Genomic DNA, 57671 nt, shown 5'->3' with positions numbered 1-57671 from the left:
TTGACCTGGCTTTTATCTTTAGTTAGACTAATAAAATTTATTTAAAAGTTCTTCCAATTCCTGGACAAGTGGATCAGTTGGATTGTTTTGCATATAGTCAATAAGTTCATCAAAGGTACTTACCCCTAAATCTTCCATCAGGCCCTTAAAACCTCGTGGTTTTTGTTTGATATCTTCAGTCATATAATCACCTCCGTTTCTTGTATTATATCACTATCAATCTTCATCCCATGCAAAAGGCAGAACATCTTCAGTTTCTTCTAGGTCGTCTTCTACGACTTTTTCATGATGAATTGGTAAGACGGTTTCTTGAAATGCACTCTCAGAGGCAATCTCAGCATTATCTTCAGAGGTCATTGCAGCTTGGTTAGTCTCTACTTCTTCGTTGCTTGCTTGAGCTTCATTTTTAGCAATTTCAGCTTCTAGTTCAGAGGTCAAATCAACGACTGTTTCATATTCAATATTGGCCAAAAATTCTTCAATATCAGACCCATAGCGGACATAATCATACCAGTTTTTATCAGAAGGACTATCCGCAAGCCAGTCTTTCATAGGATGGAGGTTGACACTTGTCTTTTTATCTCGACAAACATTCTGCTTAGCAATAAAGACTAAGGCTTCATCAATACCGATACGTGCAACCTCGTCAGGTGTCATCAAGTCACGGCCTTGGCGCTGGTGAGACGTGCTACTTGAGCCACCACGTCCACGGCTTTCAGAATAGTTCTGAATATCAATTGTTTGTTTCCCTGCACGCATTGAGAAATACTTCATGGTGTCTTCATCATTGGTACCAAGATATACCAGAGTCGCACAATTGTTTAAGATTGTTTTCCAGTCATCCTTATACAGGGCTTTTAATTGGTTAATGGCTTGTAAGATAATCTTAATGGACATTTCACGGCTTCGAACAGAGGCCAAGACTTCATTGAAATTAGGAATACGGCCAATGTTGGCAAATTCGTCAATAATAAATTGAACGTGAAGAAGGTCCTCGTAGCTGTAGCCTTCACGTCTTCCCTGGATAATTGCATCAGCACCATGTGTTAATTCCTCGAACATAATTGCAAAGAACGTTGAGGCTAAGAAGTTGAAAGCCTTATTTGTTTCTGGAATTGCAATGAAGACGGCCGTCTTTTGAGTGTTCCATGTATCAATATCCATTGAGTCTGTCTTAATCATATCGGTCACGGCTTGGTGGTCAAAGACAGAATATTGTGCAGACATCACAGCAAGCACTGAGTTTCTTGTTTCTGCTTGAAAGTTTGCATTAAAAAGGTCCCATTGACGACAAGCATAGTTGCCAGGGAGTGCTTCTTCCAGCTCTTCAAACATTAGTTCTACAGGAGCAGGAACATCTTCCTCTTTGCGCTGCAAGTTACGCAAGAGATCCCCAATCATAGATAAGTTAGGTTCATATCCTCTAACCTGACTATCAAAATAGAGATAACCAATTAAGGCCCTGGTTAAAAGCAAGTTGGCTTGTACCCAGAAGTTTTCCCCCTGGGAATCTGATTTTTTAGTTCCTTCAATGATAGCTTCAGTTACTCGGTCTATATCTAGTTCTGAGTGCATATACTTGAAAGGGTTAAACGTATTTGAATTTGATAAAGTTACCAGGTCAAACACTTTAACTTGATAACCATGTTCTTCCAACATTGTACCCACTTCATGCACTAGCAACCCTTTAGGGTCAGTAACGACATAAGAACCGTTCATCTGCATCAGGTTAGGTTTAACATAAGTAAAGGTTTTACCATCACCAGGAAGACCACAAGCAAGAACATTCTTGTTTAGTTGCCACTCAAAGGGTAGGCGCTTGTTGTAAAGCCCCATCTTCACATTCTGAGTGAAAAGCATGTTATTTTCAGGCTCTTTGTCCTGAAACCCCTGAAGTTCTCTTGGAGTCGCAAAGCGGGCCGACCCTGCTTCTTCTCCTGATCTTAGATTTTTTGTGGTACTCATTTTACTATAAAGAACAAGAGCAATAAAGAAACCTATAGCCATTGCAGCAAACCCTAAAGGCTTGGAACTAAAGAGAAAATAAGGAGAGTTGAAATAGTTTGTTACTGTATACTCATAAGGCATAAATAAGTGTTCTGCCGTTACAGGTGGAGACATAGAAAAAAGTGTGTAGCCACGGTTTAAAGCTAGAGCAAAGATAAGCCCTAATACTGCAAATGGCCAGAATTTAGGTTTTTTATTTTGCATAAGCCCCTCCTAAACTGACTTCGTAGGCTTCTTAATTTTAGTTCCTACTGATTGTTTTGGCGCTGCTGCCTTATGTTTAGCAATTTGTTCTTGAGGTTTTAAGTCTTTAGGAGTCTTCTGAAGAGATTTAATTTGTTTTTTGTCGTTAATAATATCTTCTTTTACTCTTTCAAGAGCTGCTTGAAATTGTTTTTGATCTTTCGATTTAAACCAGTAGTTATAATTGCCATTTGCTAACTCTTCTGCATGAAATTGAATGCCATATTCTTTCAAATAGGCTTTTAACTTATCTAGGTTCATTTCATTATTTGAGAATTGCTTGTAATCTAATGTATCGCCTCTCTTCTTTAGGGCATCAATAGATTTTTTCTCGCCAGGGAGTGCCTCGATTTTAGCAGAAACCTTCTTACTTATATCAACAGCTCCATCTGCTGCTGCTTTCGCTAGAACGCAACTGATATTGAATAGGAGTCTGGCAGTCATCACCCCTTGATTTTTAAATTCTCTAATGGCACCTTCTTGATCTACAACCATTTTTCTTCTCCTTTATCCTGGATAATCTGACTCTTTCGGCAACTTAGTTACCTCATAGCCATACATAGCCTTTTTGGCTTTTTTTACAGTAAATTTGAAACGTGATGATTTAGTCTTATCATCTTTGTTATAACTAACAACGTAAGTCATTTCATAAGTCTGCTTATCTTTGGTTTGTGCCTTTTCAAGCAGGACCGCTGTTGTAGTCACCTTGTCAAAAGGTTTGTTAGAAACCTTTGAGCTAATGAAATTATCAAGGTCACTATTTGTAAGATATGCTCCAATAAAGTAGCGACTAAAAACATCTACTTCATGTTCATCTGACATATCACTAACAGTTGAAGTTTGTTTTGGTGTAGACTGTGTTGTTTTAATTGCTCCCGTTTTAAGACCTACTGCAATAGTGTGTGAAACACCTGCTCCATAGAGGGCTAAGAAGAGAACAATCAACCAAGCCACAATTTTACCAAAACTTACAATGTTAAGTTTGCTTCCTGTATAAGATGATGAAGGAACAACATTATTGCTAGTAGGAAGATTTGTTTTTGTGTCTGAAATAGGTGACACTTGTTCCACTTCATCAATATTCACTGGGTTACTCTCTTCTGGTTCTGATACTGACTGAGGAGGAACTTTTAGGGCTTGTTTAGGTTTCCGACGACTAAACAAGCCTCCTCCTTCAGTGGCTAAACCAAAGTCTTTCAGAGATTGTTCAAGATCGCCTTCCGTTGGGGGAATTTCTACAGTCTTCTCTTCTAGGACTTCATTTGTTTTAGCGTTTAAATGAGTTAATTTATAGCGCCCCATAGTGTTTGTGGCCAGGTGTCTTGTTTCAATCTGCTCCATTTCATAGAGAAATTGAGCACGATTTGCAAATTCGCTAATTTTGTTTGTATTTAGGTTTGTAACTTGAAATGTCATTATCAATCACCCTCCTTGTAATTCTTAAGAGCAGCATCTAATTCTTCAGGACTTATATCATAACGCTTGATTACTTCAAGACGTGCTTCAACTTGGAGCTCTTCAACTTGCTTATTATAACCATCCAGGCGCTTCTGAATGGCAGCAAGTTGTTTCTCCGTCTTTGCTTTTAACTCTAAAGCTCTATCTAAACGTTCCTGAATAGTTTTCTTTTTACGTTTAGGTTTTGTTTCAGTTTGTTCTACTTGTAAATTTTCTTGATAGTCGTTCATTGTTTATATTTCCTTTCATTGTTTACGTTCAAGCATGATATTGCAGTTAGCAAAAACAGGATCATCAGCTAGTCCTTCTGGGTGAACATACTTATTATTAAATAAAAACTCATCGGCATCATAGTTTAATAAAACTGCACCGCCTTCATCTACATCTACTAGCAAACATTCAAGTTGATCGCAAGCCTGTTTTAGCCTGTTAGCTGTTCGTGGTTTTAACAAGCCACTGTTAGAAATGAGTACGCTCATCCTAATCACTGTGTTGTTTTCACTAAATTCCAAGTTTGGTTCATTGTAGTCCAGATTATCGTCCTCCCACGCCTCTATAATGTAATCATAAAGACGTTCTAGCACTTTCCGCCCCTTAACAACCATATAAAGATTTGGACACTCACCTAGATACATCTCAAATTGGATATAACCAGTACCATAAGGAATTAAAGCCTGTACTCCTTCCCTGTTCTCATCCCTATACTGACTCGGTAACGTTCTGGATAATTCATCAAGCCTTTGTTTAAAATCTTTAAATTCCATCTGATTATTCCTCACTGTTTAAAGAGTCTGTAGAGGTTGGTGAAGTAGCATTTCCGCTTCCGCTAGTACCAGTAGAAGCAGAGGTATTACTTCCAGAGCTTGAAGCACTCTCTAGTGTGCCATAGCTATTAGTAGTGTCTGTAACATTTGCTGAGTCTGTAACAATAAGGTAGCTCATGTTATTGACCTTGAACTTTTTACCATCTTTAGTAAATGTTAGGCGCAGTGTATTTTTACTAGCAACATTCTTCTGAGCATCTTTATAGTCGCCCTTATTTTTCAGAAGTGTATTTGTATAGTTGATTGTGGCAATGGCTGTGTTGTTATTTTCATCAATAAAGATATCAGCTGATTTGAAAGCCTGGTCAACCACATAACCCTTATAAGTTTGATTAACGGGTTCATTTTCCATATTGACAACAGACGTATATAGTCCATCAGTCATAAATGGTTTATAACGAGAACGGTTCTCCTCTAGGTCCTTCTTCGTGTAATAGGCAATCAAGAATTTCCTGATATAGTCCTGGGTCAATTCTGTTCCTTCAGCAACTTTTTTTGTTTTAGGAGCTGACACTTTCTGTGTTGACTTTCCAATATGTCCAACACCGAACCCAATAACGAAGATCAGAACCACCACAATAGCAATTCCTACTCCTTTTAAAATTTTAACTTTGAATGTATCAATCATAATAGACCTTTCTTTCATTGTATTTTACTGTCCAGGAGGCATAGCGAAACTATAATAATTTGCATTATTGACAACCCTCCAATGGACCTTATCTTGGACAAAAGTATAGTTAAGCTCAGAAACCAAGAATGAACCATCATCATTAACGTGCTCAACAAACATTACATGCCCATAGATACCTAAAGTACCGTCAAAGCCACCAGCAGTTGAACATACGGCCCCAACTTGCGGGGTTGAGGTAGTATGCCAACCGTTTTGAGCTACAAGGTTAGCAACCCAATCTTGACCGTTCCCAAGTTGTGGAGCTACATCAAGTCCCCAGGTTTCGTGTACTCGGTTCCAAACATAGAAAGTACACTGTCCTGCAGGGTAATTATTTCCTGGATAGCCTGTCACAGTGTTACTAGACGGTTGACCCCATTTCAGTTTACCTTCATATTCACTAGGGAAGTCCCATGAAGAGGCTTTAGTCCCTCCTGGCCCTGAACCTGTGCCAGAGCTCTTAGGTGTTTGATGGAACCAAGTCAAAGCCTGTTTTGCAATCTTTTGACGTTCGCTAATTTTATCGCCTGGAACACCTTCCCATTGGGAAAGAAAACGACTCGTCAGAGTATCTACATCATCATTACTTGTCAATACGCTTTTCAGAATATTGATATAGTAGGGGTTATCCCCTTCAAGCATGAAACGGACTTGAGCGTCAAGCGTGTACCATTTTTTATCAATCTTCTTAGCATATTCAAGTAAGAGTGTGTGACGTGTTGCCCCATCTGCTGTATCTGTCCACTGTCCTAGACCGAGTCCACGGTGAAGAATGTTTGGGAAACCTCCACCATAAATAGCAGGGCCTCCCATATTCAACCATTCCTCATTTTCCCATGAGTCAGCAGAAGCTCCGACAGGAGGGGAGAGATAATCTCCTTCAGCACGTTTAGGCTCAATTTGAGACTCTACACCAAAACACCCTGCCATTGCAGCAATTCCGTTGTCGGTTGCTTCAGGAAGGGACTTCTTGACTAAATCATAAAGTTGTTTTGCTCGTCCACTCATTTCACCTGCTGTCTCTGTCGTTGTCACTTGGGTATGTTGGCTGTAAGCAACAAAGGGAAAGTAAAAACCAGGATTGACGATTTGCCATTTATCAATCTTCTTCCCTTTTTTATCTACGTTACGGGTGAAGGTTCTGGAATCCTCATTATCTTCATCACGTTTCTCAAGATATTTGGCTTCGTCATAATACCGTTTGTCAGACTTATCACTGCTATCCAAAGTCTCTTTGCGTTTAGCATAGGCAATTTCTTGCCCATTACCTTGAACAGCCCCTAATTCAGTCCCCTCTTCAATCTTGTCTCCAGACTTAACACGAGCTCCTGAAACGTTATAGAAAATAAACTCTGCATCATCTGTATAGATAATGATATTAGTCTTCTGTTTCTTTTCTTCGCTTTCCTTCTTATCCTTTGGAAGGTTCGTTTTAAAGGTCTTTAGTGTAGATTTTCCAACCTCAACTTTTCCGTCCATAGGCGCATAAAGTTTTTGACCTGAAGAGGCCTTAATAGTAGTGTTATAGCTAAACTTATCTTTTGCTGTATAACCATAACGTTTTTCTATCATGACTCCTTCAGACTGACTTTTATCATCAGCAGCGTTATATAGAGGGTTTTGAAGTTCTTGCATTCCAGGGTATTTCCCTGACTCCTTTGCATTTTCAAGAATTTCTTCATATTCTTCACGATCAGACTTACTGAGTTTGGTCCACTCTTTCCCGTTTGTATAGACATCTTTCATTGTCTTCAGGTTGTTTGGGTCTTCGTTTTCCTGCTTCCAAATATCATCAAGAGCATCTGAGAAATGGTTTAGACCAAATTTTCCTGCCCATTTGCCACCATTACCATCTTCCCACTTGGCAGATGGTTCCCATTCTCCTCCGTAACGGTAATTCATGTATAGTAGAATTTCATCAATATCTGTGTAGTATTCAACCTTATCATTCGATTTTTTACGGTCTGTCTTAGATAATTGGACCCAAGAGTCATTTAAACTGAAATCTGTTTGTTGAACAATATTTGACGAGAATACACCAGTGACCATGACCACAAGTAACATTAAAGCCAGAATTACAGCAACCACCCAACCAACTGGTGTCGCAAAGAAAGCAATCGCTCCGTTGACAGCAGCAGCAGCAGCCTTAATAGCTAGCTGAGCCACTTGCAAGGCTCTTCTGGCTCCTTTGACACTTGCCTGTGCAGCACGCCTAGCATTCTTAGCAGTCCTTTTTGCGACTCTTCCTGCTGATTTCGTTGAACGTTTGGCAAAACGAGAGCCCTTAACAACACCCCTACCTGTTGCTTTAGATACTCTTCCGATACCTCTGGCACCTTTTTTAGCACCGTGAATGGCATTTTTTGACGTTCTCGTATGATTTACAATTTCCGCTAAATCTTCATCTTGACTTAGACCTGATGCAATATAAGAAGTAACAGCGCTTGTACCTGTTTGAGCAACAGCTCTTGTAATCTTCTGAGTCTTTGTCGGGTTTGTCTTTTTAACTATCTTCTTTGTCTTACGAGCAATCCTTAAGTTATCTTTATTCTTCTTCTTAAGTTTGAGAGCTTCAGCTCCCCCTCCTTTACGATAGTTCTTAGCAGCTTCCCGATAAGCGGCCTTAGCTTCTTTATACTCTTTATTAGCACCTCGCTGTGCAATTCGGCCTCTATTGTTATTATGCCTTTGAACAGCCTGACTGATTTCTTGTTTTCTTTGAGAGTATCTACTTTTTGGCGATTGATTATTACTCAAGAAATAATCACCCCTTTCTATTTAGATATGAAAAAAGAGGTGATTATCTATCACCTCTATGCACCTGCTTCAGAATAAGCATCTGTTGCAATTAGTTTAAATAATTTCGTAGTGTTTGGGATTGGGTTTTCAAAAGGAACCACTGTTCCGCCTGCAATAATAATACCTGTTCCCTTTGCTTTAGGTTTCGTTACGTATCTTAATTGACTTTCTGTCAATTCATACATAGCTGCCAATTCACGGGCATCAGACCCTTTTTGTTTCAGAAGGACAACAAATTCTGAGTTGTTTAACAACTTTCGTCCTTCAGTACGATCAAGCAACGTTTCCACGTTCTGAGTAATTCCCGTAGGGATTGCCCCATATTTACGGACACGGGCGTACAAGTTAGTGAAAAATAGCGCCTGATTATCAGTTTGAAATTGGTTTTGCATTTCATCAAAGTAAATACGTGTAGTAAATTTTCCTTGATTGTTAACAACCATATTCCAAATATAGTCTTGAATAACCATCAGTGCGAAAGGCTTCAATTTCCCATCAAGTTTTTTCAAATTGAAGATAACAAAGCGGTCATTGATATCTACATTAGTTTCATAAGAGAAAATATCCTGAGAACCTTTAGCATAGGTTTCAGAAGCAATTGCCATATCTCTAGCTTCTTGTTCTGGTTGATCTAACATAATATCATGCCAATCTTTAAGGGTTGGCATACGTCCTTTATCTTGGAAACGTTCGTAAGTTAAGTGAGTTACACGGTCAATAATAGACACCTGGGCATCTGTAACTTCTGTAAGAACGTTTTCAAAGAAACCAATCAACAATGAAGATTTTTGAGCAATTGGATCTCCATCTTCAGCATCCAGTTTATCCATATCAGGCAAGTCAAGCAGGTTAAGGTGAGTCTGAGAACCTGGGTAAATATCTATCATCTGTGCTCCAAATTCTCGTCCGATATCACTATACTCATCTTCAGGGTCTACTATGATGACTCTATCATATATGTTTTTCAATAATGTTGGAATTACTTCCATTGATTTAACTGTTACCGACTTACCACTTCCTGAGCTCCCAAGAATAACACCTGAAGGTGTATTCAAATCACGTTGACGATCAAGGGTAATCGAATTATGGCTTAATTGGTTTTGGCCATAATAGACTGCCCAGGGGCTCTTACTTTGAAGGTCAACGTTCGTGAAAGGGACCTGTGTCACAATATTAGAGGTTGTCATGTCACGCATATAATTTTGTTTCACTTCAAGGAACGGAATGCCAATCGGTAAAGTTGAATTAAGACCATTTTCTTGTTGGTAAGAGGCTACATCAAATTCTGCGCCATGCTTACGTCCAGCAGCCTTAACTCGACTTGTAAAATCTTCTAGCTCTTCTTCGCTATCCGCTTTAAAGAAGACTGTGAAAATGCCTGAATAAATTTTTTGGTCATTATCCTGTATTTCAGACTTCCAAACTTCGGCTTCTTCAGCAAGTTCCGCAGCAACCCCACCAGTAGCAAGTTCCTGTGAAATACCATCACGAGCCCCTGCTTTTTGACTTTTGACCATATCCATTTTGATAGCCGCCTCTGCATTATTGATTTTTTTCAAGGACTCACCTACATCATAAGGACGTGCTAAAACATTGATAACTAATTCAATACCAACATCTACGAGCGACTTAATCAAACGATCATTAAGGAAATTCGGATAATTTCTGACAAACATTACACGTCCAAATTGATTATCAATCTTCATCATTTTAGGTTGGAACCAAATTGAACCAGGTGCAATAAATGACTTGGTACCAAGACCACTTCGGATAAGGTCACGGTAATCAAGGTTCAAGTATGGATTACCTCTAAGAATATCAGAGAAGATATTTAATCGATCTGAGCCATTTAATACCTTGAAATCAACATCTACCGCCTGGAATTGAGCTGTAAAGTTGTTTTCAACGTCATTAAGCCTACGGTAGGCCATTTTTCTATCTTCAGCTATTGTAGAAACTGTAACAAATTTTTTAACCTCAAAGTTATTTTGTTCCTTATCAAAACGATCTTTAATTATTTTGTTGTATTCATCACGATAATCATTGAAACCATCATTTACTCTATCATAAGAAATTTGCTCTACAGCATTGTCAGGTAAAGGACGGTTAATGACCGTGAGTTGATAGGTGTTATCACTGTCTAAGACATTTAAAGCATCAGCATAGTAATCTATAATATCTGATTTTTCATCATCACTTGCGGTAATGTAGTTAGCATCACCCAAGGCATAGGTCCGTGAAAACTCACGACCTGTAATGTGCATGAGTCCATCTTCAAAAAGACTCGTGTACTTAATTGTATTTTGAGTTGATTTTTTTAATGCTTTTTGTAGCTGTTTCCCACGTTCTAGCTCCTCTTGTGTAAGAGTTGGCTTAATTCCATTCGTGGACATCTTTTGCTTGCGAAAAGGCAGAATTGCCATAAGTTACCTCCTTATTTCCAAATGCTGTGAAATCATCATCTATCATATATGTTTTTAAATAAAGTTGGAATTATTTCCATTGAACTAACTGTTACCTTTTTACCACTTCCTGAGCTCCCAAGAATAACACCTGAAGGTGTATTCAAATCACGTTGACGATTAAGTCCAAGCTTCCAAACTTCGGCTTCTTCAAAAAGTTCCGCTAGCTCCTCTTGTGTAAGAGATGGCTTAATTCCATTCGTGGACATCTTTTGCTTGTGAAAAGGCAGAATTACCATAAGTTACCTCCATGTTATTTCCAAATGCTGTGAAATCATCATCAGTTTGATAGCTTCTTTCTTGAATTGTTAATATAAATAGCATTCGTTCTTTAACAATCCCGTCCAACTTAAGCCCATAGACGATAAAAGGTGGTGTTCCTAGAACAACCACCATATACATATATAGGTCAGGAATAGACCAAAAAACTGTTGGTAAGACACCAATCATAACGACAGTTCCTACACCTAAGACCATTATAAAAATGCGGGCCGTCATACCGCCTACAACCGATCTTTCATACTGATCAATTTCTTTTAGGAAAATCGACCCTAATTTACTTTTATTCAACTGTATACCTCCATTTAGTTAGCTTGGAGAAGTGATCTTGCCATCCGTTGTGAACCTAAGAGCAACCAAACAAATAAAATGCACTTTCCAATATAAGAAAAACCTGATGCAAATGTTTTTATCCAATCTGCATTAGCTAGGTCAATATCGGTTTGCACTCCGAAGGCATGCCAAATAACCAATAAAATGACAATCAAAAGTCCTTGGAGGGCAGCTGCGGTAGTCTTTCTCAATAAATTAGTCGCAATGCTTCTTGTGTCATCAGACATCCAAAAAGCAACGATTAAAGGCGATACGGCTCTGTAGAGATAAAGTTCAATAAATCTCATAAATACTAGGATATTTGTTAGCATCAAGGCTGTGGCACCGCAAAGATATGCTAGTGCATTTACAACCGCCCTAATGACCCAATTTCCTTTTTTAAGAGCTGTAAATTCAAAAAGATCATTCGATACGTTAGCTCCAACCATACGTATCAATAGACTAGTAACCTGCATAATAGCAACAACAATTTGGCTTGACAGGGCTACTAGAAAGTATGCAATAAGATACTTTAAAGCAACTTCTAACATGAGACGATAAGTCAGTTCTCCGCCTTGTTGCTTAAGATACTTGTACCAGGACATCATTTCTACTAACAAAAAGAAACTAACAATAATATATCCTACTACAACAAAACTTTTATTAATACCAATAACAGCTTGGTTTGCAGCGCTATTATATTGCCTTAAACTTTTTGTCATGTTTTTTATAAGTTCGTCCATAGTCCTCCCTTCATACTTTAAGGATAAAAAAAGAAGTGTCTGAAACACTTCATGATAAATATTAACGTGATAAGAGAAAAACAAAACCTATGATACGTACAAAAAAGAAGAAAATGGTCAAAATAATATTAACTATAAATAAAGCAAGTGAGAAAGCAAGTTTTACCAACCCCCATAAAACACTGAAGATAAATGTCAGTGCATTCCAAAGGCTTCTCCAGGCTGATTTTTTGCGATAGTTAGGACTATGATTTGAAATATAATCCTGACTTTCGACAGTTAAAGGAGTAGATGACTCAGAAATTACAAAAATATCACCATTTTTTTCGGCTTCATAAACCTCTGAAATAGATGGTTTATGACCATTGATACTTTCGTAATAGTCAATCCATTCTTCTCTATTCATAATCATCAACCTCTTTCCTAATCTTTTTCTTATTATATCATAATTACTAATGCTTTAATATCTTTCTAAATATCTTTTAAAATTGAATTGCGTTGATCGCACCAACAATTGCAGCTGCAATACCTGCTGATACAGCAGCTAGTCCGCCACCATAAACCATACCTGCCATTCCGTTATCGGTTTGCTGTGGGTTTTGGTTTTTTTTCCCTTGGAAAAACTCAATTGCACCTACAAATGCCCATCCTAGGCCACCAATAGCGACCAATGAACCCATGACAGTAATAATTTTTGTAACAACTTCCATTTTTATTATTTCTCCTTTGTTTCGCAAAAAAGAGGCATCAGCCTCTAGTTAGTCTTCTTCAATAATCACACAAGGTTCATCTTCTAGTAAGATGACTTGTGGAGCTTCTTGTTTATATTCAATCATGATAGAACCTCCATCTATACAAAGGACAGTTAGATTTCATAGACAGTTTATTGACTTATCTAGGTCAATATTCAAACAAATAACGAGCCAGGGAATCGAACCCCGTTACGCTCCTAAAAGCACTCGCTACTAACCAATGTCTTATCGTAGTTCTTGGTTAAATGAAATCTAACTGGCTTGTATTTTAATGATTAGGTTTATTTATTTTCTGACATTATTATGCTATAATGTCGATGTAAGTTTTAAATTTTTATAAATTTTTAACTAACCCCGATGGCCGTCGGGGTTTTTTTGTGTAGAGGTTGCTGAAGACCTCTTCTTTAAGACGGGTTTATCAAGCCATTCAAACCGTCCTGATAATTTTTTAAAATTTGTAATATAACGGCCGATTAAAATGTATAGCATATTAAGACCAATTAAAATTACAAATGATAAAAGAATTCCTAAAATTGGTTTTAGGTAATCCATCTAGTCCTTCTTACGTTTTGGCAAGAAACCAAGTCCTGCTGCAATAAGAAATGCGCCTAGGCTTGTAAGGCTTACTGTAAGGGCAGTGTCATCACCAGTGTGTGGTAACGCCTCTGTTTCAGTGGCTGCTGCTTGTTTCTCAGTTGACGGTTTAGCTTCAGGAGCTTTATCCGTTACCTTATTTGGGTCAGGAATTTGACTGTTAGAAGCAGTTGTTTTTGACTTCACCGTCTCAGAAGTGGATGGTTTTTCCTCAGACTTTGGTGTTGTTGGAGGAGCTGGTGTCACAGGTGTTGTAGGTGCTGTAACACCAGAAGTCCCGTCTGATACATGACTAGCACTCGTATCAGGAGCCTTGTCTGTTGACTTATCTGTTGGAACAGGAGCAGTCACGCTAACCGTTGGGCTAGTTGATCCGTCAATAACAGGCGTTGTTTCATCAGCGAAAACCCCTGATGATGCAGTTGCAAGCACTGCTGTTGAGATAAGTGAAATAAATTTTGCTTTATTCAAAGTCTCGTACCTCTCTTTTCTTTTCCTTGCGGTGATAACCAACACCGCTTAAGCGAAGGAAGGATTGGTTGTTTTGCACAAATTTTCTTGCAATAACTAAATTATTCCGTTTAACGACTGATATTGCTTGAAATATAGTTGCAAAAGGCACAATCTCTTCCACGTTTACAAGTCGTCCATTTTTTCGCTCTTTTTTTTGAATTGCTGCGAACTTTGGCCGACATTTGGCAACGGTACCGTCTTGAAGATATAGCAGTACACCACCTTCAAGACCGAGTTGCCTGAGATCAGATAATCTCAAAAGAGTATCATTCATTTCGAACTCCTTTTTTTGCTTTTGTTTAACCCCAAAATAGTTAAATCTGCATTTTGACGTAAGGTTTATAGCTTTGTTCACCTCGAACTCATTAAGGCTGGTAGCCACGGCCCGCTTGACCAACCACACAATTTAAACTGTGGGTCCTACCTCGTTAGCACTTACTTCCTGTAAGCGTGCCTTTGTTATACTTGATACCAGGCGCTAGATATACTTCTACTAGCTACGCTTTCGCCCCCATTTCTTTATTTTATGCCTTAAGTATCACTAATCAGGACGAAAGATTATTATTCAGTTTTCAAGGAACACCAAGCAGTTTTAAGACCTGCTAAGGTCAAAGCTAAAGCAGCTTGTTACATACCAGTTGAAATCCAAGGGCCAACGCTGTCATAGACCCATCCAACGCCATTAGCATAGCCTTTTAGGACACTACGGTAATAGAGACTTCCACGAATTCGGCGGTACTCATAGTAACGTCTTACTGGAGTGTCTGCGTGTGCGACATTATCACCTGCCTTGTGCTGAACAGCACTGATTGTTGCACCACCCACTCCAAGAAGAGCGACTGCAAGCATAGCTTTAGCGGTAAGTTTGTTAGCAAATTTCATTTTGCTACCTCCTAAAAAACATTTGTGACAGTTTAACGACTTATCCAGGTCATGCTTTCAAGAAGGTACTTACTTATATTTGCCAGGTCATCCATTAGCATTTTCTTGTTTTCGTTTCTCTTGATTGAAAACAGCTAGGATGCCATTAAAGACAAATTCTGCAATTTTTTCTGTAGAGGATGCGTAACGCATATTTTCCAGGGCGTATTGATAACGTTCATCAAAGTGACGCATTACAAAATCTGCTGAAGCTTTTGAGAACCTCTCTTGTCTTAGACGTTCATATACAAGTCCCCAAATATAATCTCTATCGTACTTTGTCACTTCGTCAACTTTACGGTTTAGCGTATTTTGATATTTATCATCTTGACTAGAGTGAGCCATTTCCTCATCATCATCAAAATGACTGACTTTATTATTACTCTCTTTAATCTCACTCACTTTAGTATAAGTTGAGTCGTAATTTGCGACTTCTTGAAGTCTGATTTCACGACTTCTTGAAGTCGTATTTTCCGACTTCCGGAAGTCGGCTTTTTCGACTTCCGTTGATTTCACTGGGTTTAAGAGCTGTTGAGCTTCCTCAAATTCCATATTAAGAATTTGAATATCTGTGATAGCGTTCTTGACATAGATGCGATTAGCCTTATTTAAACCTTGTCTAACTTCATCAATCAGCCCATATTTAATTAACTCTTTTTTCAACTTCATGACTTTATCTCGACCACAACCAAGGTCTTCAGACAAGTCCTCAATGTTGTAATAAATAAAAATATCGCCCAAGTCATCCACGAATCGTAAGTCACCTTTACGAGTGCTATCAAGCGAAGCACTTAAACGGTCACGGCAAAGCATAAACATCAACTTAGCTTCTGCTTTCAGTTTGCGGTAATACTTAGATTTAATAACCACTTTTGGAAGTTGATAGAAATTGTCGCTATTCAAAGCCTGCTCTAAAGAAATTCTACCGTAAGCCATTACCTTACCTCCCCAACTTTCAGCATCATACCACCTTGTTTAGGAAACTTAATCAAGTTATACTCTTCAAGTTCCTTCAAAGATTCAACTACTTTTTCACGTGACCATCCTGTATCATTCATCAATGACACAATAACCATATTTCTTGATTGTCTTTGTTTAGCACGTAATTTTTTCTGATTTGATTTCATAATTGAACCTCCGAGAGTTAGTATGAGAAAAAACAAAGAGAACGCTTTCCACGTTCTCTTAATGTTATTTATCTAATTCTCCCAATTCAGGACACATACGTAAAGAGTTAGAAATTTGAATCCCTCAAAAAAAATTAAGCCCTATGAGTCATCTTTTCTCCGGTCAAACTTCATGCTAAAATAAGAGAATGCTTTATCATAAAAAGAAATTAGGAGAAAAACTAGGACTTCCAACCTTTAACCACTACTACAATATTCCTATTACTACCCTAGAATATGATTTTAAAAACTTAGGTCCAAGTGATACCTACATTATCACTTTTAAACAGGACAATAACCTCTTTGTTGTTGACATAAGACATCAGCTTGGTCATACCAGTCATTTTGATACCGTCTCCCTCTTTGAACAAGATAATCTCTTATCAGGCATCGCTGCTGTCCCTTTAGCCTCTGTTCATAGCATACAAATTTTGTCTTTTCCAGACAAGTTACACTCTCTGGACCCTAGTCAACGTCTAAAAAATCTCGTCGCTCTTTACTACAAGAATGCAGAAATCATGCGTTACCTCAAGACGACTAAAAATATCGGTGATCAGGTGACAAGATATCAATTAGAGGCTGATCGACTAGAAAGACAAGGTAAGAGTTTTGACTTCTTCAAGTACACCAGTCGTGGCAAAATACGAGAAGAAAACGGTCTATCGGAAGTATCCAGCAAGGACTACGACTTCATTCCTGATTTTCATTCCTTCTTAACCTCGCCAAGAAGCCAGCAGGTTTTAAGCGTACCAGTAACCTACTTTGATGACAAAACGAAACAGACCGCTAGAATAGACATTATGGGGTGGTATATCAAGGACCAGCAACTTAAGATTCGTTGAAAACCCAAGTACATGCGCAAACGGCGATGGCGCTCATCACGTATCTCAATTGATATCGTGACCGACAACTACTTCTTCCAAGGACAAATCTATAGAGATAGTAGTGCTCCCATATTTCTGAACAACCTAAGCTTTGATAGCAAGATTCCTAAGAGCTTCCTGCCGCATCTTAAAAATCAATACCAAATCTTTATGGCTCTAGTCGAAGAACAAAAAAGACTGGCTCTCCTACGAAAGGTCCAGTTAAACAATAAGGATTAAGTACCTTTCAGCAAAATTCAACATATCAAAAAGCTCATTCTTACACGCTAGAATGAGCTTTTAAGATTCTTCAATTGTCATTAGAACATCCTTTTGGAATTTTGTAAAAAATATTTTCATAAGGAGGAGTCATTGTGTGTCACCATTTTTATACCTAGCAATCATAGATTACCTCCATCAACTTACAAATAACTTCTTTGTATTGTAAATTTTCTATTACATTGGTATCACTCCCTAAGCTATTTTATGCAATAACTTGAAGTGTCTCCATTTTTATAACGTCCTAAATTCATCATCATAGTAATCACCTCTGATTCGTATGATTTGAGACCTATCTCCCCATTGACCACTCAATGAGATTTACTTGTCGCCGTTCTTATAACGACTTACATCAAACATCAACATAAGCGTCACCTCGGTACTTTTTTACAAGATTTAAGCATTTAACTTTTGTCGATAGTTTACTCATTTGGCATCGGTATCACTCCTTAAGCTATTTTACGCAACAGCTTAAGTGTCTCCATTTTTATACCTACTAACATTTCTCATGAGCTTTACCTCACTTTTTGACGTTAATCTTGAGTTTAGCTTTCGATTTCTGGTGGTATCACTCCCTTGTAGCTATTTTATGCAACATTTTTAATCGCCGTTTTTATACCTACTGATATTTTTCATGAACTCACCTCGTTCATCTTAAGAATATAGGATTTACGTTTCGTGTGGCATGGGTATCACTCCTTAGGCTATTTTACGCAACAACCTAAGTGTCTCCATTTTTATACCTACTAACATCTCTCATGAGCTTTACCTCACTTTTTCTTAAGTTAACAGATTTGAGTTTGGCTTTCGACTTCTGGTGGTATCACTCCCTTGTAGCTATTTTATGCGACTGAATTAATCTCCGTTCTTGTAACGTCCTACTGTCATGCGGTCACGCTCCTCAGAGATGATTGGTAAAGTTATTTGTTTTGCCTACTGTTTTGTTTAGAGATCTTAGTCTCCGTTTTTATACCTTGAAATATTGACTCTCACCATGGCTTTTACCTCCTTGATGAATCCTTATCTTCTTTACACTCTTAGTATAATGTAAACGCTTACTTTTGTCAATCTTTTTAACAGAAAAACGCATAATTTTTTGAAAAAAGATTTCTTTGCTACAATAGAGACATGTTAGATTTAAAAGAATACGGCATTGTCATGTGGGATGCTGAGAAAATCGCCTCTTTTCGTCGTACACTCCTGGACTGGTACAATCGAGAGAAACGAGACCTACCGTGGCGTAGAACTAAAAATCCCTATTATATCTGGGTTAGTGAAATCATGCTACAACAAACACAGGTTCAGACTGTCATTCCCTATTACGAGCGCTTTTTAGACTGGTTCCCAACAGTTAAAGATTTGGCTGAAGCTCCAGAAGAGAAGCTTCTCAAAGCTTGGGAGGGGCTAGGTTACTATTCACGTGTCCGAAACATGCAAAAGGCTGCGCAGCAAATCATGAATGATTTTAATGGTCAGTTTCCAGATACTTATGAAAACATCGCCAAACTCAAGGGCATCGGACCCTATACTGCTGGTGCTATTTCTAGCATTGCTTTTGGACTCCCAGAGCCCGCTGTTGATGGTAATGTTATGCGAGTTATGGCCCGTCTCTTTGAGGTCAACTACGATATCGGAGACGCCAAAAATCGTAAGATTTTTCAAGCGATTATGGACATTTTGATTGACCCTGACCGTCCAGGGGACTTTAATCAGGCGCTTATGGACCTTGGGACCGATATCGAATCAGCTAAAAATCCAAGACCCGACGAAAGCCCTATTCGCTTTTTCTGTGCAGCCTATCTCAACGGAACTTATGACAAGTACCCTATCAAATTGCCTAAGAAGAAGCCTAAACCTATGCAAATTCAGGCTTTTATTATCAGAAATGCAAAGGGTGAATTTCTGCTCGAAAAAAATATCGAGGGACGTCTGCTAGGTGGTTTCTGGTCCTTTCCTATCATGGAAACGGACTTTATTGGCCAACAACTCAGACTTTTTGAAAAAGATGATAGTATTCTCGAGACAGTCTCTCAAAAGGCTATTTTTGAGGAAAATTATGCCCTTAAACCAGAGTGGACGAACAATGATTTTACACCTGTAAAACATACCTTCAGCCACCAAAAATGGACCATCGTGATGGTAGAAGGTAGCGTTAATGACGACAAACTCACTACCGATAAGGAGCTATGCTGGGTAGCGGCTGAGGACTTCGACCAGTTCCCAATGGCCACACCACAGAAGAAAATGATTAAAACTTATGAAGACAGCAAAAAAGGATAGCATTGAGTGCTACCCTTTTTCTTATGCATCAAGTTTATTGTGCTTCCGGCCATGCAAAGCAAGGTATACCTTTGAAAGAACTACTCCCAGAAAGATATAAAACAATTCCAAATAAGTCACATTTTTTGACATCAAAAATTCAATCATAATACGACACTCCTTTTTATTAAGAACTCCTGTCGCTGTTCTCAGTTATGCTTTTATTATAGGTAAGTGAGCCAATAAAAAATAGTGACATAAATGTCACTATGGAGAAAACAAAAAAGCCGAAACGTTTCAGTTTCAGCTTGTGAATTATTAATCTACCTTGTAGAAGAAGTAACTGTCGTCAGTGGTGCCATAAAGCGACTGCCCACCCCAGATACGATCCTTACTTTTATCTGACTGATCGTCTACTTTCTCATTAGGTGATGACATTACAGAACCAGTCAAAGGTACTCCTTTGGGTAAAAACGACAATGTTCCACCTCCAGGACCAACTTCTTTTGGTACAAGTCCTGCTTTAAAAAAGCCATCAGTAATTTTACCATATTCAATTGCTACCTTTGCCGTATACAATACTATAAATTGGAATTAGTTTACTTCATTGTCCCTTTCTTTTTTCTACATTTGTACACAATAAAATGGACTATACAAAATATAACGAACATAGACGTGAAATTTATCCAGACGTCCATATACGCGGACTGAGCTAAATTTTCTCTAAAGCTCGTAGACCATACATAAAAAAATGCAAGTAAAACTGTCGGTATGTACGAAACTGCATATCTTAGAACCATAGGCTTTATAACCAGCTCTGTAACAAGAGCATATGCCACTACACCTATTAAAACTATGATTGCTCTGTCTATTTCGTGCCAGTTTCCGCTCGGATCCTCATATATTCCGTTATATAAATACAAAATGCTGTTTAGCACCGTTACAAATGTATATAAAACCGTATATGCGAAAATCAAATTCTTATATTTATCCTTTTTCATTGCACTACTACTCCAGAAATTCAAATTTGTTTATCTAATTATAAAATAAAGGTTAACGATTAATCAATTTAATTATATAACTAAAATTAGAAATGTTTATTCCAAATTTATTTGAGAGCTGTTCTAAGTTATTCCTTCCTTTCTAAGTTCATAGATTAGAACTTGTGACTTGCTCTTCGGATGAAAGCCTCTGCTACCGGCCAAGGCTTAAGAAACCACCGATTCAGCACCACCTTTGCTAGCTGACCCGACTAGCAAGTCTCATTAGTATATTAGCTACTGGTCGGGAAACCCTATCTAATATAACACTTTAGGGGAACTTTTTTGATACATCGTTAAAAACTTTTCGGAACCACTAGCATAGCTGGTGGTTTTCAATAGGCAAAAAAGCTGGACCTCAGTCCAGCTTTCATCTGTCTATTTCTACTTGGTCATAAAGTAGGTGATAATCACCAATACTGCTACAATACCTAGGACAACAGCCAGGAATCCTAGCATGTAACGCAAGAGAAAGTAGGTAAATGGAAAATTTTCTTTCATGTTTTACTTTGCCTCATACCATGTGCGGCCGTCATTCTCATCTGCAATGAGTGGGACAGCGAGTTCGACTGCAGCTTCCATGGTTTCTTTAACCAAGGCTTTCATCGCTACAAGTTCATCGTTTGGCACCTCAAGGACGATTTCATCATGCACTTGGAGGAGCATCTTAGTTTTATAGCCACCTTCTACCAAAGCCTTGTCTAAGTTAATCATAGCAATCTTGAGGATATCAGCAGCACTTCCCTGAATAGGCGAGTTGATGGCTGTACGCTCTGCGAAGTTGCGAACATTAAAGTTACGAGAATTGATATCTGGCAACTCACGACGGCGATGGAAGAGGGTTTCTACATAACCCTTATCCTTGGCCTCACGAACCACATTATCCATATAGGCCTTGATACCAGGATAACGCTCAAAGTAGGTGTCGATATACTCCTTGGCCTTTTTACGGCTAATGCCAAGGTTGTTAGAAAGGCCGAAGTCAGAAATGCCATAAACGATACCGAAGTTAACAGCCTTGGCGTTACGACGATCGTTAGGTGTGACATCCTCTGGCTTTTCAATGCCAAAAACACGCATGGCTGTAGAGGTATGGATATCTGCCCCCTCTTTAAAGGCTGCAATCAAATGCTCATCTCCCGAAATATGGGCAAGCACGCGCAACTCAATCTGTGAGTAATCCGAGCTTAAAAGCACTGCATCCTCAGTCGATGGGACAAAGGCCTTACGAATGAGACGACCTTGCTCCAAGCGAACGGGGATATTTTGCAGGTTGGGATCCACTGATGACAGACGTCCTGTCTGAGTTAGATCCTGCACATAACGGGTATGGATTTTGCCATCCTCAAGGATATAATCCTGAAGCCCCAAGACATAGGTAGACTGAAGCTTAGTAATTTGGCGGTACTCCAAAATCTTAGCTACGATTGGAGCAATCGGTGCTAATCGTTCAAGGACATCCACAGCTGTTGAGTAACCGGTCTTGGTTTTCTTAGTGTATTCCAAAGGTAGCCCCATCTTTTCAAAAAGGATAACACCCAACTGTTTAGGCGAGTTAATATTGAACTCCTCGCCCGCCATTTCGTAGATTTCTTGGGTCAATTTATCGATAACTACTTGGTTTTCCACTGCCATCTCGTTAAGGGTTTGTCCCTTAACCTTAATACCAGCGATTTCCATCTTGGCTAGTACATTTGCCAGTGGTAATTCCATATCAAAGAGGAGCTCTGATTGAACGTGTTCAGCCAATTTTTCGAGCATGACCGGTTTGGCAACCTGAAGGACTTTGACTTTCTTAGCCAGGTGGCTGAGTAAGACCTCTTTTTCAGGAACCGCACGCTTAGCTCCCTTGCCATAGACCACTTCATCTGTTTCCAACGGTAGGTCCGTATAGAGGCGGGCAATGGTTGACAATTCATTGTCTTCAACGGTTGAGAGCAGATACTTGGCCAGACGGGCATCAAAATTAGCCGTCGGCAAGTCAATACCTAGATGGCTCAAAAGGACCTTACTACGCTTGAAATCGTAGATATTAACAGCTTTTGAAAGAGCTGCCTGGAATGCCTCTGATTTAAGTAGGTCTGTATCTGTAGACGCATAAATCTGCTTGTCATTCCCCCAAGCAAAACCGATGATAGGTTCTGTGTGATAATTGTCACCGAGAATTTCAAAATAGAAGAAATCATCAGAGCTAAAGTGATCCGCTGTCACTTGGCTAGGCTCAGTATAGGCCACATCAAAATCCTGCGGCACAGCCTCTCCACCAAGGGCATTTTTGAACTGAACAAAGCCCATCTCGTCATAAAAGGCTGCCAATTTTTCAAGGTCAGGTCCCGTAAAGGCTGTATCATCTAGGCCAATTTCAATAGGAGACTGGGTATCAATGGTCGCCAGTGTTTTAGAGAGGAAGGCTTGTTCCTTGTCATTGATAAGATTTTCCTTCATTTTGGACTTCTTCATCTCATCAATATGCTCATAGATACCTTCAAGAGAACCGTGTTCCAAGAGGAGCTTGAGACCAGTCTTTTCACCAATCTTAGTAACTCCTGGAATATTATCGGACTTATCACCCATGAGAGCCTTGAGGTCGATGAATTGCGCTGGGGTAATCCCCATTTTCTCCATGAGGTAGTCGGGTGTGAAGGCCTCAAACTCAGCCACACCTTTCTTCGAAATCTCAACGACTGTGTTTTCGTCAGTCAGCTGAATCAAGTCTTTATCCCCAGAGACAACAGTAATTTGATAGTCCTCACTGGTATTTTCAGCCATCTTAGCCAAGGTACCGATAATGTCGTCTGCCTCATACTGAGCCAGGTCATAATAGGCAATACCACGTGCAGCCAACATCTCACGGATATAAGGAAACTGCTCACGGAATTCCTCTGGAGTCTTGGCACGACCAGCCTTATAGTCCGCAAACATCTCTGTACGGAAAGTTGTTTTACCCGCATCAAAGGCTACCAAGACATGAGTCGGTTGGATACGCTCAAGCAGGTTGTCCAACATGAGGTGGAAGCCATAAATGGCATTGGTATGAAGGCCACTATTGTTACGAAAACGGTCAATTTGATTATAAAGTGCGAAAAAGGCACGAAAGGCAACGGATGAACCGTCAATTAGGAGTAATTTTTTCTGATTAGTCATAGGTTTATTATAGCATAGATGAGAGCATTGGTTTTAATTGAAAACCTCTTATTTTAGGGAGACTCTTTTGTAAAAATAGCTAGTCAACATCTGATGACAAGAGTCCGCTCATAAAACGACCTCAGGCATTTCCCACCTCCACGCCCCATAGGCAAATGTGCTATAATAGAAGCTATGAACACAAAGATTTTAGACCAATTAGAATTTAACAAGGTCAAGGACCAGTTCACAGAATACCTGCAGACCGAACAGGCTAAGGCGGAGTTACGTGACTTGGTGCCTATGACCAATCCAGAGAGAATTCAAAATCAATTTACAGAAATCCAAGAAATGGCAGAGATTCTCGTAGAACACCACGGCTTTGCCATTGGTAGCTTGCGAGATATTTCTGAACCCTTGCGTCGCTTGGAATTGGATGCTGACCTCAACATTCAGGAGCTTATTGCCATCAAGAAGGTGCTGCAAGCTTCAGCTGACCTTGGTCGCTTCTACGCTGACCTTGAAAATGTTGAGCTCGTCGCTCTAAAACGTCTTTTCGAAAAGATTGAGGCCTTCCCAAGTCTACAAGGCAGTCTTCAAAGCATCAATGACGGTGGTTTCATTGAGCATTTTGCTAGCCCAGAGTTGCAAAATATCCGTCGTCAACTCAAATCTTGTGATGATGCCATTCGCCAGACCTTGCAAGACATTCTCAAGAAATCTGGCCACATGTTGGCTGAGAGTTTGATTGCTAGTCGTAATGATCGTTCAGTGCTGCCTGTCAAAAATACCTACCGTAACCGTATTGCTGGGGTTGTGCATGACATCTCAAGCTCTGGAAACACAGTGTATATCGAGCCACGCGCCGTTATACAGCTTAACGAAGAAATTACACAATTACGTGCAGACGAACGTCATGAGATGGCTCGTATCCTGCATGAATTGTCTGATCAACTCCGTCCACAAGCCGCTGCGATTGCCAACAACGCTTGGATTTTGGGCCACATAGACTTCATTCGAGGAAAATACCTCTATCTCCAAGATAAGAAGGCGGTTATTCCAAAGATTAGTGACAACCAAACACTTCAACTGCTTAACGTTCGTCACCCTCTCTTGGTCAACCCAGTAGCCAACGATTTACGCTTTGATGAGGACCTCACAGCCATTGTCATTACAGGTCCCAATACCGGTGGTAAAACGGTCATGCTTAAAACTCTAGGACTAGCACAGCTAATGGCTCAATCTGGTCTTCCAATCTTAGCCGATAAGGGCAGCCGTGTGGCCATTTTCCAAGAGATTTTTGCGGACATCGGAGATGAACAGTCTATCGAACAGAGTTTGTCAACATTCTCTAGTCACATGACTCACATTGTCGAGATTCTGGACGCTGCCGATAGCAACAGTCTTGTCTTGGTCGATGAGCTTGGGGCTGGTACCGACCCTCAGGAAGGAGCTAGTCTAGCCATGGCAATCCTAGAGCACCTCCGTTTGAGCCAGATTAAGACCATGGCTACTACTCACTATCCTGAGCTTAAGGCCTATGGAATTGAGACGCAACATGTGGAAAATGCCAGCATGGAGTTTGACACAGCGACTTTAAGTCCTACCTATCGTTTTATGCAGGGGGTTCCAGGTCGCTCAAACGCCTTTGAGATTGCTCGCCGCCTCGGTTTGAATGAGATTATTGTCAAGGAAGCAGAAAACCTCACAGATACTGATAGTGATGTCAACCGTATCATCGAGCAACTTGAAGCTCAATCTGTGGAAACACAAAAACGTCTGGAACACATCAAGGACGTTGAGCAAGAAAACCTTAAATTCAACCGTGCGGTCAAGAAACTCTATAACGAATTCTCCCATGAGTACGACAAGGAACTCGAAAAGGCTCAGAAAGAAATTCAAGATATGGTGGATACAGCCTTGGCTGAGAGCGATAGTATTCTCAAAAATCTCCACGATAAGAGTCAACTCAAACCTCATGAAGTTATCGACGCCAAAGGAAAACTCAAGAAACTTGCCCCACAAGTGGACCTCTCTAAGAATAAGGTTCTTCGTAAGGCCAAGAAAGAAAAGGCTGCGCGTGCCCCTCGTGTCGGAGATGATATCATCGTTACCGCCTATGGTCAACGTGGTACCCTTACCAGTCAAGCCAAAAATGGTAACTGGGAAGCCCAGGTAGGTCTCATCAAGATGACACTCAAGGCGGATGAATTCACTCTTGTTCGTGCCCAAGCGGAAGCCCAACAACCTAAGAAGAAACAGATTAACGTGGTTAAAAAAGCCAAAAAGTCATCTGGCGGTCCTCGTGCCCGTCTAGACCTTCGTGGGAAACGTTACGAAGAAGCCATGCAAGAGCTTGATGCCTTTATTGACCAAGCCCTACTTAATAACATGAGTCAGGTGGACATCATCCACGGTATTGGTACAGGTGTCATCCGTGATGCCGTTACCAAATATCTCCGCCGTCATCGCCATGTTAAAAGTTTTGAATATGCCCCACAAAGTGCCGGTGGTTCCGGATGTACCATTGCAACCTTAGGGTAAAAATAGTTAAGAAAGACTGAGACCTTGTGTCCGGTCTTTTTCATATCCTACCAAAACAATGAACAAAAAAAGTCTCCCTTAATCAAGGAAGACTTCTATTTTCTATATCACACTTGTCCACAAATGCTGGATAATCTGACTAACTGGAAAATAACCATTAATCAAGATACGTAAAACCCAGCTCGATGACAAGAGCGTTTGAATGTTGTTCATAGGAACAGTCGCAAGAATATTCCCCAACATAGTCAAAGGCACAAGACTCACTAAGGTGGCCAAGACACCACCTACCACTTGGTAACGTCTCTGATCAAGTCGCTCAATTCTCACAAAATGGAAGAAAATACCAAGAAAGCGTAAGCCATAATAGGCTATACAGTAGATAGCAAAATAAGCAACGCCCGCATAATAGACACGGTCAAGTGAAAAGATGTTCTGATCTTTAAAGAAAGCTATACTAGCATCCTTGGTTGGATTGGTATAAGGTACCCAAAGATTGATAGCCTCTCCTAGCGACCGGTAGAAATAGGCCGCCACACACATGGCGATAATGACTGAAACCACGTAATAAGCTTGCATAAAGAGGCCTCGACGGTAGCCAATGTAGAAATTCCAAGCCATAATGGCTAAGACAAGGAGTCCAATCATGCGTCATCCTCATCGTCATTTGTAGCTGTCGCCTTAACCTTGAGCTGTTCAAGTTGCTTAGCTCTCAACGTTTCCAACTCTTTTTCCATATCTTCAACTTGAATTTCGCGTTCCAACTGAGTCGACAAAGAATTGATAGCCATTAGGATAGCGATTGTTTCATTGTCAGCATTTTTCATCTGCTCTTTGATAATTTTATATTTCTCGTGGGCAACACGCTCAACCTCTTCCATGAAAAGGTTGTCCTTATCAGTTGTTAGCGTGAGGTTCTTCTCTCCAAAATGAAATTTGTAACGGTTCTTATTTGCCATTTGCTTGTTAGCTGCCAATCAATGGTGGTCACGGATTCGCCACCGCAGCTTCTCCTTATTTTATTGCTTTTATATCGCCATTTGTTAGCAAGATTCAGACACTTACTCTGAGGCGTGTTCGATACTTAAATGCCAACCCATTTTCTCTAATTGTGGAAAAAAGAGCATGGTTAGGCATTCTCTTTCTAATCATTATATCCTAAATTTTAACTTTCGTAAATTTTAGACTTTGCACTTCTCTAGAAAAATAATTTTCAGGGATTCCGAGTCTGTAAAATATCTACCAATTCTCCTTTTTTGTGCTAAAATAGATTTCATGGGCACAATCGTATTAAAAATGACAGCAGAGCAGATTTCGACACTCCAGAAGGACCTGGCAAGCTATGCGACTGCGACTAAAAATCCTTATGCAAGCTTTTCAGCCAAGGTCGATGGAATAAGTGTCATCGCCTATACTTCAGGAAAGGTAACTTTCCAAGGAGCTAAGCCAGAAGTCTTGGCTAGCCGTTTTGGGTACCAAGCTGAATCTAAGCATTCACCTGATGGGCAAAACCTAGCCCTAATTGGATCAGATGAAGTCGGAAATGGCTCCTATTTTGGTGGTCTAGCTGTTGTAGCTAGTCTAGTTACCCCGGCTGACCATGCCTTTTTGAGATCTCTTGGGGTCGATGATTCTAAAAATCTTAATGATGTCAAGATTCGTCAGATTGCACCTATATTGGAGGAGAAAATTCCTCACAAGGCACTTCTTCTTTCGCCTAGAAAGTACAATGAAGTGGTCGGAGACGGTAAGAGTCATAATGCTGTGTCCGTTAAAGTAGCCCTCCACAATCAGGCTATCTTCCTATTGTTACAAACAGGTGCTAAACCAGATAAGATTGTCATTGATGCCTTCACCAGTGAGAAAAATTATCAGAAATACCTCAAGAATGAACGCAATCGCTTTGACTTTCCTATCACTTTAGAAGAAAAGGCTGAAGGGAAATACTTAGCTGTCGCGGTGAGCTCTATCATCGCTCGCAATCTCTTCCTGGAAAATCTTGACAAACTCAGCCAAGAGGTTGGCTACACCCTTCCTTCAGGTGCTGGCGCTAAATCTGACCAGGTCGCAGCTAAGCTTCTTCAAGCCTACGGAGATCAGGCTCTCCAAGCTACTGCTAAATATCATTTCGCCAATACCAAAAAAGCCTACCAACGCTTAAAATAACCCTGAAAGGCCTTAACTATGAAAAACAAATGGACCCAATACTTCCTCATTTTACTTCGTGAATGGGGACTCTTTATCCTCTTTATCACATTTTTCCTTTTGACTCGCCTCTTCCTTTGGCTCCCTGTCCAGGTTGACGGCCACTCAATGGATCCTACTCTAGCCAATAATCAACGTGTTATCGTTTTGAAACACACATCCATTGAACGCTTCGATATTGTCGTTGCCAAGGAAGTCGAAGACGGTAAGACGAAACAAATCGTCAAACGTATCATCGGTATGCCAGGTGATACCATTACCTATCAAAACGATAAACTTACTGTCAACGGTAAAGAAGTCAAGGAAGAATACCTCAAAGAATTCCAAGCTGCCTTTGCCAAGGATAAGCTACAAAAAGAATATGCTTACAACGATGACAAGAGCAAGAGTGGCTACTTCCAACAACTGGCTAAGGATGCCAAGGCCTTTACAACCAATGCTGACGGTAACACGACCTTCTCTGTTACTGTTCCTGAAGGTAAATATTTCCTACTTGGAGACAACCGTATTGTTTCCAAAGATAGTCGAGTAGTTGGTTACTTTGACAAGAGTGCTCTTGTAGGGGAAGTTAAATTCCGCTTCTGGCCACTTAATAAAATTGGTACCGTTGAGGATAACTAAAAACACTAAATAAGATAAGGTTGGGGAAACCCAGCCTTATTATGTATCTAGGAAAAACACATGCAAGATTTTTATTTTTCAGGAACTATCGAACGCGTCATTTTCGAAAACGCTAGTAATTTTTTCCGTATTCTACTCTTAGAAATTGACGAAACAGACAGTGATTTTGAGGACTATGAAATCATTGTTACAGGAACCATGGGAGATGTCATGGAAGGTGAAGATTATACCTTCTGGGGTCAGCTAACCAATCATCCCAAATATGGTGAACAACTCCAAATGACGCGCTACGAACGGTCAAAACCTTCTGCTAGCGGTCTTATCAAGTATTTCGCTAGCGACAATTTTAAGGGGATTGGTAAGAAAACAGCTGAGCGTATTGTCGAGATTTATGGCGAAGACCCAATTGACCAGATTCTCGAGGATCCTAGCAAGTTAGAACAGATTCCTAACCTTTCAAAGGTAAACCGAGAAGCCTTCGTTGCAAAGTTAAAAATCAACTATGGAACCGAGCAAATCTTGTCCAAACTTTCCAACTATGGACTCACACCAAAAGCTGCCTCACAAATTTTCAACCAATATAAGGAAGAATCGCTCAACCTTATCGAAGAACAACCTTATCTCTTGGTAGAGGAAGTTCAAGGAATCGGATTTAAAATAGCTGACCAACTAGCCGAACGCTTAGGAATTGCTAGTGATGCTCCTGAACGTTTACGAGCTGCCTTGATTCATTGTCTGCTAGAAGCCAGTATGGAAGAAGGCGACACCTACATCGAAGCCAAAGCTTTGCTCGAACGAACTATCATCCTTTTGGAAAGTGCTCGTCAGATTGAACTTGACCCTGCCTTGGTCGCTAAGGAATTAACCAATCTCATCCAAGAGGATAAAGTGCAAAATATAGAAACTAAAATCTTTGATAATACCCTATATTTTGCGGAACAGGGTATCTATACCCACCTAACTCGTATCATAAAAGACCAACCTGACATCAGTGCAGAGGACAAAATCCAAGCAAGTCTTGAAGAGGTGGAAGAGGAGCTTGGTATTACTTATGATAAGGTTCAAAAAGATGCCATTATCAAAGCCCTACAAAGCAAGGTCTTCATCCTGACAGGTGGTCCCGGGACAGGTAAAACCACCGTTATTAACGGAATCATTAAAACTTATGCCGACCTTCATGGTCTAGATCTCAAGAAGTCTGATTTGCCTATTATTTTAGCGGCACCAACAGGTCGGGCTGCTCGTCGGATGAACGAACTCACCCAACTCCCTAGCGCCACTATCCATAGACATTTGGGACTCAATAGCGAAGACGATTTCAAGACCTTAGAGGACTATCTCGATTGCGACTTGATTATCATCGATGAGTTTTCTATGGTTGATACTTGGTTGGCCAATCAACTCTTTGAAAGTATCTCTGATTCAACCCAAGTCATCATTGTGGGTGACCAAGACCAACTGCCTTCCGTAGGTCCTGGCCAGGTCTTGGCTGACCTTTTGCAGATTGATGACTTGCCTAAGGTTTCTCTGACCAAAATTTTCAGACAATCCGAGGATTCCACCATCGTTACTTTAGCTAGTCAGATGCGCCAAGGCCAACTCCCCGCTGATTTCACAGAGAAAAAGGCTGACCGCTCTTACTTTGAGGCCAATGCCAACCATATTCCACAGATGGTTCCTAAAATTGTCTCTGCCGCTATAAAGAGCGGGATTTCTGCTCAGGATGTTCAGATTCTAGCTCCCATGTACCGAGGACAGGCTGGTATTAACAATCTCAACACCATTATGCAGGACCTACTTAATCCTCAAGAAAAGGCCAATCAGTTTGCCTTTAATGACATTTTCTTCCGTAAGAACGACAAAATTCTCCATCTGGTCAACGATACCGAACTCAATGTCTTCAATGGCGACATCGGCATCATTACTGATCTCATCCCTGGTAAATATACTGAAAGCAAGCAGGACGAAATTTACATGTCCTTCGATGGCAATGAGGTTATCTATCCTCGTAACGAATGGAATAAGATTACTCTGGCCTATGCCATGTCAATCCACAAATCCCAAGGGAGTGAGTTCCCAGTCGTTATCCTTCCCATCACACGACAAAGTGGACGTATGCTACAACGTAACCTCATCTACACCGCCATCACACGTGCCAAGAGTAAGCTAGTCATGTTAGGAGAAATCGCAGCCTTTGATTATGCCGTTCGCAACGAGGGGGCTAAACGAAATACTTTTCTCATCCAACGTTTTGAACAAACTTATACACAAGCTGTTGATAAGTCTGTCGAAAAGATTGTTAAAAACGAGGCAACAGGCGCCTCCAATCAAACAAAAACGAAAAACAACGGCCCCTCAGAACCCCTTGAAAACAAAGACTTTTCGGAAAATATCAATCCATCCCAAGATCTTGTTAACACTTATTCACAGCCTGTGGATAAGTCTGTTAACAAACCTGTGCAAACAGAAGAAAACTATCGTTTAACTGAAGAAAATTGGGCAACTATAGATCCAATGATTGGTCTCAGTGAAGACGATATTGCTGCCTTTTTTAACAACAACTAAAAAAGACTTGGAAAACGACTCACTAAGAGCAACTCCAAGTCTTTTCATTTGCTAAAATACGAAACGAATCAGGGCCATAGATATTATACCAACGATTACTGCATAGAGCAGATTTTTGCTCTTAAAGGCTACAATTACCGTTGGCACAGTAGCCAGGATTTCCATCCACTTAAACTGTGGCAAGTGACCAATCTTCTCAGTCGTGAGACTAGAGAGAATCAGAGCAAAGAGGATAGAAACTGGTAAATAGTGCAAAAATCGAACAACGATATCTGGAAGCCCCTTGTATTTCACTAAAACAAAGGGAAGCACACGAGGAACCCAGCTGACCACAAACCCAAGTAGAATAGCAATGAGAATAAACTTATTGACGGCCATCACACATCACCCCCACACTACATCCAACCAAAGTAGCCACTAAAACAGCCAAAGATTCCGACAAGATGACACTAAAGCTCAGATAAGCCACAGCAATAGATAGTAAAATCAAGAGTAGCTTACGCACTCCTTCCCCTAACAAGACATCAATCTGACTACTTAACAAACCAATAAACATGGCAATCAAAGCAAAATCCAAACCAAATAGCTCAGGATTAGGAATCATGGAACCAATCAAACAACCAACAACTGATGATACAATCCAAACCAGATAGCTAAAAATATTGTTACCATGCATCCAGTTAGCAGGAATATCTTTATGATGCACATATTCTCCCAACAAGACACCATAACTTTCATCCGTAATCAGACTACCAATTCCCAGCTGATTCCAAAGGCTTGTTTTTGTAAAAATCGTCGTTGCATGTAAACTCATCAACATGTTACGCAAATTAACCAAGAAAACAGTCAAGGTTAACTCACCTAGACCAGCTCCTGCAACTACTAAGGCACACATGGCAAACTGGGCCGAGCCACCATATACTAAGGCACACATGAGGCCAACCTCAAGGGCTGATAGACCCGAAGCTGCTGCTACAACACCAAAGGCTAGACCAATAGCTACATAGCCTAAAGCTGTCGGTACCGCGGCTTTTACACCTAAACGAAAGTCAGACACACTCAATTCCTTTCTAAAGGAACCTCTTACCAAACTAGTAAGAGGTTCTTCTTATTCTTCAAATCCTGCAAAGGCTAGACTTGGTTTTGCATTCAAGTCCAACTCAGCAAAATGTTTTTGATCACATTCAATAGCGGCTGCTAGAGCAATCATGCCAGCATTGTCACCACAAAGACGTAAAGGCGGAATAACCACATCTACATCTGTGATTTCTTCAGCCAAACGTTCACGTAAGCCTTGATTAGCTGCCACACCACCTGCAACAACAAGTGTCTTGACAGGATAACGCTCCAAGGCTTTCTTAGTCTTAGCTAGGAGAATATCCAACACAGCAGCTTGGAAAGAAGCACAAAGGTCTTCTTTAATTAGGACGTCACCCTTTTGCTCTGCATTATGGTGCAAATTAATGAAGGCTGACTTCAAGCCTGAAAATGAAAACTCCAAGTGGTCTTCCTTAATCATAGCACGTGGAAAATCATAAACATCTTTCCCTTTATGAGCTAACTCATCAATTTCACGCCCGGCTGGGTAGGTCAACCCCATCACACGCCCGACCTTGTCATAGGCCTCACCAACTGCATCATCACGTGTCTCACCAACAATCTTGTAATTCCCCGGTTCTGACACATAAACCAACTCTGTGTGTCCCCCAGACACCAAAAGTGCTAAGAGGGGATATTCCAATTCTTGAACCTCACGCGCTGCCATAAGATGCCCAGCCATATGGTTAACTGGAATCAAAGGCAACCCATGTGCCCAAGCGAAGGCCTTAGCCGCTGCCATCCCGACCAAGAGCGCCCCGACCAAACCAGGACCATAGGTTACTGCTACAGCATCTAGTTGTTCAGCAGTAATTCCCGCCTCAGAAAGGGCATCTTTAATGCAAAGAGTCACCACTTCCACATGGTGACGACTAGCCACCTCAGGAACAACACCACCAAAACGTTTATGGCTTTCCACCTGACTGGCAATAATATTACTTAAAAGTTCTTTCTCATTTTTCAAAACGGCAACTGAAGTCTCATCACATGAGCTCTCCACTGCCAAAATATATCTATCTGCCATTAGACTTCCTCTCGCCTCATGATAACTGCATCTTCTTGAGGCTCATGATAATAATTTTTCCGAATTCCTAGACTTTCAAAACCAAATTTTCTATAAAGCGCCTGAGCGACTTGATTTGAAATCCTCACTTCTAGAAATATAGGCTCACTACGATCTTCCAAATGCTTCATCAACTGACTAGCATAACCACGCCCTTGATAAGCTTTTAAAACGGCGATATTGGTCACCTCGAGCTCACCCACCAAATTTTGAAGGGCTAAAAAACCAACAACTTCTTCCTGATCATACACATAGAAATATTCCGTAGTATCTAAAGCCAAGTCTGCTACCACTTGTTCTTTCGTCCACGGAGACTTGTCATAAACATCCGACAAAATCTGATAAATCAGTTGGGCTTGCTCTTGGCTACTCAGTCTAGACGCGCTTGATGTAGTTGTCACGGTTAGTCTCCTCATGCGTTTTAAGCCAATTCTCCTCTGCCTCAACCCGCTTCAAGTAATGTGGAACAAAAGCATCCACATCAACAGAAGGCAAAGACAAGCCTAAATGACCAATTAACTGAGCTGATGGAAGGTTAGACAAGATCGTTGCCTCTGGAAGACTTTCCTTAATCTGATCCACAAAATGAGCTACTTCACCGACAAATGTCACCTTTTCATAAACTTTAGCTTGCTCAAGAACATCTGTAAAGGCAGCATGACGATCAGGGGCGATAGCCTGACCATTTTCATAAAAACCAACGTAAACATTATTACGACGGGCATCCATGATAGGAATCACAACACCGTCAACCGAAAGGTTTGTCAGCGCCTGTAGACTTGAAACTCCCACTAAATCAATGTCAAGCGCATAGGCTAACGTCTTAGCTGTTGCGACAGCCACACGAAGCCCTGTGTAGGATCCAGGCCCCTGTGCAACCACAATACGTTCTAAATCAGACGGCTGCCAGCCTGCCTGAGCAACTAAAAAATCAATGGTGGGCATTAGACTAATACTGTGGTTCTTTTTTACTGTGACAGTTGTCTCTGCCACTAGTTTCTCATCTTCCAACAAGGCTACTGATAAAGCAGTGCTAGAAGTATCAAATGCTAATATTTTCATCTTTTTTCCTTGTTTCCTTTTATGCTTTTCTATTATAACACAAGTCACTGTTTCCCAGAAACGAACATTTTCCAACTTTTTCCACCATTTTCTTTATCTAGCCCTTATCTTATGGTACAATAATAGTAATTGTTAAACGAATCAAGGCTACTAGCTATTACTCATAAAGTGAATATCATAACGTCAAGTAAATCATAGAAAGATTAACTTGACCGGTTTTTTTATAGAATGGCAGAGCCTTTTGGAAAGAAAGGAAAACCATGATTTATAAAGTCTTTTACCAAGAAACTAAAGAGCGTAATCCACGCCGTGAACAGACAAAATCACTCTACCTAGATATCGATGCAAAAACTGAACTTGAGGGACGTATCCAAGCTCGTCAAATCATCGAAAAAAACACTGCCTATAACATCGAATTCATCGAGCTCCTCTCAGAAAAAGCCCTTGAATACGAAAAAGAAACAGGCGTTTTTGAAGTAACGGAGTTCTAAGACCATGGCATCAAAAATCAATCTAAAACCTGAAGAAGTTGGGGTTTATGCGATTGGTGGTTTGGGGGAAATCGGTAAAAACACCTATGGTATTGAATACCAAGATGAGATTATCATCGTCGATGCGGGTATTAAATTCCCCGAAGACGATCTTCTCGGAATCGACTATGTCATCCCAGACTATTCTTACATCGTTGAAAACGTTGATCGTGTAAAGGCACTTGTCATTACCCACGGTCACGAAGACCATATTGGTGGGATTCCCTTCCTTCTTAAACAGGCAAATATCCCAATTTATGCAGGACCGCTTGCTCTTGCTCTTATCAAAGGAAAATTGGAAGAACACGGACTACTTCGTGACGCACAACTCTACGAAATTAATGCTAATACAGAGCTTACTTTCAAAAATATGAGCGTGACCTTCTTCCGCACTACTCACTCAATTCCAGAACCTCTCGGTATTGTCATCCATACACCTCAAGGTAAAATTGTGTGTACCGGTGACTTTAAGTTTGACTTCACCCCAGTAGGGGAACCAGCAGACCTTCACCGTATGGCTGCACTTGGTGAGGAAGGTGTTCTTTGCCTCCTCTCAGACTCAACCAATGCTGAAGTACCAACTTTCACTAATTCCGAGAAGGTTGTTGGCCAATCCATTATGAAAATTATTGAAGGCATCCACGGACGTATTATTTTCGCCTCATTTGCCTCAAACATTTTCCGTCTTCAACAAGCTGCCGAAGCCGCTGTAAAAACTGGCCGTAAGATTGTTGTCTTCGGACGTTCTATGGAAAAAGCCATTGTCAATGGAGTTGAACTAGGTTACATCAAGGTTCCAAAAGGGACTATCATTGATCCTAGTGAGATGAAAAACTATCATGCCAGTGAAATTCTTATCATGTGTACCGGTTCTCAAGGGGAGCCTATGGCGGCCCTTGCACGTATCGCCAATGGTATGCACCGCCAAGTGACACTACAACCTGGTGACACTGTCATCTTCTCATCTAGTCCTATTCCAGGGAACACCACTAGCGTTAACCGTCTGATTAATACCATTCAAGAAGCTGGTGTTGATGTTATCCACGGTAAAATCAACAATATCCATACCTCTGGACACGGTGGTCAACAAGAGCAAAAACTAATGCTTCGTTTGATAAAACCAAAATTCTTCATGCCTGTTCACGGTGAATACCGCATGCAGAAAGTCCACGCAGGTCTTGCTGTTGATTGTGGCGTTCCAAAAGATAATATCTTCATTATGGAAAATGGTGATGTCTTAGCCCTAACAAAAGACTCTGCGCGTCGTGCAGGTCACTTCAATGCTCAAGATATTTATGTTGATGGTAATGGCATTGGGGATATCGGAGCTGCCGTTCTTCGTGATCGTCGTGATCTTTCTGAAGATGGTGTCGTACTTGCCGTAGCTACTGTTGACTTCAAGTCTAAGATGATTCTAGCTGGTCCAGACATCCTCAGTCGTGGCTTCATCTATATGCGTGAATCTGGCGATCTTATCCGCGAAAGCCAACGCATTCTATTCAATGCTATTCGTATCGCTCTTAAGAATAAAGATGCTAGCATCCAATCTGTTAACGGAGCTATCGTCAATGCTTTACGCCCATTCCTATATGAAAAAACAGAACGTGAACCAATCATTATTCCAATGATTCTCACACCTGATAAATAAAAAAATGGTAGCCATCTAGCTACCATTTTTTAAGTTTAAATCCAGTCTGAGCACAACTCTTCCAGCAAGTAAAAAAGCGCTATAAGCGCTTCTTTTCGTTTTATGCACCTGGATAAATGTAAGATACTGAACCTGGTGTAGTTGAGTTTTGTGGATCAAACCAACCACGATAGTTATTGATTTGTTGCTGGTTGTTATAGTTTGACTCCAAGATTTGAATTTGACCATCTTGACCAACTTGTGTTACATAACCAACGTGACCATAACCACCATCAGTCCAACATACAATTGATCCTGTCACAGGTGTTGAACCTACAGCATAACCTTGGCTAGCAGCGCTTCCGGCCCAATCGCCACCATTACCCCACCAGTTACTTGCCCATGGAGCGACTTCCTTAACACCCCATGTACATTGACCAACTGGATAACGATTCCAAGTTGCATCTGAATCAGTAGCTGTTACCTCTGAAGAAGAAGCTTCTGTTGTTTCTTCAACTGCCGTAGTAGCTCCTGAAACTTCCAAGCTTCCACCAGGAACAATTGTTGACCAAATAGTCATGCCATTTTCAGCTGCTAATTGATAAGGATCTACACCATACTGACTAGCAATCCCGAAGAATGAATCTCCATTTTGAACTGTATAAGTATCAGCATTAACTGTTTGTGAGACTGTAAGACCAAGCAATAATGCACTTGAGGCTGCTGCCAAAGCAGCTTTTTTTGTAGTTTTCATATTTCCCCCTGAATAAGATTAATATGGAATTAGTTTAACACTCTCATATTTTAATGCGATTAAGGGGGAATAAAGAAATATGACAAAAGAAAACAGCTCAGTTAAAACTACGTAATTTGTCCAAGAACTTAATAAATTTAGAAGAAAAAGAAAACCAGGCATAACCTGATTTTCAAATTTAATTCCTTAATAAATGTCCAAGTAGTTATCAATTTCCCATTGTGAAACAAAGGTAGCATAGCTTGCCCATTCCATACGTTTCGCATCAAGGAAGTTTGTATAGATATGATTACCCAAAGCTTGACGAACCACTTCATCTGTTTCCAATGCTTTAAGAGCGTTACGAAGTGTTGATGGCAAATCAATAATACCTGCTTCTTTACGTTCTTCAGGAGACATTGAGTAAATGTTTGTTTCAACTGGATCTGGAGCATCAATCTTGTTAATAATACCATCAAGACCAGCTTCCAAAAGAACAGCAAGTGCCAAGTATGGGTTTGCCATTGGGTCTACTGAACGCAATTCCAAACGTGTACCCATACCACGAGACGCAGGAACGCGGATCAATGGTGAACGGTTGCTACCTGCCCATGCAATATATACAGGAGCTTCATATCCAGGAACCAAACGTTTGTAAGAGTTAACTGTTGGGTTAATAATTGCAGTATAGTTGTATGCATGTTTCATCAAACCACCAAGGAAGTAGTAAGCGTCTTGAGACAATTGCATACCACGTGGATCCTCTGGATCAAAGAATGCATTTCCTTCTTCAGTGAAGAGAGACATGTTACAGTGCATACCGCTACCAGCAATACCATATTTAGGTTTCGCCATAAATGTCGCATAAAGACCATGTTTACGAGCGATTGTCTTAACAACCAATTTGAAAATTTGGATATTATCACAAGCCTTCAAAACATCTGTATACTTGAAGTCGATTTCATGTTGACCAACCGCCACTTCATGGTGAGATGCCTCAACATCAAATCCCATTTCTGTCAACACATTAACGATTTCACGACGTGTGTTGTCTGCAAGGTCAGTAGGAGCAAGGTCAAAATAACCACCTTTATCGTTAACTTCAAGCGTAGGATTACCTTGCTCATCTAATTTGAAAAGGAAAAATTCTGGTTCTGGTCCAAGGTTAAATGATTTATAACCAACTTCTTCCATATGACGCAAAGCTTTTTTCAAGTTACCACGAGGGTCACCAGCAAATGGTTCACCCGCAGAAGTATAGATATCACAAATAAGACCAGCTACTGCACCATTTTCATCGCCCCAAGGGAAAACTGTCCACGTATCAAGATCTGGGTAAAGATACATATCAGATTCGTTGATACGAACAAATCCCTCGATTGATGAACCATCAAACATAGCTTTATTTGAAAGTACCTTATCCAACTGTTCATCTGTCGCAGGAATTTCAACGTTCTTCATAACACCAAGGATATCAGAGAACATTAAACGTAAGAAAGTAACATTCTTCTCTTTGACTTCGCGACGAATATCAGCTGCTGTGATTGCCATAATAGGGGTCTCCTTTATAAAAACCAAAAATAAAAGTTCAAAGCGTAATTAGATACGCAAGTTACCAAATTGTTGTGACGGGGTCGTAAAACGGCCTTGCTGAAGGAGTTCATCATGCAAGATACGTCGAACGTCCGCATCTGTTAAAGCCACTTGTTTTTGTTGGGCACGAACTTCACGCTCTTCGTACTCATGTTTAATCGCTGCAATATTGTAACCATCATCCAAAAAATCTTTGATTTCCAATAAACGATCCATATCATTTAATGAGTACATCCGACGATTTCCAGCTGTACGTTCAGGTTGAATTAAACCTTGATCTTCATAGTAACGAATTTGACGAGCGGTTAAATCCGTCAACTTCATAACTGTTCCAATCGGAAAAACAGCTAGAGAACGCCTTAATTCTTTCTCTCTTGCCATGATCATCCTCCTTTCCTAACAATTATATTCTGAATATTTCTACATGTCAACAGTTTATGTCACTTTTTCTTACACAATGAGCAATTACCGAACATTACATTGTATATTCGCTCTAATTTAAGGATTTTATCGAAAAATCATAAAAAATAGAGTCCAATAGAACCCTATCATTCTTATTTTAAATGTTTAAGTAGCCAATCATAATCATAATTGACAAGGATTGCTATAAAGACTCCACAGAAAGTTTCAAAGACTCTAGCAATAACATAAGTAAAAGTATTATCAGGCGGAATAGACAAGGTAATAATCAAAAGTGCAGCCACCCCTCCAATAACACCAGAAGCATTATTAAAAGACACATTAATGACAATCGTTAACATTGTCAAAATTGGAACCAATAGCAAGGTCACCCAAACTGAATGATGAAACCACATATTCACAAAGTAAAATAATAGCGACAAAAGACCTCCAACCGTATTCGCAAAAATACGTGATTTACCAAACTGAATACTTCTATCAAAGTTTTCTCGAAGGCTAAAGACTGCTGTCAAGCAACCAATCTGAAGCCCTTCCCAACCTAAAGCAGAAAAAAGACCTAAAACAAGAAAGACAGCAAGCCCCGTCTTAAGTGTACGCATACCAAATTTAAATTTTTTCGGTTCAAATTTCAATCCCATTTTACTATTTTAACATGATTATGAAACTTTTGGCTACTTCTACAGTATTATGCCGCAAAGTTCAAACTAATAATCGCAATTTTTTGAGAGAAACTTACTTCCCAATAATAGTTTTAGCCTCTATCAAACACCCAATAAGATGACACAAAAAAGAGTTGGTTTCCCAACTCTTTTCATTCTAATAGACTTATTTATCAGTAAGTGCAGCCAATCCTGGAAGTTCTTTACCTTCAAGAAGTTCCATAGAAGCACCACCACCAGTAGAGATCCATGAGAACTTGTCTGCACGACCAAGGTTGATAGCTGCGGCAGCTGAATCACCACCACCGATGATTGATTTAACGCCTGGTTGTTTCACGATAGCGTCCATCACACCGATTGTACCAGCTTGGAAGTCAGGGTTTTCAAATACACCCATAGGTCCGTTCCATACAACTGTTTTCGCACCCGTCAAGGCTTTATCGAATTCAGCAATTGATTTAGGACCGATATCCAAACCAAGGAAACCTGGGTCTACTGCTTCACCTTCAGTGTCTTTCACTTCAGTGTAGTCAGCAAATGCATTAGCTTCTTTTGAGTCAACTGGCAAGATCAATTTACCGTTTGATTTTTCAAGAAGAGCTTTAGCAACATCAAGTTTATCTTCTTCTACAAGTGAGTTACCGATTTCGATACCTTGTGCTTTGTAGAACGTGTAAGTCATACCACCACCGATAAGAACTTTATCAGCTTTTGCAAGAAGGTTTTCGATAACACCAATCTTATCAGATACTTTAGAACCACCAAGGATAGCTACGAATGGACGTTCTGGAGTTTCAACTGCTTCTTTAATGTAAGCAATTTCGTTTTCAAGAAGGAAACCAGCAACAGCTTTGTCAACATTTGCTGAGATACCAACGTTAGATGCGTGTGCACGGTGAGCTGTACCGAATGCATCGTTTACGAAGATACCATCTCCAAGTGATGCCCAGTATTTACCAAGTTCAGGATCGTTTTTAGATTCTTTCTTGCCATCAACATCTTCAAAACGAGTGTTTTCAACCAAGAGAACTTGTCCATCTTCAAGAGCGTTAACAGCTGCTTCCAATTCTGCACCACGTGTAACGCCTGGGATAAATTTAACGTCTTGACCCAATTTAGCAGCCAAGTCAGCGGCTACAGGAGCAAGTGATTTACCATCCTTATCAGCTTCTTCTTTTACACGTCCAAGGTGAGAGAAGAGGATTGCACGTCCACCTTGTTCAAGAATGTACTTGATAGTTGGAAGAGCAGCAGTGATACGGTTATCGTTAGTGATCACGCCATCTTTTACAGGTACGTTGAAGTCAACACGAACGAGAACTTTTTTCCCTTTCAAGTCAACATCTTTAACAGTCAATTTAGCCATTTGATCAGACTCCTTAATTTTTTAATACGTTTTCATTATATCACAAAATGCATAAAAGAGATAGCAAAATCAGGAGGATTTCTAGCTTATTGCTAGTATAATACATTTATCATATAATCAAAATAGAAAGGTAAAAAAGCTATGAAAAAACAACTAAACAATAGGCAGCAACAAGCTGACTATGATCTAAATGTAATCCTCATTCTTACCCTTGTTCCTCTTCTCCTCTTTCTTACTTTTAAACCAACTCTTTTTTCCTACACCAACCAAACCTCAGTACCACTATGGTTTCGATTAATCTTATTAGCCAGTTGTCAATTTGCCATTGCAGGCTTGGGAACCAGCACTGTTATGCTTTATCGTAAAGAATCTTTCAGATACTTTAGATTAATCACAAAAAATCTAGTTCCTACCCTTTTTCAATCTCTTCTTATAGCCTTACCACTTATCATATTGAAAGTAGTTACTCACCAGTTTCATTCCTATCTACCTCTTCAATCAATACAATTAACAAAAGAAGTAATGATACAATCATTTCCTAGTAATATTCTAGCATACCTATTCATCTGTCTTATTTGGGGATTCTGGGAAGGATTTAACTATGTAGTCATCTCTGAAAAGATACGCATATGTTTTCTATCTTCTTACTATTGGTTAGATAGTGGAGCAATAACTTGTGCGATTTTTTGCCATCTTATCCATGGAATCATTGGTTTTGATATCTATACCTTATTTGAAGCACTTACCGTTTTTATACTAATTTATGGTATGCTAACCATTCAAAAACACAATAAAAACTCCTGAGGTTGTGTCATGCTCTTTCTACTTATTTGGAATGCCTTCTAGCTTATTCATAAATCACAATACTACTGAGATTATAACAGCCAATTTATACGGCTGTTTTATTATTTTGAGAAATAAAAAAAGAGCCGAAGCTCTTCTTTTTATACAATTGAATTATTTAGCGATTTTCGCGAAGTATTCAAGAGTACGTACAAGTTGTGAAGTGTATGACATTTCGTTGTCGTACCAAGAAACAACTTTAACCAATTGTTTACCATCAACAGTTTGTACTTTAGTTTGAGTTGCATCAAACAATGAACCGTAAGAAATACCTACGATATCTGAAGATACGATTGGATCTTCAGTGTAACCGAATGATTCGTTTGAAGCTGCTTTCATAGCTGCGTTCACTTCATCAACAGTAACGTCTTTTTCAAGAACTGCTACCAATTCAGTAACTGATCCAGTTGGAACTGGAACACGTTGTGCAGCACCGTCAAGTTTACCGTTCAATTCTGGGATAACCAAACCGATAGCTTTAGCAGCACCAGTTGAGTTAGGAACGATATTTGCAGCACCAGCACGTGCACGACGAAGGTCACCACCACGGTGTGGTCCGTCAAGGATCATTTGGTCACCAGTGTAAGCGTGGATAGTAGTCATCAAACCTTGTTTAACACCGAAGTTATCTTGCAATGCTTTAGCCATTGGAGCCAAGCAGTTTGTAGTACATGAAGCACCTGAGATAACTGTTTCAGTACCGTCAAGGATGTCGTGGTTAGTGTTAAATACGATTGTTTTAACATCGTTTCCACCAGGAGCAGTGATAACAACTTTCTTAGCTCCACCTTCGTGCAAGTGTTTTTCAGCAGCATCTTTCTTAGCAAAGAAACCAGTTGCTTCAAGAACGATTTCTACACCGTCGTTAGCCCAGTCAATTTGTTCTGGGTCACGTTCAGCAGAAACTTTAACGAATTTACCGTTAACTTCAAATCCACCATCTTTAACTTCAACAGTACCGTCGAAACGACCTTGAGTTGTGTCGTATTTCAACAAGTGTGCAAGCATAACTGGATCTGTAAGGTCGTTGATGCGTGTAACTTCAACACCTTCTACGTTTTGGATACGACGGAAAGCAAGACGACCGATACGACCGAAACCGTTAATACCAACTTTAACTACCATTAGTGATTTCCTCCTTATGAAAATCAAATAAATATAATTTTGAGAGCAAGCTCTCCCTATTGTGAAAAGATTAACTTGAGCGCTTTCAACTCAACCTTTCAACAGTCATATTATATAATTTTTTTCAAAAAATTGCAAATAGAAAAAGGCACTTACTTTCATAAGTACCTTAACTTTATAAGTTCTAATTAAGCTTCACCAGAATTTTTCTTGATGATTTCTTCTTGAACTGATTTAGGAACATCTTCATAGTGGTCAAATACCATCATGAATGTACCACGTCCTTGTGTTGCAGAACGAAGTGTTGTTGCATAACCGAACATTTCAGCAAGTGGAACATATGCACGAACAATTTGGCTGTTACCATGTGCTTCCATACCATCAACACGTCCACGACGAGCTGTAACGTGACCCATAACATCACCAAGGTTTTCTTCAGGAACAGTGATTGTTACAAGCATCATTGGTTCAAGGATAGTTGGTTGTGCAGTCTTAGCAGCTTCTTTAAGTGCAAGAGATGCAGCAATCTTGAAGGCAGTTTCAGATGAATCGACATCGTGGTATGAACCATCGTAAAGTTTAGCTTTGATGTCAACCATTGGGTATCCAGCAAGGACACCGTTAGCCATAGATTCTTCCAATCCTTTTTCTACTGCAGGGATGAATTCACGTGGAACCACACCACCGACGATAGCATTTTCGAATTCGAAACCTTTACCTTCTTCATTTGGAGTAAATTCAATCCAAACATCACCAAACTGACCTTTACCACCAGATTGACGTTTGAAGAAACCACGTGCTTGTGTAGCTGCACGGAATGTTTCACGGTATGATACTTGTGGAGCACCTACGTTTGCTTCAACTTTGTGTTCACGTTTCAAACGGTCAACAAGGACATCAAGGTGAAGTTCACCCATACCAGAGATAACTGTTTCACCAGTTTCAGGGTTAGTTTCAACACGGAATGTTGGATCTTCTTCAGCAAGTTTTTGAAGACCGATACCCATCTTATCTTGGTCAGCTTTAGTCTTAGGCTCAACCATCAATTGGATAACTGGTTCTGGAACTTCGATTGACTCAAGAATAACTTTAGCTTTTTCATCAGTCAATGAGTCACCAGTTGTAGTATCTTTCAAACCGATAGCAGCAGCGATATCACCGGCATATACTTGTTCAATTTCTTGACGGCTGTTAGCGTGCATTTGAAGGATACGTCCGATACGTTCACGTTTACCTTTAGATGTATTCATTACGTATGAACCTGATTGAAGGATACCTGAGTAAACACGGATAAATGTCAAACGACCTACAAATGGGTCAGTCATAATCTTGAAGGCAAGAGCTGCAAATGGCTCATCATCAGATGCTGGACGAGTTTCTTCTTCGTCTGTATCTGGGTTGATACCTTTGATTGCAGGGATATCAAGTGGGCTTGGAAGGTAATCGATAACCGCATCAAGCATCAATTGAACACCTTTGTTCTTGAAGGCAGAACCACAAAGAACTGGGAAGAATTCAACGTTGATTGTTGCACGACGGATAGCTGCTTTCAATTCCTCGTTAGTGATTTCTTCACCTTCAAGGTATTTCATCATCAAATCTTCGTCAGTTTCAGCAACTGCTTCGATCAATTTTTCACGGTATTCGTTTGCTTGATCAACGTAATCAGCTGGAATATCTTCTTCAAGAATATCTGTACCAAGGTCATTAGTATAGATTTCAGCTTTCATTTTAATCAAGTCAATGATACCACGGAAATCATCTTCAGCACCGATTGGCAATTGGATTGGGTGTGCGTTTGCTTGAAGACGATCGTGAAGTGTGCTTACTGAGTAAAGGAAGTCTGCACCGATTTTATCCATTTTGTTGGCAAATACGATACGTGGAACACCATACTCAGTTGCTTGACGCCAAACTGTTTCAGTTTGAGGTTCTACACCTGATTGTGAGTCAAGAACGGTTACGGCACCATCCAATACACGGAGTGAACGTTGTACTTCGATTGTGAAGTCCACGTGTCCTGGTGTATCGATGATGTTAACGCGGTGACCATCCCATTGTGCTGTTGTAGCGGCAGATGTGATTGTGATACCACGCTCTTGTTCTTGCTCCATCCAGTCCATTTGTGATGCACCTTCGTGAGTTTCACCGATTTTGTGGATTTTACCAGTGTAGTAAAGGATACGCTCTGTTGTAGTTGTTTTACCGGCATCGACGTGGGCCATGATACCGATATTACGAGTTTTTGCAAGTGAAAATTCGCGTGCCATTAGGTTTATTCTCCTATAAATATTTTAGTTTACTTATTTATTATAACATTATTGTCAAAAAACGGATAGGCAGGACCTACCCGTTTTTTCACTAATATTTAACTGGTTTTCAAATGATATGAATAATATTATTTGAATTCAGAGTCAGCCTATTACAAATCCATAATCTTAGCTTATGAATATATGACTGTAATTCAGCTTGAAACTTATGATTACCAGCGGAAGTGTGCAAAGGCACGGTTTGCTTCAGCCATTTTGTGAGTATCTTCACGTTTCTTAACTGATGCACCAGTGTTGTTTGCAGCATCCATGATTTCTTTTGCAAGACGATCTTTCATAGTGTGTTCACCACGCGCACGTGATGCGTTAACCAACCAACGAAGACCAAGAGTTGTACGACGTTCTGGACGAACTTCAACTGGGACTTGGTAGTTTGAACCACCGACACGACGTGCACGTACTTCAAGTACAGGCATGATGTTGTCCATAGCTGTTTCAAATACTTCAAGAGCATCGTTTCCAGTTGCTTCTTTGATTTGCTCGAAAGCATCGTATACGATTGTTGCAGCAGTACCACGTTTACCGTCAAGCATTACACGGTTGATAAGACGTGTAACGATTTTTGAATTGTACAATGGATCTGCCAATACTTCGCGTTTAGGCGCTCTATTTTTACGACTCATTTTATCTTATCTCCCTTCTTATCCTTTAGGACGTTTAGCACCGTATTTAGAACGGCTTTGTTTACGATCAGCTACACCTGCAGTATCAAGTGCACCACGGACGATGTGGTAACGTACCCCTGGAAGGTCTTTTACACGTCCACCACGGATAAGAACAACGCTGTGTTCTTGGAGGTTGTGTCCGATACCTGGGATGTAAGCAGTAACTTCGATAAGGTTGCTCAAACGTACACGAGCGAATTTACGAAGGGCTGAGTTAGGTTTCTTAGGTGTCATTGTTCCAACACGTGTTGCAACACCACGTTTTTGTGGTGAAGATACGTTAGTTTGAACTTTTTTGTGGCTGTTGTAACCAACGTTCAAAGCTGGTGATTTAGATTTTACAACTTTTGATTGACGTGGTTTACGAACCAATTGGTTAATTGTAGGCATCTACATTCTCCTGTGTTTTTTTATTTTTGGTTGATATGGCACTTGGTGACAGCCCATATCTGTGTGTACTTTTGCAACTTATGTCAGCACGTCTCTGTACACTTTTGAGAGACCAAAAGTAAAAAGTACCGTCTAATATAGTATCATTTTTTGATAATTATTGTCAAGACTTTCTTGTTAAAAAGAAAAATTCCTAATCGTTAAATTAGGAATACTATCGTAGATTAATTATTTGTCAAAAATATTACCGACTTCAACTTCTACCTTCTGTGCTTTTACATCAATGTCAGAAACAGTAAGTAGGGATTTATATTCATGGATATCACGGTCACCTTTAGCATTTTCTGCGAATACAGCTACACCTACTAACTCACTATCAAATTCTGAAAGCAAGCTAATCATACCCGTAATGGTACCACCACCTTTAAGAAAATCATCAACAATAAGGACGCGGCTATTTGGTTTCAAACTACGTTTTGAAAGGAACATCTTTTCAATACGATCACTTGAACCACTAACATAGTTTACCGATACGGTTGAACCTTCTGTAATTTTCAAGTCACGACGAACGATAACAAATGGAATGTTCAAGACATCTGCTACTGCATTTGCTAAAGGAACTCCTTTAGTTGCAACTGTCATAACGGCATCAATTTTTTGCCCTTTAAAGGCACTGGCAATGATACGACCAACATTTTTCAAAATAGACGGTGTACTCAGTAAATCAGATAGGTAGAGATAACCACCTGGTAAGATACGATCACTCTCGGAAAGACGTTTACAAAGATCTTCAACCAGACTTCTTGCATCTTCATCAGAAATAGTTGGTGTAAACATAACGCCACCAGATGCACCCGTTACTGTTTCGATTTCTCCTATTTGACTTTCCTCAAAAGCTTTTTTAATGATAGCAACATCTTCTGAGATTGAAGACTTTGCAGCTTCATAACGTTCTGCAAAGGTGTTGAGGCTTGTCAATTGATAAGGATTATTAATCAGGTAGTTTGAAATCACTACCATGCGCTCACTTCGTTTTAATTTCATATGTTACCTATATTTTCTGTACTTTTTAACTATTATACCATAATACAGCAAAAAACGAACATTTTCATATGAAATGCTCGCTTAATTTCGATTTTAATCAAATTTTGGCTTGTAGAAAGAACGATTATCCATAGCAAAGAGACGATTTGTCATTTCTCCTGGACCTACTAGGTTAAGGGCTGTCGTCATCATCATCATACTGGCATCAAGATTATCAATCATATGAATAATTTCTGCTTCCATAATACGAGGTCGCACTGGGCTACCATACTCTAGTTGTCCGTGGTGGCTGAGAATAACATGACGCAAAACAACGACATCCTCACGCGTATCATCAATATTGAGCTCCATGAGCACCTTAGTGATTTCTTCATCAATCAAAGCAATATGACCAATCAAGTTTCCACGAACCGTATACTCAGTATTTTCAGGACCAGTAAGTTCAATAACCTTAGCTAAATCATGAAGCATAATTCCGGCAAAGAGTAGACTCTTATTGAGCTCTGGATAAATATCTCCAATGCTGTCCGCTAAGCGAACCATAGTAGCTGTATGATAGGCTAGTCCACTTTCAAAGGCATGATGATTTGTTTTAGCAGCTGGAAAAGTGAAAAACTCTTTATTATACTTTCGATAAAGGGCACGAACAACACGCTGCCAAGTTGCTTCCTCAATCTTGAAAATCATTTGCTCTAGGTATTCGCGTACTTCGGAAGGATTTACTGGTGGTTTCTCTTTGAAATCAGCTGGATCATTTGGCTCACCAAATGTAGGCAAGCGTAAGGTAATTTGGTTTACCTGAGGAGTATTATTATAAACCTCTCGACGTCCCTCCATATGCACTACTTTACCTGCGGTAAATTCTTCGACATTATAAGGTTGAGCATCCCATAGGTTGCCTGAAATCTCTCCAGTATCATCCTGGAATGTAAAGGCAATGTAATCCTTTCCTGCTCTTGTCTTACGTACCTCTGCACGCTTAATCAGATAAAAACCTTCAAAATACTCGTCTTTTTTCATTTGATTAATCTTCATGCTTGTCCTCGTTTTCTAATCGTGGTAAATCCAACAAACTTTGTGTCGCACTGTCTTGATAGGTTTCAATTGTATCAAGAGCTCTAACAATTGCCCTACTCCTTGTGTTAAGAAGACTATCGACGGTTTTACTTGCTGTATTCAATTGTTTCTGAGCTTTAGCTAACATATCTCCAAACCTGCCAAACTCTAGTTTGACGTTGCCTAAAATCTTACTAATATCATCCGCATTCTTTTGAATATTCAAAGTTCTAAATCCTACAGACAATGAATTCAAGAGTGCTGATAAGGTTGACGGACCTGCGATAACAATATTCTCCTCGCGACGAAGGGCGTCAAAGAAGGCCGGTTGACGTACTACCTCAGCATAAAGTCCTTCCGTCGGTAAAAATAATATACCAAAATTTGTAGTTTCAGGTGGGTTAAGATACTTCTTGTTAATATTCTTTGCAAATCGCTTAATACTAGTCAGAAGTGACTTACGGTGATTCTCAATCTCCTCTTTATTACCAGACTCATAAGCATCTTCCAGACGATAGTAATCTTCCAAAGGAAACTTAGAATCAATGGGAAGGTAGATATATTCATCTTTATGGTTTCCTGGCATTTTGATTGCATATTCAACTCGTTCACTTGAACCTGATACCGTAGGAAATTCTCGCTCGTACTGATTAACAGTCAATATGTCTTCAATAATTTGCCCTAATTGAAGCTCTCCCAAAATACCTCGTGTTTTTGTATTTGAAAGGACCTTGTTAAGACTTCCAACATCCTTGGCTACATTTTTCATTTCCCCCAAGCCCTGGTTAACCGACTCTAATTGTCTTGAAACCGTCTCAAAAGAGGCTTGTAAACGTGTTTGTAAGGTTTGCTCAAGTTTCTCTTCAACTGTCTGACGCATTTGTTCCAAACGTTTCTCATTGGAATCCTGCATATCTTTAACAGCTTTGGTTAAGCTTTGGTTTATTTGCTCAAGACGTTGGTCAGAACGGTCTCGATTATCAGACAAATTTTGATGTAAAACCTCTCGGATATCTGTCAACTGTTGATATAGTTCCATCTGCAATTGATTCAATTGCTTTGTTGTTTCCAGTTGGTTTGTCTTAGCAAAACTTTCCAATTGAAACGAAACTTGATCTGAAAGATTATCTGCATTTTCTTCCAAACTCTTATTAATCTGTTCTTTTAACTCCATATTCTTCAAGAAAAGAACAATAAGAATCCCCAAGCTTAATAAAGTTAAAAGTGAAAGTAGATAGATCATACTAACTCCTATCTTTAGTCTGGATGACAATCACATATCCATTTGGCACAAGCACTTGAATCGGACCATCAACGAATTCATTGCTAGAATAGATTTTCTTCTGGAAATAATTCATACTAGTTAATTCGTATTTTGCTCCCAAAATCGTCAGTTCTCCATCACCTTCATGTAAAAAAGAAACATATGTCATTCCGGGTTCTGGTAAAACTTTATGACTTCCTTCTGGATAATAAGTAATCTTATTTTGCTTATCTCGCAAACAGATACGCCTCATAAAAGGAGCTAATTCAGGATCGCTGACCAAAAATATATTTGATAACATATGATCAATTCTGCCACCAAAAGCACCGAAAATAGTTACTTCCGCCTCAGGATATAACTGAAATATAATTTTTAAGGCTAACTCTGTATCCGTATCATCCTTTTCAGCTGGAGCAATCATACAATCTTTGGCAGCTGATTGAATCATCTTTAACTCTGACCGAGATACTGAATCAAAGTCTCCGACAGCCAAATCAATAGGTAAACCTAACTCCAACAAACGTAAGCATGCGCGATCCACCCCAACAAAATAATCAAAATCGGTAGTGAACCACTCTAGCTCACCACCGACAAATAAAGCTATTTTAGGCATCGATAGCATCACGAAGCGTTTGAACTTGCGCTGTCAAATCAGGATTTTTGAAGAGGTAAGAGCCCGCTACAAAAACATTAGCCCCCGCCTTGGCACATGCTGCAATAGTGTTGTTATCTACACCACCATCAACTTCAATATCGAATGAATAGCCACCTTTTTCACGAAGCTCCACAACACGCTCTACTTTAGACATCATTTCTGGAATGAACGCCTGACCACCAAAACCTGGATTTACAGTCATGATAAGTACTTGATCCACTAAATCAAGTACAGGAATAAGTGCCTCAACTGGGGTTCCAGGATTAATCACAACACCTGCTTTCATACCAGCAGCTTTGATTTTCTGGAGGGCACCATGGATATGCTTAGTGGCTTCAACATGAATGGTCATGATATCTGCACCAGCTTGTGCATAGGCATCCACATAACGCTCAGGATTAACAACCATAAGGTGGCAGTCAAAAACTAACTTGCTGTGTTTACGCATGCTAGCAACCACATCTGCTCCCCAACTGATATTAGGAACAAATTGACCATCCATAATATCAATGTGAACATATTCCGCACCTGATGCATCAATACGAGCTAGTTCTGAAGCAAAATTAGCGTAATCAGCAGCTAGGATAGAAGGAGCAATTTTATATGACATGAGAGACCTACTTTCTTTTTACAGTTTTTTTATATGTTTCACGACGATTTTCAATTTCACTTAAGAATTGAAGGTAATTATCATAACGGACTTGCCAGATTTGGCCATTTTCAACCTCATCCTTAACAGCACAAGAAGGCTCATGGGTATGAGTACAAGAACGGAATTTACAGCCATGACTAGCTTGACGGATTTCTGGAAAAGCTTCACTCAAGTCCTCGGCATTATCCACTTCATAATCTAGCGAAGAGAATCCTGGTGTGTCAGCAATCTTCCCACCATGAACGTCATAAAGACTTACAGCCCTTGTAGTATGACGTCCACGACCTAGACTGTCTGAAATCTCACCTGTTTCCAACTTCAACTCTGGGGCAATACGGTTCAACAAGGTTGATTTTCCAACACCCGTCTGTCCCATAAAGACTGTTATTTTATCAGTCAAGAGCGGCAATAGTTCTTCCAAACTGAAGATAAAATCAAAACCAATTTTTTGATACTGTTTTTGAATGGCTTTCATTTCTGAATCATCTTCAACCAAGTCCATCTTAGAAATATAGATTACAGGCTTTATATTTTTATGCTCTAGTAAAACCAAAAAACGGTCCAAAAGATTACTGTTAAAATCCGGTTCCTTAGCAGACATAATAACCACAGCCTGATCTATATTGACAATGGGTGGACGCACTAAACTATTGATTCGTTGACCAATTTTTAGGATATAACCTTCTGAATTTTCCTCTGCTGAAAATTCAACAAAATCTCCAACATAAGGTGTTTGTCCTTTTTTTCTAAAATTTCCTCGTGCACGCGTCTGGTATACAACACCATCATGCTCTACATAATAGAAACCTGCCAGTGCTTTGATAATTCTTCCTTGCAAGTGAACTCCTCATTCGTTTAATAGCCCTATTATATCACAAATTAGAAAGCTTTTCTGGAACAAAAAAACTGATCTTCCATTTCCCATGGACCTCCTTGCATTTTCAATAGATTGAAGTATAATAGGCATATCATCTGAGGAGGTGGTGGAATGGCAGACACGCATGCTTCAGGCGCATGTGCTTTTTCAAGCGTGAGGGTTCAAATCCCTTTCTCCGCATAGCTAAAAATCCCACTGAGATTCAGTGGGATTTTTGAATTATAGGCCTGCTTCTCTCAAAGCATCTGATAAGTATGCAAAATCAGAAATAGATAAAGCCTCTCCACGAATAGAAGGTTTTATATCTGCAATTTCCAAAGCCTGCTCAAGTTTGGTTTTCACTTCTTCAGATTTACCAAAATGATTTGTTAAATTATTCCACAATGTCTTACGACGATGGACAAAGCTAGCCTTAGCCACTCGGAAAAGGAAATCCTCATCTTTAACTTCAACCAACGGTTGTTCACGGCGCGTCATCTTCAAAATTGCTGAGTCAACATTCGGGGCTGGTACAAAGACTGTACGAGGGACAACAAATGCCACTTTAGCGGTCATATAATACTGCACAGCAATTGATAGAGAACCATAAGCCTTGCTATTAGGCTCTGCAGAAATGCGGTCAGCAACCTCTTTTTGCATCATAACAACAAATTCTGCAAAAGGAATCTTACTCTCAATCAAATGCATCAGAATTGGCGTCGTAATATAGTATGGCAAGTTAGCTACAACCTTGATTGGTAGTTCTGGATTTTTAAACTCTTTGACACGTGTCTGTAAATCCGCCTTGAGAACATCTTCATTAATCACGTTAACATTATCATGATCACGTAATGTATCCTCCAAAATCGGAACCAATCGATCATCAATTTCAAAAGCCATAACTTCCGCAGCATTTTCAGCCAAGAATTCTGTTAATGCTCCGATACCAGGTCCAATTTCAATCACATTGACATTTTTATCAATCTCTGCCGTATCAACTATTTTTTGTAAAATATTTGTATCTGTTAAGAAGTTCTGTCCGAAAGACTTCTTAAAGGTAAAGCCATGGCGCTCAAGGACAGCCTTGGTCACGCTATAATCTGCAATTCTCATTTATTCTCTTTTCTTATTAATTTCACGATTTTTATATTTGGACACAAAACAAGTCCAAATTCTTAATTATCCCAACCTCTATAATAAACTACTTAATAGCGATTTGATTTTAAGATTACTGGTAGTCTAATAATTTGACATAGCCTCTTCTAGCTCCTCTAGAGTAATTCCAAACAATTCCAAACGTTTTAGAAGCTGCTTTCCATTGCAATAACCAATACGAAGCGCCTCGCCCAAATATTCTCGACGCTTTCGACTATCTGCTCCCATTAGTAGTCCTAACTTCATAAGATTTGATTTACTAATATCAAACTGATTATCATCATCGTAACTACCTAGAACTCCAGATAAGGCCTTTTGAAGATCCTCAAAACTCGCATGCTCAACACCCAATGAACGACCTTTAGTCTTAGATTTTGGTGTTGCTTCCCCACGGTTTAAAAAAGCATGCTTTGCTGTCGGAACAGCTTCCATGATGATTTTACGGATACGTTCACCATTATAGTCTGGATCAGTAAAAACAATCACTCCGCGTAAGTCATTAAGCTTATCAATACGCTCTAAGTCGTCTTCATTGATAGCAGAGCCTCTAGTCTCATAGGTATCCACCTCATAAAAACGTCTCAAATTTGCCGTATCATCCTTACCTTCTACCACGATGACTTCTTGAATTTTTATTTTATTCATCCAGCCCAAAAATCCTCATCGCATTATCATAGGTAGCCCTAGCAACCTCTGCACTTGTTAAACCACGAAGCTCAGCAATCTTATCTACTACGTAACGCGTATAGCCTGTACGATTCTCGCGACCACGTTTGGGAACGGGTGCCAAATACGGTGCATCCGTTTCAACCAGAATCTTATCTAAAGGTAACTTCTGAGCAGCTTCTTGGACATCCAAAGCCTTCTTAAAAGTTACAACACCTGAAAACGAAATCATCATTCCAAGATCAACAAATTTTTGAGCCATTTCTAGGGATCCTGAGTATGAGTGCATAATCCCCCCACGAGGACCGACACCAACTTCTTTAATAATAGCGTAAGTATCCTCAAGTGCATCACGTGTATGGACAACAAAAGGTAAATTGTGTTCCTTTGACAAAGCTATTTGACGCTTAAAGACATCAATCTGAATCTCTTTAGGATCTTCCATCCAATAATAATCCAAACCAATTTCCCCAAGTGCCACTACTTTCGGATTATCCAATTGTGATACAATCATATCCTCAATTTCCTGAGAATAGGACCCTGCTTCCGTAGGATGCCATCCAATCGTACTATATAGTTGATCATACTTCTCTGATAGTGCTAAAGATTTATCAATTGTTGGCTTATCAAAACCAACAATATTCATTTTTATAACACCTAGTTCAGCTGCAAAATCTATTTCTTCTTGTTCTTTTCCTGCAAAATTATCCACATTAAGGTGGGTATGCGTATCAAAAATTTCAATCATAGGTCTATTATAACAAAAACGAGCGAGCATAGCTCACTCACCTTTTCATTTTATTAAACAAAGAGTCGCATATATTCTATCTTTGTACAACGATTCATTACAATATCCTGTCTATTCGCTTGACGAAGAATAGTCTCAGCCTCCTCATTCTCAAGACCAATTTGACTCCAAAAAACTTTTGCATCCGTCTCAAGAAAATCATAAGCAACATCTGGTAAAAACTCACTTCGTCTAAATACATCAACAATATCAATCGAAAATGGGATATCTTTAAGATAAGCATAAACATGCTCTCCTAGGAGCTCCTGACCTTCTAGTTTGGGATTTACTGGTATGATACGATAACCAGCAGCTTGTAGAAAATGAGCAACCTGATAAGATGCTGCCTCCTTACGATGAGATAAACCAACAATTGCAATCGTCTTTGCTGATTTTAAATAAGATTCTATAACCTCAGCACTAGGATTTTGAAATGAATAAGACATAAGACTCTCCTCGTCGTTCGAATAAATTAAAAATAAAAATCCCTAAACGGGACTGTGAAGATTAGTTAGCTAAGCTCTGCAACGATAGCTTTAATTTGTTCTTTTGTATGTACACCTGCAACTTGCTTAACAACCTCACCATCTTTTTTGAAGAGTAAAGTTGGAATAGACATGATTCCAAACTTCTGAGCTGTTTCTGGGTTCTCATCAACATCAATTTTAACAATCTTAAGTTCATCCTCTGAAATCTCTTCAGAAAGTTGCTCAAGAATTGGTGCTTGCATCAAGCAAGGCCCACACCAAGTTGCCCAAAAATCAATCAAAACGAGTCCTTCAGCTGTTTCTTGTTCAAATGTAGCATCTGTTACTACTTGTGTCATATATTCATCCTCCTAGACATTATAAAACTTTTGTAGACCTATTCTATATGATTCTAAAGGCCATTGCAAGAATTTGATACATACATAAAAAATTCTTATCAAATATTAGTCATTGCCTATCATAGACATTACTTGCTCACAGCCTATCTTGGGAGTATAATAATAAAAAAACTATAAAAATAGAAATGAGTAAATATGGATAAAGATGCAATGATTACCTATCTCATAGGTGAACTCAAAAAAGAAAATCTAGAATTACATGATTTGATTATCCCAGAAGAACTCGAAGAAAAGCAAAAGCTTCTCAGAGCGCTCTTTAATACACGTAAACCAATGGCAGCATCAACACAATTCTTGACAATACAAGACCTTTACCTACAAGTTAGGAAAGGGGAACGTGGATTTGTACAACTCAGTTCACTCCAGCCTATCCCACAAGATGATCGAATCTACCTCTGGAAGGGGGATATTACAAGACTTGAAGTAGACGCAATCGTAAATGCAGCCAATAAAACCTTACTAGGATGTATGAAACCACTTCATGATTGTGTAGATAATGCTATTCATACATATGCAGGCGTTCAGTTACGCCAAGCTTGTTTCGAACTCATCTTAGAACAAGGATATGAAGAACCTGTTGGCATGGCTAAAATAACCCCAGCTTACAATCTTCCTTCTGCTTTTGTCATTCATACAGTAGGTCCGAAAATAGTAGACCAACCGACACAAATTGATGAGGATCTTTTAGCAAAAAGCTATCTCTCAGTATTAGCACTAGCCGAGAAAAATAACATTGAATCAATAGCTATTCCATGTCTATCAACTGGAGATTTCAATTTTCCAAAACAAAAAGCTGCCAAAATCGCCATTCAAACAGTCAAAACCTTTATTGATGAATCAAGTATAATAAAAAAAGTTATATTTAACGTATTTGATGATGAAAATTTAGCAATTTATCAAAAACTGCTTGCTGAATAAAAAAAGAAGAAAATCAAAATGATTTTCTTCTTTTTTTATTGCATAACTGAATGCTCTTTTAAAAGATTAAAAAATGAGGGATAATCTCTTTTAAGATTAACAAAACCACCATCCTTAGATAAGAAACTATGTTCAGAAGCAGCTGTACAAACAAGAACACCATTCTGATTTACCATATGGTATACAAAAGAAAGTCTAGCAGATTTAACACTTTTAACAATAATCTCAATAGAAATCTCATCTGCAAAAGTAGAAGTAGCTTTATAGTCACAGGAAATTGAAGTAACAGGAGAGATAATTCCCTCCTCTTCAATTTTTTCATAAGGCCAACCTATCTCTCTTAGAAAAAAAGTTCTAGCCTCTTCCATCCATCGTACATAATTGGAATGATGAGTAATACCCATTCGATCTGTTTCATAATACTGGACCTCGTGTTTACAAATAAACATAAGAACCTCCAAAAAGATTAAGAAATAAAATCTAAAATGTCATCCTCAGAAAGAGAAGAGTCACAAACAACCTTAGCAGTTCCATTTTCTGAAACAAAGAGAGCTGGGACGGTAGCAATACCATATCTTTTACGTAAAGCTTGAATATCTTCAAGTTCTTCACTATTTTCACTATTAATATAGAAAATAGTAAGATTTGAATTACGTGCAACATTAGATAATTTAGGTTCAAAAAGTTGACAATATGGACAAGAAGGACGGCCAATAAATAAAATAAACTTATCTGTAGAAGAAATTTTATCTTTAGCAGTAGAAATAGAAATAGGTGTAAACTCTGATGCAAAATTCGACATAATAATACCTCTCAAATAAAATATAATCATATCATATCTGAAATTAAGAGTTTTAACAAGTAAATAACTTAACAAAAAAAGCTAGACCTACGTCCAGCAATGAAACCTATACTCCGCCAGTAGGACTCGAACCTACGACATCATGATTAACAGTCATGCGCTACTACCAACTGAGCTATGGCGGATA

At 39.5% G+C, this 57671-nt stretch carries 61 protein-coding genes and 2 tRNA genes; 12 read left to right on the top strand and 51 right to left on the bottom strand.

The features are described from left to right. Positions 1-27 precede the first annotated feature (27 nt). The 18 genes from H7U01_RS02105 to H7U01_RS02020 all read right to left on the bottom strand — a co-directional run bounded on the left by H7U01_RS02105 (position 28) and on the right by H7U01_RS02020 (position 15704). Positions 28-183 carry a hypothetical protein gene (locus tag H7U01_RS02105; protein ID WP_156921844.1) on the bottom strand — a complete coding sequence of 52 codons (156 nt, stop codon included), beginning with the start codon at positions 181-183 and terminating at the stop codon, positions 28-30. A gap of 33 nt (positions 184-216) precedes the next feature. Beyond that, positions 217-2211, bottom strand: coding sequence for a VirD4-like conjugal transfer protein, CD1115 family (locus H7U01_RS02100; protein ID WP_201041052.1), 1995 nt, complete (start codon positions 2209-2211; stop codon positions 217-219). Between the two features lie 9 nt (positions 2212-2220). After that, positions 2221-2745: a DUF3801 domain-containing protein gene (locus tag H7U01_RS02095; protein WP_201041051.1), complete on the bottom strand. Its 525-nt coding sequence runs from the start codon at positions 2743-2745 to the stop codon at positions 2221-2223. 12 nt (positions 2746-2757) lie between these two features. Next, on the bottom strand, positions 2758-3666 hold the full coding sequence (locus H7U01_RS02090; RefSeq protein ID WP_201041050.1) for a hypothetical protein: 909 nt from the start codon (positions 3664-3666) through the stop codon (positions 2758-2760). A gap of 2 nt (positions 3667-3668) precedes the next feature. Beyond that, positions 3669-3938, bottom strand: coding sequence for a hypothetical protein (locus tag H7U01_RS02085; RefSeq protein ID WP_201041049.1), 270 nt, complete (start codon positions 3936-3938; stop codon positions 3669-3671). Between the two features lie 15 nt (positions 3939-3953). After that, positions 3954-4472 (bottom strand): hypothetical protein, encoded by a 519-nt coding sequence (locus H7U01_RS02080; protein WP_201041048.1) that lies wholly within the window; start codon positions 4470-4472, stop codon positions 3954-3956. Positions 4473-4476: 4 nt separating this feature from the next. After that, on the bottom strand, positions 4477-5160 hold the full coding sequence (locus H7U01_RS02075; protein WP_201041047.1) for a hypothetical protein: 684 nt from the start codon (positions 5158-5160) through the stop codon (positions 4477-4479). Positions 5161-5184: 24 nt separating this feature from the next. Then, positions 5185-7959 carry a phage tail tip lysozyme gene (locus tag H7U01_RS02070; RefSeq protein ID WP_201041046.1) on the bottom strand — a complete coding sequence of 925 codons (2775 nt, stop codon included), beginning with the start codon at positions 7957-7959 and terminating at the stop codon, positions 5185-5187. Positions 7960-8015: 56 nt separating this feature from the next. Further along, the gene (locus H7U01_RS02065) at positions 8016-10424 is read right to left on the bottom strand and encodes a VirB4-like conjugal transfer ATPase, CD1110 family (protein WP_239667998.1); all 2409 of its coding nucleotides are present in this window, start codon (positions 10422-10424) and stop codon (positions 8016-8018) included. Positions 10425-10652: 228 nt separating this feature from the next. After that, entirely contained in the window at positions 10653-11033 is a 381-nt protein-coding gene (locus H7U01_RS02060) for a hypothetical protein (RefSeq protein WP_037599297.1), read from the bottom strand. A 14-nt stretch (positions 11034-11047) separates the two neighbouring features. Continuing rightward, on the bottom strand, positions 11048-11797 hold the full coding sequence (locus tag H7U01_RS02055; protein ID WP_037599298.1) for a hypothetical protein: 750 nt from the start codon (positions 11795-11797) through the stop codon (positions 11048-11050). Positions 11798-11858: 61 nt separating this feature from the next. Continuing rightward, positions 11859-12203: a hypothetical protein gene (locus H7U01_RS02050; protein ID WP_142390727.1), complete on the bottom strand. Its 345-nt coding sequence runs from the start codon at positions 12201-12203 to the stop codon at positions 11859-11861. Positions 12204-12279: 76 nt separating this feature from the next. After that, positions 12280-12507 (bottom strand): hypothetical protein, encoded by a 228-nt coding sequence (locus H7U01_RS02045; RefSeq protein WP_201041045.1) that lies wholly within the window; start codon positions 12505-12507, stop codon positions 12280-12282. A gap of 594 nt (positions 12508-13101) precedes the next feature. Beyond that, entirely contained in the window at positions 13102-13614 is a 513-nt protein-coding gene (locus H7U01_RS02040) for an LPXTG cell wall anchor domain-containing protein (RefSeq protein WP_201041044.1), read from the bottom strand. After that, positions 13607-13930 carry a hypothetical protein gene (locus tag H7U01_RS02035; RefSeq protein WP_201041043.1) on the bottom strand — a complete coding sequence of 108 codons (324 nt, stop codon included), beginning with the start codon at positions 13928-13930 and terminating at the stop codon, positions 13607-13609. Before H7U01_RS02035 ends, H7U01_RS02040 begins: the two co-directional genes overlap by 8 nt. Positions 13931-14283: 353 nt before the next feature. Further along, complete coding sequence (locus H7U01_RS02030) at positions 14284-14538, bottom strand: hypothetical protein (protein ID WP_201041042.1); 255 nt, start codon at positions 14536-14538, stop codon at positions 14284-14286. 87 nt (positions 14539-14625) lie between these two features. Further along, positions 14626-15513, bottom strand: coding sequence for a replication initiator protein A (locus H7U01_RS02025; protein WP_201041041.1), 888 nt, complete (start codon positions 15511-15513; stop codon positions 14626-14628). Then, a complete protein-coding gene (locus H7U01_RS02020) occupies positions 15513-15704 on the bottom strand; it encodes a hypothetical protein (RefSeq protein WP_037599306.1) in 192 nt (63 codons plus the stop codon). The genes H7U01_RS02025 and H7U01_RS02020 overlap by 1 nt, the downstream gene beginning before the upstream one ends. A 188-nt stretch (positions 15705-15892) precedes the next feature. On the opposite strand from H7U01_RS02020, the gene H7U01_RS02015 reads away from it, so the two are divergent. The 3 genes from H7U01_RS02015 to mutY all read left to right on the top strand — a co-directional run bounded on the left by H7U01_RS02015 (position 15893) and on the right by mutY (position 19165). Then, the gene (locus tag H7U01_RS02015) at positions 15893-16585 is read left to right on the top strand and encodes a hypothetical protein (protein WP_260318064.1); all 693 of its coding nucleotides are present in this window, start codon (positions 15893-15895) and stop codon (positions 16583-16585) included. Between the two features lie 12 nt (positions 16586-16597). After that, positions 16598-16846, top strand: a complete 249-nt coding sequence (locus H7U01_RS09970; protein ID WP_260318063.1) for a hypothetical protein — start codon at positions 16598-16600, stop codon at positions 16844-16846. Between the two features lie 1167 nt (positions 16847-18013). Next, positions 18014-19165 carry an A/G-specific adenine glycosylase gene (gene mutY / locus H7U01_RS02010; RefSeq protein ID WP_201041040.1) on the top strand — a complete coding sequence of 384 codons (1152 nt, stop codon included), beginning with the start codon at positions 18014-18016 and terminating at the stop codon, positions 19163-19165. Positions 19166-19462: 297 nt separating this feature from the next. Here mutY and H7U01_RS02005 read toward each other — a convergent pair whose 3' ends face one another. From H7U01_RS02005 to polA, 3 genes are all read right to left on the bottom strand, one after another. Next, positions 19463-19723, bottom strand: coding sequence for a hypothetical protein (locus H7U01_RS02005; RefSeq protein WP_037602630.1), 261 nt, complete (start codon positions 19721-19723; stop codon positions 19463-19465). A 20-nt stretch (positions 19724-19743) separates the two neighbouring features. Beyond that, positions 19744-20145: a DUF6608 family protein gene (locus H7U01_RS10045; RefSeq protein WP_037602632.1), complete on the bottom strand. Its 402-nt coding sequence runs from the start codon at positions 20143-20145 to the stop codon at positions 19744-19746. Between the two features lie 543 nt (positions 20146-20688). Continuing rightward, positions 20689-23328 (bottom strand): DNA polymerase I, encoded by a 2640-nt coding sequence (gene polA / locus H7U01_RS02000; RefSeq protein ID WP_201041039.1) that lies wholly within the window; start codon positions 23326-23328, stop codon positions 20689-20691. Between the two features lie 174 nt (positions 23329-23502). On the opposite strand from polA, the gene H7U01_RS01995 reads away from it, so the two are divergent. Beyond that, positions 23503-25851, top strand: a complete 2349-nt coding sequence (locus H7U01_RS01995; protein ID WP_201041038.1) for an endonuclease MutS2 — start codon at positions 23503-23505, stop codon at positions 25849-25851. Between the two features lie 102 nt (positions 25852-25953). Here H7U01_RS01995 and H7U01_RS01990 read toward each other — a convergent pair whose 3' ends face one another. Both H7U01_RS01990 and zapA read right to left on the bottom strand, forming a co-directional pair. Continuing rightward, a complete protein-coding gene (locus H7U01_RS01990; RefSeq protein WP_002884677.1) occupies positions 25954-26496 on the bottom strand; it encodes a CvpA family protein in 543 nt (180 codons plus the stop codon). Continuing rightward, a complete protein-coding gene (gene zapA / locus H7U01_RS01985; protein ID WP_004183554.1) occupies positions 26493-26807 on the bottom strand; it encodes a cell division protein ZapA in 315 nt (104 codons plus the stop codon). Before zapA ends, H7U01_RS01990 begins: the two co-directional genes overlap by 4 nt. A 316-nt stretch (positions 26808-27123) precedes the next feature. On the opposite strand from zapA, the gene rnhC reads away from it, so the two are divergent. Genes rnhC through H7U01_RS01970 form a run of 3 tightly spaced genes read left to right on the top strand, consistent with a single transcriptional unit; the run spans position 27124 to position 31239 of the window. After that, complete coding sequence (rnhC, locus tag H7U01_RS01980; RefSeq protein WP_037604730.1) at positions 27124-28014, top strand: ribonuclease HIII; 891 nt, start codon at positions 27124-27126, stop codon at positions 28012-28014. Positions 28015-28032: 18 nt separating this feature from the next. Next, entirely contained in the window at positions 28033-28674 is a 642-nt protein-coding gene (gene lepB, locus H7U01_RS01975) for a signal peptidase I (RefSeq protein WP_002884233.1), read from the top strand. A gap of 60 nt (positions 28675-28734) precedes the next feature. Next, a complete protein-coding gene (locus H7U01_RS01970; RefSeq protein WP_201041037.1) occupies positions 28735-31239 on the top strand; it encodes an ATP-dependent RecD-like DNA helicase in 2505 nt (834 codons plus the stop codon). Between the two features lie 51 nt (positions 31240-31290). Here the strand turns inward: H7U01_RS01970 and H7U01_RS01965 are convergent, their stop codons facing one another. Genes H7U01_RS01965 through tsaB form a run of 5 tightly spaced genes read right to left on the bottom strand, consistent with a single transcriptional unit; the run spans position 31291 to position 34462 of the window. Further along, a complete protein-coding gene (locus H7U01_RS01965; RefSeq protein WP_014635057.1) occupies positions 31291-31617 on the bottom strand; it encodes an AzlD domain-containing protein in 327 nt (108 codons plus the stop codon). After that, entirely contained in the window at positions 31604-32296 is a 693-nt protein-coding gene (locus H7U01_RS01960; RefSeq protein WP_048790108.1) for an AzlC family ABC transporter permease, read from the bottom strand. Before H7U01_RS01960 ends, H7U01_RS01965 begins: the two co-directional genes overlap by 14 nt. 51 nt (positions 32297-32347) lie before the next feature. Then, positions 32348-33361 (bottom strand): tRNA (adenosine(37)-N6)-threonylcarbamoyltransferase complex transferase subunit TsaD, encoded by a 1014-nt coding sequence (tsaD, locus tag H7U01_RS01955; RefSeq protein ID WP_014635059.1) that lies wholly within the window; start codon positions 33359-33361, stop codon positions 32348-32350. Further along, positions 33361-33816 carry a ribosomal protein S18-alanine N-acetyltransferase gene (gene rimI / locus H7U01_RS01950; RefSeq protein ID WP_064523119.1) on the bottom strand — a complete coding sequence of 152 codons (456 nt, stop codon included), beginning with the start codon at positions 33814-33816 and terminating at the stop codon, positions 33361-33363. The genes tsaD and rimI overlap by 1 nt, the downstream gene beginning before the upstream one ends. Further along, positions 33776-34462 (bottom strand): tRNA (adenosine(37)-N6)-threonylcarbamoyltransferase complex dimerization subunit type 1 TsaB, encoded by a 687-nt coding sequence (gene tsaB, locus H7U01_RS01945; protein WP_064523122.1) that lies wholly within the window; start codon positions 34460-34462, stop codon positions 33776-33778. The genes rimI and tsaB overlap by 41 nt, the downstream gene beginning before the upstream one ends. A 260-nt stretch (positions 34463-34722) precedes the next feature. On the opposite strand from tsaB, the gene H7U01_RS01940 reads away from it, so the two are divergent. Both H7U01_RS01940 and rnjA read left to right on the top strand, forming a co-directional pair. Beyond that, the gene (locus H7U01_RS01940) at positions 34723-34953 is read left to right on the top strand and encodes a DNA-dependent RNA polymerase subunit epsilon (protein ID WP_064523125.1); all 231 of its coding nucleotides are present in this window, start codon (positions 34723-34725) and stop codon (positions 34951-34953) included. A 4-nt stretch (positions 34954-34957) separates the two neighbouring features. Next, positions 34958-36640 (top strand): ribonuclease J1, encoded by a 1683-nt coding sequence (gene rnjA, locus H7U01_RS01935; RefSeq protein ID WP_002884294.1) that lies wholly within the window; start codon positions 34958-34960, stop codon positions 36638-36640. 100 nt (positions 36641-36740) lie between these two features. Here rnjA and H7U01_RS01930 read toward each other — a convergent pair whose 3' ends face one another. The 5 genes from H7U01_RS01930 to H7U01_RS01910 all read right to left on the bottom strand — a co-directional run bounded on the left by H7U01_RS01930 (position 36741) and on the right by H7U01_RS01910 (position 41390). Next, complete coding sequence (locus tag H7U01_RS01930; RefSeq protein ID WP_064523128.1) at positions 36741-37373, bottom strand: CHAP domain-containing protein; 633 nt, start codon at positions 37371-37373, stop codon at positions 36741-36743. A 186-nt stretch (positions 37374-37559) separates the two neighbouring features. Continuing rightward, positions 37560-38903, bottom strand: a complete 1344-nt coding sequence (gene glnA, locus H7U01_RS01925) for a type I glutamate--ammonia ligase (RefSeq protein ID WP_002884322.1) — start codon at positions 38901-38903, stop codon at positions 37560-37562. Positions 38904-38951: 48 nt separating this feature from the next. Next, positions 38952-39326: a MerR family transcriptional regulator gene (locus H7U01_RS01920; protein WP_008535631.1), complete on the bottom strand. Its 375-nt coding sequence runs from the start codon at positions 39324-39326 to the stop codon at positions 38952-38954. Between the two features lie 173 nt (positions 39327-39499). Beyond that, positions 39500-40003: an FUSC family protein gene (locus H7U01_RS01915; RefSeq protein ID WP_037602725.1), complete on the bottom strand. Its 504-nt coding sequence runs from the start codon at positions 40001-40003 to the stop codon at positions 39500-39502. A gap of 187 nt (positions 40004-40190) precedes the next feature. After that, positions 40191-41390 (bottom strand): phosphoglycerate kinase, encoded by a 1200-nt coding sequence (locus H7U01_RS01910; protein WP_002891914.1) that lies wholly within the window; start codon positions 41388-41390, stop codon positions 40191-40193. A gap of 141 nt (positions 41391-41531) precedes the next feature. Between H7U01_RS01910 and H7U01_RS01905 the strand changes: the two genes are divergently transcribed. Then, positions 41532-42194 carry a hypothetical protein gene (locus H7U01_RS01905; protein WP_201041036.1) on the top strand — a complete coding sequence of 221 codons (663 nt, stop codon included), beginning with the start codon at positions 41532-41534 and terminating at the stop codon, positions 42192-42194. A gap of 153 nt (positions 42195-42347) precedes the next feature. Here the strand turns inward: H7U01_RS01905 and gap are convergent, their stop codons facing one another. The 10 genes from gap to rsgA form a co-directional block, all read right to left on the bottom strand. Next, the gene (gene gap, locus H7U01_RS01900) at positions 42348-43358 is read right to left on the bottom strand and encodes a type I glyceraldehyde-3-phosphate dehydrogenase (protein WP_002884461.1); all 1011 of its coding nucleotides are present in this window, start codon (positions 43356-43358) and stop codon (positions 42348-42350) included. A 188-nt stretch (positions 43359-43546) separates the two neighbouring features. Then, positions 43547-45628, bottom strand: a complete 2082-nt coding sequence (gene fusA / locus H7U01_RS01895; RefSeq protein WP_002891917.1) for an elongation factor G — start codon at positions 45626-45628, stop codon at positions 43547-43549. 212 nt (positions 45629-45840) lie between these two features. After that, on the bottom strand, positions 45841-46311 hold the full coding sequence (gene rpsG / locus H7U01_RS01890; protein ID WP_002884746.1) for a 30S ribosomal protein S7: 471 nt from the start codon (positions 46309-46311) through the stop codon (positions 45841-45843). An 18-nt stretch (positions 46312-46329) separates the two neighbouring features. After that, the gene (gene rpsL / locus H7U01_RS01885) at positions 46330-46743 is read right to left on the bottom strand and encodes a 30S ribosomal protein S12 (RefSeq protein ID WP_002884809.1); all 414 of its coding nucleotides are present in this window, start codon (positions 46741-46743) and stop codon (positions 46330-46332) included. 228 nt (positions 46744-46971) lie between these two features. After that, on the bottom strand, positions 46972-47787 hold the full coding sequence (gene purR / locus H7U01_RS01880) for a pur operon repressor (protein ID WP_002891918.1): 816 nt from the start codon (positions 47785-47787) through the stop codon (positions 46972-46974). Positions 47788-47880: 93 nt separating this feature from the next. After that, complete coding sequence (locus tag H7U01_RS01875) at positions 47881-48822, bottom strand: 3'-5' exoribonuclease YhaM family protein (protein WP_002884679.1); 942 nt, start codon at positions 48820-48822, stop codon at positions 47881-47883. Then, positions 48812-50086: a DNA recombination protein RmuC gene (locus H7U01_RS01870; RefSeq protein WP_060971715.1), complete on the bottom strand. Its 1275-nt coding sequence runs from the start codon at positions 50084-50086 to the stop codon at positions 48812-48814. Before H7U01_RS01870 ends, H7U01_RS01875 begins: the two co-directional genes overlap by 11 nt. 1 nt (position 50087) lies before the next feature. Next, positions 50088-50720: a thiamine diphosphokinase gene (locus tag H7U01_RS01865; RefSeq protein WP_060971716.1), complete on the bottom strand. Its 633-nt coding sequence runs from the start codon at positions 50718-50720 to the stop codon at positions 50088-50090. Next, the gene (rpe, locus tag H7U01_RS01860) at positions 50713-51372 is read right to left on the bottom strand and encodes a ribulose-phosphate 3-epimerase (RefSeq protein ID WP_014635070.1); all 660 of its coding nucleotides are present in this window, start codon (positions 51370-51372) and stop codon (positions 50713-50715) included. The genes H7U01_RS01865 and rpe overlap by 8 nt, the downstream gene beginning before the upstream one ends. A gap of 7 nt (positions 51373-51379) precedes the next feature. Beyond that, complete coding sequence (gene rsgA / locus H7U01_RS01855; protein WP_014635071.1) at positions 51380-52252, bottom strand: ribosome small subunit-dependent GTPase A; 873 nt, start codon at positions 52250-52252, stop codon at positions 51380-51382. Positions 52253-52390: 138 nt separating this feature from the next. On the opposite strand from rsgA, the gene H7U01_RS01850 reads away from it, so the two are divergent. Further along, positions 52391-52471, top strand: a tRNA-Leu gene (locus tag H7U01_RS01850). A 39-nt stretch (positions 52472-52510) separates the two neighbouring features. Here H7U01_RS01850 and rsmA read toward each other — a convergent pair. The 5 genes from rsmA to trxA form a co-directional block, all read right to left on the bottom strand. Continuing rightward, positions 52511-53383: a 16S rRNA (adenine(1518)-N(6)/adenine(1519)-N(6))-dimethyltransferase RsmA gene (rsmA, locus tag H7U01_RS01845; RefSeq protein WP_201041034.1), complete on the bottom strand. Its 873-nt coding sequence runs from the start codon at positions 53381-53383 to the stop codon at positions 52511-52513. 126 nt (positions 53384-53509) lie between these two features. After that, positions 53510-54070, bottom strand: a complete 561-nt coding sequence (gene rnmV, locus H7U01_RS01840) for a ribonuclease M5 (RefSeq protein ID WP_021143590.1) — start codon at positions 54068-54070, stop codon at positions 53510-53512. After that, positions 54063-54839, bottom strand: a complete 777-nt coding sequence (locus H7U01_RS01835; RefSeq protein WP_037620485.1) for a TatD family hydrolase — start codon at positions 54837-54839, stop codon at positions 54063-54065. The genes rnmV and H7U01_RS01835 overlap by 8 nt, the downstream gene beginning before the upstream one ends. 53 nt (positions 54840-54892) lie before the next feature. Further along, entirely contained in the window at positions 54893-55324 is a 432-nt protein-coding gene (locus tag H7U01_RS01830) for a CoA-binding protein (RefSeq protein WP_014635075.1), read from the bottom strand. Between the two features lie 65 nt (positions 55325-55389). After that, entirely contained in the window at positions 55390-55704 is a 315-nt protein-coding gene (gene trxA, locus H7U01_RS01825; protein ID WP_002884315.1) for a thioredoxin, read from the bottom strand. A 195-nt stretch (positions 55705-55899) separates the two neighbouring features. Here trxA and H7U01_RS01820 point away from each other — a divergent pair, with 195 nt between their 5' ends. Next, a complete protein-coding gene (locus H7U01_RS01820) occupies positions 55900-56682 on the top strand; it encodes a protein-ADP-ribose hydrolase (RefSeq protein WP_021143587.1) in 783 nt (260 codons plus the stop codon). A gap of 35 nt (positions 56683-56717) precedes the next feature. Here the strand turns inward: H7U01_RS01820 and H7U01_RS01815 are convergent, their stop codons facing one another. The 3 genes from H7U01_RS01815 to H7U01_RS01805 form a co-directional block, all read right to left on the bottom strand. Next, positions 56718-57131, bottom strand: coding sequence for an acyl-CoA thioesterase (locus tag H7U01_RS01815; protein WP_002884641.1), 414 nt, complete (start codon positions 57129-57131; stop codon positions 56718-56720). Positions 57132-57148: 17 nt separating this feature from the next. After that, positions 57149-57484, bottom strand: coding sequence for a conjugal transfer protein TraF (gene traF / locus H7U01_RS01810; protein WP_048790120.1), 336 nt, complete (start codon positions 57482-57484; stop codon positions 57149-57151). 111 nt (positions 57485-57595) lie between these two features. Continuing rightward, a tRNA-Asn gene (locus H7U01_RS01805) sits at positions 57596-57669 on the bottom strand. Positions 57670-57671: the final 2 nt, after the last annotated feature.

The sequence above is a fragment of the Streptococcus sp. 21.1 genome (assembly GCF_016648635.1).
In the GTDB taxonomy this organism is placed as follows: domain Bacteria; phylum Bacillota; class Bacilli; order Lactobacillales; family Streptococcaceae; genus Streptococcus.
Note: the sequence above shows the minus strand (reverse complement) of the source record. Positions and strands in the feature narration are given on the sequence as shown.

What these genes read in the sequence shown, in the direction of transcription:
- H7U01_RS02105 (WP_156921844.1), bottom strand. Translation starts at nt 183, where the DNA reads ATGACTGAAGATATCAAACAAAAACCACGAGGTTTTAAGGGCCTGATG.
- H7U01_RS01910 (WP_002891914.1), bottom strand. Translation starts at nt 41,390, where the DNA reads ATGGCTAAATTGACTGTTAAAGATGTTGACTTGAAAGGGAAAAAAGTT.
- rsmA (WP_201041034.1), bottom strand. Translation starts at nt 53,383, where the DNA reads ATGAGAATTGCAGATTATAGCGTGACCAAGGCTGTCCTTGAGCGCCAT.
- H7U01_RS02085 (WP_201041049.1), bottom strand. Translation starts at nt 3,938, where the DNA reads ATGAACGACTATCAAGAAAATTTACAAGTAGAACAAACTGAAACAAAA.
- H7U01_RS01915 (WP_037602725.1), bottom strand. Translation starts at nt 40,003, where the DNA reads ATGGGATTGAAATTTGAACCGAAAAAATTTAAATTTGGTATGCGTACA.
- H7U01_RS01995 (WP_201041038.1), top strand. Translation starts at nt 23,503, where the DNA reads ATGAACACAAAGATTTTAGACCAATTAGAATTTAACAAGGTCAAGGAC.
- H7U01_RS02065 (WP_239667998.1), bottom strand. Translation starts at nt 10,424, where the DNA reads ATGGCAATTCTGCCTTTTCGCAAGCAAAAGATGTCCACGAATGGAATT.
- rimI (WP_064523119.1), bottom strand. Translation starts at nt 33,816, where the DNA reads ATGAGGAGACTAACCGTGACAACTACATCAAGCGCGTCTAGACTGAGT.
- H7U01_RS02020 (WP_037599306.1), bottom strand. Translation starts at nt 15,704, where the DNA reads ATGAAATCAAATCAGAAAAAATTACGTGCTAAACAAAGACAATCAAGA.
- H7U01_RS01870 (WP_060971715.1), bottom strand. Translation starts at nt 50,086, where the DNA reads ATGATCTATCTACTTTCACTTTTAACTTTATTAAGCTTGGGGATTCTT.
- H7U01_RS01815 (WP_002884641.1), bottom strand. Translation starts at nt 57,131, where the DNA reads ATGTTTATTTGTAAACACGAGGTCCAGTATTATGAAACAGATCGAATG.
- mutY (WP_201041040.1), top strand. Translation starts at nt 18,014, where the DNA reads ATGTTAGATTTAAAAGAATACGGCATTGTCATGTGGGATGCTGAGAAA.
- gap (WP_002884461.1), bottom strand. Translation starts at nt 43,358, where the DNA reads ATGGTAGTTAAAGTTGGTATTAACGGTTTCGGTCGTATCGGTCGTCTT.
- H7U01_RS01940 (WP_064523125.1), top strand. Translation starts at nt 34,723, where the DNA reads ATGATTTATAAAGTCTTTTACCAAGAAACTAAAGAGCGTAATCCACGC.
- H7U01_RS02030 (WP_201041042.1), bottom strand. Translation starts at nt 14,538, where the DNA reads ATGAAATTTGCTAACAAACTTACCGCTAAAGCTATGCTTGCAGTCGCT.
- H7U01_RS02035 (WP_201041043.1), bottom strand. Translation starts at nt 13,930, where the DNA reads ATGAATGATACTCTTTTGAGATTATCTGATCTCAGGCAACTCGGTCTT.
- tsaD (WP_014635059.1), bottom strand. Translation starts at nt 33,361, where the DNA reads ATGGCAGATAGATATATTTTGGCAGTGGAGAGCTCATGTGATGAGACT.
- H7U01_RS01865 (WP_060971716.1), bottom strand. Translation starts at nt 50,720, where the DNA reads ATGCCTAAAATAGCTTTATTTGTCGGTGGTGAGCTAGAGTGGTTCACT.
- rpsL (WP_002884809.1), bottom strand. Translation starts at nt 46,743, where the DNA reads ATGCCTACAATTAACCAATTGGTTCGTAAACCACGTCAATCAAAAGTT.
- H7U01_RS02055 (WP_037599298.1), bottom strand. Translation starts at nt 11,797, where the DNA reads ATGGACGAACTTATAAAAAACATGACAAAAAGTTTAAGGCAATATAAT.
- H7U01_RS01965 (WP_014635057.1), bottom strand. Translation starts at nt 31,617, where the DNA reads ATGGCCGTCAATAAGTTTATTCTCATTGCTATTCTACTTGGGTTTGTG.
- glnA (WP_002884322.1), bottom strand. Translation starts at nt 38,903, where the DNA reads ATGGCAATCACAGCAGCTGATATTCGTCGCGAAGTCAAAGAGAAGAAT.
- H7U01_RS02045 (WP_201041045.1), bottom strand. Translation starts at nt 12,507, where the DNA reads ATGGAAGTTGTTACAAAAATTATTACTGTCATGGGTTCATTGGTCGCT.
- fusA (WP_002891917.1), bottom strand. Translation starts at nt 45,628, where the DNA reads ATGGCACGCGAATTTTCACTTGCAAAAACTCGTAATATCGGTATCATG.
- zapA (WP_004183554.1), bottom strand. Translation starts at nt 26,807, where the DNA reads ATGGCAAATAAGAACCGTTACAAATTTCATTTTGGAGAGAAGAACCTC.
- H7U01_RS02050 (WP_142390727.1), bottom strand. Translation starts at nt 12,203, where the DNA reads ATGAATAGAGAAGAATGGATTGACTATTACGAAAGTATCAATGGTCAT.
- H7U01_RS09970 (WP_260318063.1), top strand. Translation starts at nt 16,598, where the DNA reads ATGCGCAAACGGCGATGGCGCTCATCACGTATCTCAATTGATATCGTG.
- rpsG (WP_002884746.1), bottom strand. Translation starts at nt 46,311, where the DNA reads ATGAGTCGTAAAAATAGAGCGCCTAAACGCGAAGTATTGGCAGATCCA.
- rnjA (WP_002884294.1), top strand. Translation starts at nt 34,958, where the DNA reads ATGGCATCAAAAATCAATCTAAAACCTGAAGAAGTTGGGGTTTATGCG.
- H7U01_RS01830 (WP_014635075.1), bottom strand. Translation starts at nt 55,324, where the DNA reads ATGTCTTATTCATTTCAAAATCCTAGTGCTGAGGTTATAGAATCTTAT.
- H7U01_RS02100 (WP_201041052.1), bottom strand. Translation starts at nt 2,211, where the DNA reads ATGCAAAATAAAAAACCTAAATTCTGGCCATTTGCAGTATTAGGGCTT.
- rnmV (WP_021143590.1), bottom strand. Translation starts at nt 54,070, where the DNA reads ATGAATAAAATAAAAATTCAAGAAGTCATCGTGGTAGAAGGTAAGGAT.
- tsaB (WP_064523122.1), bottom strand. Translation starts at nt 34,462, where the DNA reads ATGAAAATATTAGCATTTGATACTTCTAGCACTGCTTTATCAGTAGCC.
- purR (WP_002891918.1), bottom strand. Translation starts at nt 47,787, where the DNA reads ATGAAATTAAAACGAAGTGAGCGCATGGTAGTGATTTCAAACTACCTG.
- H7U01_RS02015 (WP_260318064.1), top strand. Translation starts at nt 15,893, where the DNA reads ATGCTTTATCATAAAAAGAAATTAGGAGAAAAACTAGGACTTCCAACC.
- H7U01_RS01835 (WP_037620485.1), bottom strand. Translation starts at nt 54,839, where the DNA reads ATGATTGAAATTTTTGATACGCATACCCACCTTAATGTGGATAATTTT.
- lepB (WP_002884233.1), top strand. Translation starts at nt 28,033, where the DNA reads ATGAAAAACAAATGGACCCAATACTTCCTCATTTTACTTCGTGAATGG.
- H7U01_RS02080 (WP_201041048.1), bottom strand. Translation starts at nt 4,472, where the DNA reads ATGGAATTTAAAGATTTTAAACAAAGGCTTGATGAATTATCCAGAACG.
- H7U01_RS01920 (WP_008535631.1), bottom strand. Translation starts at nt 39,326, where the DNA reads ATGGCAAGAGAGAAAGAATTAAGGCGTTCTCTAGCTGTTTTTCCGATT.
- rnhC (WP_037604730.1), top strand. Translation starts at nt 27,124, where the DNA reads ATGGGCACAATCGTATTAAAAATGACAGCAGAGCAGATTTCGACACTC.
- H7U01_RS01905 (WP_201041036.1), top strand. Translation starts at nt 41,532, where the DNA reads ATGAAAAAACAACTAAACAATAGGCAGCAACAAGCTGACTATGATCTA.
- traF (WP_048790120.1), bottom strand. Translation starts at nt 57,484, where the DNA reads ATGTCGAATTTTGCATCAGAGTTTACACCTATTTCTATTTCTACTGCT.
- H7U01_RS01990 (WP_002884677.1), bottom strand. Translation starts at nt 26,496, where the DNA reads ATGATTGGACTCCTTGTCTTAGCCATTATGGCTTGGAATTTCTACATT.
- H7U01_RS02075 (WP_201041047.1), bottom strand. Translation starts at nt 5,160, where the DNA reads ATGATTGATACATTCAAAGTTAAAATTTTAAAAGGAGTAGGAATTGCT.
- trxA (WP_002884315.1), bottom strand. Translation starts at nt 55,704, where the DNA reads ATGACACAAGTAGTAACAGATGCTACATTTGAACAAGAAACAGCTGAA.
- H7U01_RS01820 (WP_021143587.1), top strand. Translation starts at nt 55,900, where the DNA reads ATGGATAAAGATGCAATGATTACCTATCTCATAGGTGAACTCAAAAAA.
- H7U01_RS02095 (WP_201041051.1), bottom strand. Translation starts at nt 2,745, where the DNA reads ATGGTTGTAGATCAAGAAGGTGCCATTAGAGAATTTAAAAATCAAGGG.
- H7U01_RS02090 (WP_201041050.1), bottom strand. Translation starts at nt 3,666, where the DNA reads ATGACATTTCAAGTTACAAACCTAAATACAAACAAAATTAGCGAATTT.
- H7U01_RS02025 (WP_201041041.1), bottom strand. Translation starts at nt 15,513, where the DNA reads ATGGCTTACGGTAGAATTTCTTTAGAGCAGGCTTTGAATAGCGACAAT.
- H7U01_RS01875 (WP_002884679.1), bottom strand. Translation starts at nt 48,822, where the DNA reads ATGAAGATTAATCAAATGAAAAAAGACGAGTATTTTGAAGGTTTTTAT.
- H7U01_RS10045 (WP_037602632.1), bottom strand. Translation starts at nt 20,145, where the DNA reads ATGAAAAAGGATAAATATAAGAATTTGATTTTCGCATATACGGTTTTA.
- polA (WP_201041039.1), bottom strand. Translation starts at nt 23,328, where the DNA reads ATGACTAATCAGAAAAAATTACTCCTAATTGACGGTTCATCCGTTGCC.
- H7U01_RS01930 (WP_064523128.1), bottom strand. Translation starts at nt 37,373, where the DNA reads ATGAAAACTACAAAAAAAGCTGCTTTGGCAGCAGCCTCAAGTGCATTA.
- rpe (WP_014635070.1), bottom strand. Translation starts at nt 51,372, where the DNA reads ATGTCATATAAAATTGCTCCTTCTATCCTAGCTGCTGATTACGCTAAT.
- H7U01_RS01970 (WP_201041037.1), top strand. Translation starts at nt 28,735, where the DNA reads ATGCAAGATTTTTATTTTTCAGGAACTATCGAACGCGTCATTTTCGAA.